45 protein-coding genes and 1 tRNA gene (2 of these 46 running past the window's edge) are annotated in these 57671 nt (G+C 73.8%); 22 read left to right on the plus strand and 24 right to left on the minus strand.

What is annotated here, in order from left to right:
- The 4 genes from AC5WAM_RS07785 to AC5WAM_RS07800 all read left to right on the plus strand — a co-directional run.
- A protein-coding gene (locus AC5WAM_RS07785; protein WP_366793274.1) for an AfsR/SARP family transcriptional regulator crosses the window boundary here: on the plus strand, positions 1 to 236 show its 3' portion. The gene continues 550 nt to the left of window position 1, outside the view; only the last 236 of its 786 coding nucleotides appear in the window; its start codon lies off the left edge, out of view; the stop codon is at positions 234 to 236.
- 193 nt (positions 237 to 429) lie between these two features.
- A complete protein-coding gene (locus AC5WAM_RS07790; protein WP_495522090.1) occupies positions 430 to 3210 on the plus strand; it encodes a polyketide synthase in 2781 nt (926 codons plus the stop codon).
- Positions 3207 to 4382, plus strand: a complete 1176-nt coding sequence (gene redW, locus AC5WAM_RS07795; protein WP_495522091.1) for an L-prolyl-[peptidyl-carrier protein] dehydrogenase — start codon at positions 3207 to 3209, stop codon at positions 4380 to 4382. Before AC5WAM_RS07790 ends, redW begins: the two co-directional genes overlap by 4 nt.
- Positions 4383 to 4536: 154 nt before the next feature.
- Complete coding sequence (locus tag AC5WAM_RS07800; protein WP_366793271.1) at positions 4537 to 4857, plus strand: RedY/HapK family protein; 321 nt, start codon at positions 4537 to 4539, stop codon at positions 4855 to 4857.
- Between the two features lie 120 nt (positions 4858 to 4977).
- Here AC5WAM_RS07800 and AC5WAM_RS07805 read toward each other — a convergent pair whose 3' ends face one another.
- The 6 genes from AC5WAM_RS07805 to AC5WAM_RS07830 form a co-directional block, all read right to left on the minus strand.
- Positions 4978 to 5652 carry a response regulator transcription factor gene (locus tag AC5WAM_RS07805; protein ID WP_495522092.1) on the minus strand — a complete coding sequence of 225 codons (675 nt, stop codon included), beginning with the start codon at positions 5650 to 5652 and terminating at the stop codon, positions 4978 to 4980.
- Between the two features lie 435 nt (positions 5653 to 6087).
- On the minus strand, positions 6088 to 7320 hold the full coding sequence (locus AC5WAM_RS07810) for a nitroreductase family protein (RefSeq protein ID WP_495522093.1): 1233 nt from the start codon (positions 7318 to 7320) through the stop codon (positions 6088 to 6090).
- A gap of 47 nt (positions 7321 to 7367) precedes the next feature.
- The gene (locus tag AC5WAM_RS07815; RefSeq protein ID WP_495522094.1) at positions 7368 to 8276 is read right to left on the minus strand and encodes a DUF6206 family protein; all 909 of its coding nucleotides are present in this window, start codon (positions 8274 to 8276) and stop codon (positions 7368 to 7370) included.
- A gap of 9 nt (positions 8277 to 8285) precedes the next feature.
- Entirely contained in the window at positions 8286 to 8705 is a 420-nt protein-coding gene (locus AC5WAM_RS07820; protein WP_495522095.1) for a DUF6041 domain-containing protein, read from the minus strand.
- 67 nt (positions 8706 to 8772) lie between these two features.
- Positions 8773 to 9981, minus strand: coding sequence for a beta-ketoacyl-[acyl-carrier-protein] synthase family protein (locus tag AC5WAM_RS07825; RefSeq protein WP_366793294.1), 1209 nt, complete (start codon positions 9979 to 9981; stop codon positions 8773 to 8775).
- A 383-nt stretch (positions 9982 to 10364) separates the two neighbouring features.
- Positions 10365 to 10529, minus strand: coding sequence for a hypothetical protein (locus tag AC5WAM_RS07830; RefSeq protein ID WP_495522096.1), 165 nt, complete (start codon positions 10527 to 10529; stop codon positions 10365 to 10367).
- Positions 10530 to 10531: 2 nt separating this feature from the next.
- On the opposite strand from AC5WAM_RS07830, the gene AC5WAM_RS07835 reads away from it, so the two are divergent.
- The 10 genes from AC5WAM_RS07835 (at position 10532) to AC5WAM_RS07880 (ending at position 29853) form a co-directional block, all read left to right on the plus strand.
- Positions 10532 to 11563: a beta-ketoacyl-ACP synthase III gene (locus tag AC5WAM_RS07835; protein ID WP_366793264.1), complete on the plus strand. Its 1032-nt coding sequence runs from the start codon at positions 10532 to 10534 to the stop codon at positions 11561 to 11563.
- 56 nt (positions 11564 to 11619) lie between these two features.
- On the plus strand, positions 11620 to 11886 hold the full coding sequence (locus tag AC5WAM_RS07840; RefSeq protein WP_366793263.1) for an acyl carrier protein: 267 nt from the start codon (positions 11620 to 11622) through the stop codon (positions 11884 to 11886).
- Between the two features lie 7 nt (positions 11887 to 11893).
- Positions 11894 to 12166 (plus strand): acyl carrier protein, encoded by a 273-nt coding sequence (locus AC5WAM_RS07845; RefSeq protein ID WP_366793262.1) that lies wholly within the window; start codon positions 11894 to 11896, stop codon positions 12164 to 12166.
- On the plus strand, positions 12163 to 14022 hold the full coding sequence (locus AC5WAM_RS07850) for an aminotransferase class I/II-fold pyridoxal phosphate-dependent enzyme (RefSeq protein ID WP_495522097.1): 1860 nt from the start codon (positions 12163 to 12165) through the stop codon (positions 14020 to 14022). The genes AC5WAM_RS07845 and AC5WAM_RS07850 overlap by 4 nt, the downstream gene beginning before the upstream one ends.
- A 5-nt stretch (positions 14023 to 14027) precedes the next feature.
- A complete protein-coding gene (locus tag AC5WAM_RS07855; RefSeq protein ID WP_495522098.1) occupies positions 14028 to 15689 on the plus strand; it encodes an amino acid adenylation domain-containing protein in 1662 nt (553 codons plus the stop codon).
- Between the two features lie 22 nt (positions 15690 to 15711).
- A complete protein-coding gene (locus tag AC5WAM_RS07860) occupies positions 15712 to 23802 on the plus strand; it encodes an aminotransferase class I/II-fold pyridoxal phosphate-dependent enzyme (protein ID WP_495522099.1) in 8091 nt (2696 codons plus the stop codon).
- A 29-nt stretch (positions 23803 to 23831) separates the two neighbouring features.
- Positions 23832 to 24623 carry a thioesterase II family protein gene (locus AC5WAM_RS07865; RefSeq protein ID WP_495522100.1) on the plus strand — a complete coding sequence of 264 codons (792 nt, stop codon included), beginning with the start codon at positions 23832 to 23834 and terminating at the stop codon, positions 24621 to 24623.
- Positions 24611 to 25765, plus strand: coding sequence for an SAM-dependent methyltransferase (locus tag AC5WAM_RS07870; protein ID WP_495522101.1), 1155 nt, complete (start codon positions 24611 to 24613; stop codon positions 25763 to 25765). The genes AC5WAM_RS07865 and AC5WAM_RS07870 overlap by 13 nt, the downstream gene beginning before the upstream one ends.
- On the plus strand, positions 25762 to 28512 hold the full coding sequence (redH, locus tag AC5WAM_RS07875) for an undecylprodigiosin ligase RedH (RefSeq protein WP_495522102.1): 2751 nt from the start codon (positions 25762 to 25764) through the stop codon (positions 28510 to 28512). The genes AC5WAM_RS07870 and redH overlap by 4 nt, the downstream gene beginning before the upstream one ends.
- Positions 28513 to 28587: 75 nt before the next feature.
- Entirely contained in the window at positions 28588 to 29853 is a 1266-nt protein-coding gene (locus AC5WAM_RS07880; RefSeq protein WP_495522103.1) for a Rieske 2Fe-2S domain-containing protein, read from the plus strand.
- A gap of 51 nt (positions 29854 to 29904) precedes the next feature.
- Here AC5WAM_RS07880 and AC5WAM_RS07885 read toward each other — a convergent pair whose 3' ends face one another.
- Positions 29905 to 30903 (minus strand): Ppx/GppA family phosphatase, encoded by a 999-nt coding sequence (locus AC5WAM_RS07885; RefSeq protein WP_495522104.1) that lies wholly within the window; start codon positions 30901 to 30903, stop codon positions 29905 to 29907.
- A 99-nt stretch (positions 30904 to 31002) separates the two neighbouring features.
- Here AC5WAM_RS07885 and AC5WAM_RS07890 point away from each other — a divergent pair, with 99 nt between their 5' ends.
- Positions 31003 to 32499, plus strand: coding sequence for an amidohydrolase family protein (locus AC5WAM_RS07890; RefSeq protein WP_495522105.1), 1497 nt, complete (start codon positions 31003 to 31005; stop codon positions 32497 to 32499).
- Positions 32500 to 32516: 17 nt separating this feature from the next.
- On the opposite strand, the gene AC5WAM_RS07895 is transcribed toward AC5WAM_RS07890, so the two are convergent.
- Positions 32517 to 33473: an ATP-binding cassette domain-containing protein gene (locus AC5WAM_RS07895; RefSeq protein WP_495522106.1), complete on the minus strand. Its 957-nt coding sequence runs from the start codon at positions 33471 to 33473 to the stop codon at positions 32517 to 32519.
- A gap of 753 nt (positions 33474 to 34226) precedes the next feature.
- Between AC5WAM_RS07895 and AC5WAM_RS07900 the strand changes: the two genes are divergently transcribed.
- Entirely contained in the window at positions 34227 to 34700 is a 474-nt protein-coding gene (locus tag AC5WAM_RS07900) for a hypothetical protein (protein WP_495522107.1), read from the plus strand.
- A gap of 14 nt (positions 34701 to 34714) precedes the next feature.
- Here AC5WAM_RS07900 and AC5WAM_RS07905 read toward each other — a convergent pair whose 3' ends face one another.
- The 5 genes from AC5WAM_RS07905 to argJ form a co-directional block, all read right to left on the minus strand.
- Positions 34715 to 35938 carry a cytochrome P450 gene (locus AC5WAM_RS07905; protein WP_495522108.1) on the minus strand — a complete coding sequence of 408 codons (1224 nt, stop codon included), beginning with the start codon at positions 35936 to 35938 and terminating at the stop codon, positions 34715 to 34717.
- A 301-nt stretch (positions 35939 to 36239) separates the two neighbouring features.
- Positions 36240 to 37079 carry a DUF4097 family beta strand repeat-containing protein gene (locus AC5WAM_RS07910; RefSeq protein ID WP_366793249.1) on the minus strand — a complete coding sequence of 280 codons (840 nt, stop codon included), beginning with the start codon at positions 37077 to 37079 and terminating at the stop codon, positions 36240 to 36242.
- A 240-nt stretch (positions 37080 to 37319) separates the two neighbouring features.
- Positions 37320 to 38558, minus strand: a complete 1239-nt coding sequence (locus AC5WAM_RS07915) for an acetylornithine transaminase (protein ID WP_366793248.1) — start codon at positions 38556 to 38558, stop codon at positions 37320 to 37322.
- Between the two features lie 100 nt (positions 38559 to 38658).
- Positions 38659 to 39570 carry an acetylglutamate kinase gene (argB, locus tag AC5WAM_RS07920; protein WP_366793247.1) on the minus strand — a complete coding sequence of 304 codons (912 nt, stop codon included), beginning with the start codon at positions 39568 to 39570 and terminating at the stop codon, positions 38659 to 38661.
- Positions 39567 to 40721: a bifunctional glutamate N-acetyltransferase/amino-acid acetyltransferase ArgJ gene (argJ, locus tag AC5WAM_RS07925; protein WP_366793246.1), complete on the minus strand. Its 1155-nt coding sequence runs from the start codon at positions 40719 to 40721 to the stop codon at positions 39567 to 39569. Before argJ ends, argB begins: the two co-directional genes overlap by 4 nt.
- A gap of 684 nt (positions 40722 to 41405) precedes the next feature.
- On the opposite strand from argJ, the gene AC5WAM_RS07930 reads away from it, so the two are divergent.
- Complete coding sequence (locus AC5WAM_RS07930; RefSeq protein ID WP_138962850.1) at positions 41406 to 41630, plus strand: MbtH family protein; 225 nt, start codon at positions 41406 to 41408, stop codon at positions 41628 to 41630.
- A gap of 290 nt (positions 41631 to 41920) precedes the next feature.
- Here the strand turns inward: AC5WAM_RS07930 and AC5WAM_RS07935 are convergent, their stop codons facing one another.
- Positions 41921 to 43246, minus strand: coding sequence for a lysine N(6)-hydroxylase/L-ornithine N(5)-oxygenase family protein (locus AC5WAM_RS07935; RefSeq protein WP_495522109.1), 1326 nt, complete (start codon positions 43244 to 43246; stop codon positions 41921 to 41923).
- A gap of 388 nt (positions 43247 to 43634) precedes the next feature.
- On the opposite strand from AC5WAM_RS07935, the gene AC5WAM_RS07940 reads away from it, so the two are divergent.
- Entirely contained in the window at positions 43635 to 44279 is a 645-nt protein-coding gene (locus AC5WAM_RS07940; RefSeq protein ID WP_138962846.1) for an FMN-binding negative transcriptional regulator, read from the plus strand.
- 269 nt (positions 44280 to 44548) lie between these two features.
- Here AC5WAM_RS07940 and AC5WAM_RS07945 read toward each other — a convergent pair whose 3' ends face one another.
- Positions 44549 to 45103: an LmbU family transcriptional regulator gene (locus tag AC5WAM_RS07945; RefSeq protein ID WP_051856505.1), complete on the minus strand. Its 555-nt coding sequence runs from the start codon at positions 45101 to 45103 to the stop codon at positions 44549 to 44551.
- A 1453-nt stretch (positions 45104 to 46556) separates the two neighbouring features.
- On the opposite strand from AC5WAM_RS07945, the gene AC5WAM_RS07950 reads away from it, so the two are divergent.
- Positions 46557 to 47798: an IS701 family transposase gene (locus AC5WAM_RS07950; protein WP_495522110.1), complete on the plus strand. Its 1242-nt coding sequence runs from the start codon at positions 46557 to 46559 to the stop codon at positions 47796 to 47798.
- Positions 47799 to 48309: 511 nt separating this feature from the next.
- Here AC5WAM_RS07950 and AC5WAM_RS07955 read toward each other — a convergent pair.
- Complete coding sequence (locus tag AC5WAM_RS07955; RefSeq protein ID WP_495522111.1) at positions 48310 to 48873, minus strand: hypothetical protein; 564 nt, start codon at positions 48871 to 48873, stop codon at positions 48310 to 48312.
- Between the two features lie 241 nt (positions 48874 to 49114).
- On the opposite strand from AC5WAM_RS07955, the gene AC5WAM_RS07960 reads away from it, so the two are divergent.
- Positions 49115 to 49906, plus strand: a complete 792-nt coding sequence (locus AC5WAM_RS07960) for a VOC family protein (RefSeq protein WP_366793242.1) — start codon at positions 49115 to 49117, stop codon at positions 49904 to 49906.
- Between the two features lie 126 nt (positions 49907 to 50032).
- On the opposite strand, the gene AC5WAM_RS07965 is transcribed toward AC5WAM_RS07960, so the two are convergent.
- A tRNA-Pro gene (locus AC5WAM_RS07965) sits at positions 50033 to 50109 on the minus strand.
- 125 nt (positions 50110 to 50234) lie between these two features.
- Between AC5WAM_RS07965 and AC5WAM_RS07970 the strand changes: the two genes are divergently transcribed.
- Positions 50235 to 50957, plus strand: a complete 723-nt coding sequence (locus AC5WAM_RS07970; RefSeq protein WP_495522112.1) for a thiamine pyrophosphate-binding protein — start codon at positions 50235 to 50237, stop codon at positions 50955 to 50957.
- A gap of 51 nt (positions 50958 to 51008) precedes the next feature.
- On the plus strand, positions 51009 to 51941 hold the full coding sequence (locus tag AC5WAM_RS07975; RefSeq protein ID WP_366793240.1) for a transketolase family protein: 933 nt from the start codon (positions 51009 to 51011) through the stop codon (positions 51939 to 51941).
- A 224-nt stretch (positions 51942 to 52165) separates the two neighbouring features.
- On the opposite strand, the gene AC5WAM_RS07980 is transcribed toward AC5WAM_RS07975, so the two are convergent.
- The 7 genes from AC5WAM_RS07980 to tdh all read right to left on the minus strand — a co-directional run.
- Complete coding sequence (locus tag AC5WAM_RS07980) at positions 52166 to 52519, minus strand: MmcQ/YjbR family DNA-binding protein (RefSeq protein ID WP_172387471.1); 354 nt, start codon at positions 52517 to 52519, stop codon at positions 52166 to 52168.
- 49 nt (positions 52520 to 52568) lie between these two features.
- Positions 52569 to 53570 (minus strand): alpha/beta fold hydrolase, encoded by a 1002-nt coding sequence (locus AC5WAM_RS07985; protein ID WP_495522113.1) that lies wholly within the window; start codon positions 53568 to 53570, stop codon positions 52569 to 52571.
- 98 nt (positions 53571 to 53668) lie between these two features.
- On the minus strand, positions 53669 to 54205 hold the full coding sequence (locus AC5WAM_RS07990; RefSeq protein WP_495522114.1) for a GNAT family N-acetyltransferase: 537 nt from the start codon (positions 54203 to 54205) through the stop codon (positions 53669 to 53671).
- Positions 54202 to 54780 carry a helix-turn-helix domain-containing protein gene (locus AC5WAM_RS07995; protein WP_366793237.1) on the minus strand — a complete coding sequence of 193 codons (579 nt, stop codon included), beginning with the start codon at positions 54778 to 54780 and terminating at the stop codon, positions 54202 to 54204. The genes AC5WAM_RS07990 and AC5WAM_RS07995 overlap by 4 nt, the downstream gene beginning before the upstream one ends.
- 79 nt (positions 54781 to 54859) lie before the next feature.
- The gene (locus AC5WAM_RS08000) at positions 54860 to 55765 is read right to left on the minus strand and encodes a LysR family transcriptional regulator (protein ID WP_242726464.1); all 906 of its coding nucleotides are present in this window, start codon (positions 55763 to 55765) and stop codon (positions 54860 to 54862) included.
- A gap of 194 nt (positions 55766 to 55959) precedes the next feature.
- Positions 55960 to 57168 carry a glycine C-acetyltransferase gene (locus AC5WAM_RS08005; RefSeq protein ID WP_366793236.1) on the minus strand — a complete coding sequence of 403 codons (1209 nt, stop codon included), beginning with the start codon at positions 57166 to 57168 and terminating at the stop codon, positions 55960 to 55962.
- A 48-nt stretch (positions 57169 to 57216) separates the two neighbouring features.
- On the minus strand, positions 57217 to 57671 hold the final stretch of the coding sequence (gene tdh, locus AC5WAM_RS08010; RefSeq protein ID WP_366793235.1) for an L-threonine 3-dehydrogenase. Its footprint extends 574 nt past the window's final position; 455 of the gene's 1029 nt are visible here — the last part of the coding sequence; its start codon lies off the right edge, out of view; the stop codon is at positions 57217 to 57219.

Consider the following 57671-nt stretch of genomic DNA (forward strand, 5'->3'; position numbering starts at 1 on the left):
AGCTGCGCCGCCTGGTCGCCCAGCACCCGCTGCGCGAACGCTTCTGCGAGCTCCTCATGCTCGCCCTGTACCGCACCGGGCGGCAGGCGGAGGCCCTGGAGCTGTTCCACGCCACGCGCCGGCGGCTCGACGAGGAACTGGGCGTACAGCCCGGAATCGTGCTCCAGCGCCGCCACACGGAAATCCTGTCGCAGGACCCCGCCCTTTCCCTGACCACCGTCCCCGCCGCCTCATAAAGACACGCCGTACCTTCGCGCGCGCATTCCCGCCCTTTCCCTTGCGCCTTTGACGCCTCACCCGTCACGGCGGCCACACCGTCGCGGCCTTCCCCGCTGGGACACGCGGTGCGCGCCCGTATCGCCCGTATGCGGCCGCGCATTTCTTCCCGCTCTTCCGCAACATCCCGACAACCGCAGGAGCAGCCGCGACATGACGTCCGATTGGCAAGCCCGCCGGGCCACTCCCGCGCGGCCCGGCGAGCCCCTCGCGATCGTGGGGCTCGCGGAACTCGACCCCGACGGGCTCGACGACGTGGTGGTCGACGTCGCCCGGTTCGGCATCCCCCCGATGCAGGCCAGGTCCATGAACCGGATGCAGCTGCTGATGCTGGAGGCCGCCCGGCTCTGTCTGGCGGACGCGGGCCACCCCGCGCGGCCGCTGCCCGCCGAGCGCACCGACGTCGTCACGGGCCTCTGCTTCGCCCTCGACCGCCAGCACGCCAACGCCGTACGGATCGAACTCCCCAGGTACGCGGCCGAGTTGGAGCGTGCCGCCCGCGCGGCAGGGGCGTCGCCGGACCGGGCCGCGCGGGCCGCCGCCGAGCTGCGCGAGCGGCTCGCGCCGCGCCTCGGCGGTTCGCCGCACGACCGCGTGGGCGAGATGGCGAGCACCATCCCGGCCCGGATCGCCGCCGCCTTCAAGCTGCGCGGCCGCACGCTCGCGGTGGAGTCCGCCGAGGCGACGTCGTTCGTGGCGCTCGCGCACGCGGTGGACCAGCTGCGCGCCGAGGCGTCGGACGCGGTGCTCGTCCTGGCCGGACAGCGGCGCGAGAGCCCCTTCGTCGCCGGGGCGCTCGCGGCGAAGGGGATGTACGGCCCCGGCGGCGGTCGCGCGGCCGCGGCGGAGCCGGACGGAGGACGGGGAGCGGCCGACGTGCCGCGTTCGGGCGCAGCACCGCGTCCCGGCGAGACATCCGACCACCCCGTGGCCGAGGGCGTCGGTGCCGTGCTCCTGAAGCGGCTCTCCACGGCCGTACGCGACGGGGACCGCGTCTACGCCACCGTCCTGGACTGCACGCTGCGGCACGACCCGCGCCCCGGCACCTTCCGGCACTCGCACTCCGTCGCGCTGCGGCAGGAGGCGGCCGCCGACTCGCTGCGGGCCGCGGGCGCGGAGCCCGACACCGTCCAGTACGTCGTCCGCGCGGGCTCCTCGGTCCCCCGGGAGGCCGCCGCCGAGCAGGAGGCCCTCGCCCGGCTGCACGCGGCACGCGCGCCGGGGACGGTGGTGCTCGGCTCGGGCGACGGCCGGGCCTTCGCCCACGCGGGGCTCGCGTCGGTGATCCGGGTCGCCCGGGGGCTGCGGGAGGGGCGGTACCCGGGGTCGCCGGTGGAGGACGCCGAGCCGGTGGGGGCGCCCTTCCGGCGGGCGCGGGCGGGTGAGGCGTGGGTCGCGCGCCCCGGGACCCCGCGCCGGGCCGTCGTGCACGGGGCCTCCCTGACGGGGACCTTCTGCCATCTCGTCCTCGAAGAGCACCGCGGCCCCGCCGCGGCCGGGCCCCGTGCCCGTTCCCGGAGCGGGCCGCGGGCGGTGCCGGTCGCGGTGGTCGGGCTCGGCGGCCGGTTCGCGGGGGCACCCGACGCCGCCGCGTTCTGGCGGGTCGTCGGCTCGGGCCGGACGCGCATCGGGCCGGTGCCGGACCACGTCCTCGACCGGGACCTCTACCACTGCCCGGGCTCGCTCAGCCTGACCCACTCGTACACCGACCAGGGCGGACACGTGCCGGTGCCCGACGAGCCGCCGGACGACCTGGCGGTCCTGCCGCTGCGGTACGCGGCGATGGACGGCGCGCAGCGGCTCGCCCTCGACGTCGCGGCGGAGCTGTTCGCCGGGCGGCGCGCCCTCACCGGGCGCGGCGTGGTCGCCGTCGGCACCACGCTGGGCCTGACGAAGGAGCGGCGCGCCCACACCGACCTGTTCCTGGCCGGGCTGGAGGACACCGTCGCGGCCCTGCCCGCGCTCGACGGGCTGTCGGCCCTGCGCAAGAAGAAGCTCCTGGAGCGGCTGCGCGAGCGGGCCGAGGGCGGCGCGGCCGAGCCGTCGCCCGCCCTGCTCGACGGCTGCCTGGCCAGCGGGGTGGCCGCGCTGCTGGCCAACGAGTACGGCCTCGGCGCGGTGCCGCTCGCGGTGGAGGCGGCCTGCGCGTCCTCCCTGGCCGCCCTCGACGTCGCCGTGGGCGCGCTGCGCTCGGGCACCGCCGACTTCGCCGTCGCGGGCGGCGTCGAACTGGCCTGCACCACGCGGGACATGGTCCTGTGCTCCGCGCTCGGGCTGCTCTCGCACAGCAGGAACGCGCCGTTCGACGCGGCCGCCGACGGGTTCACACCGGGCGACGGCTGCGGGCTCTTCCTGCTGAAGCGGTACGAGGACGCGCGGCGCGACGGGGACACCGTGCACGGGGTGATCCGCGCCGTCGGCGCGTCGAACGACGCCAAGTCGCTGATCGCCCCGGACGTCGCGGGCCAGGTGCGGGCCATGCAGCGCGCCTTCGCCCAGGTGGACTTCGAGCCCTGCACCGTGGACTACCTGGAGGCGCACGGCACCGGCACCAAGGTGGGCGACCGGGTCGAGATCGCCGCCGCGGCCCGGCTCTACGCGGGCGGCCCGCGCGCGGGCGCGCTGCGCATCGGCTCGGCGAAGTCGTTCTTCGGGCACACCTTCGCGGCGGCGGGCAGCGCGGGCCTGCTGCGCACGCTGCTCGCGCTGCGGGCGGGCACGCTGCCGCCCAACACCCTGTTGCGCACGCTGAATCCGGCGCTCGGGCTCGCCGCCATCCCGGCCGAGATCGCCACCCGGGCCGAGCCGTGGCCGCGCCCGCCGGGCAGGCCGCGGCGCGCGGCCGTCAGCTCCTTCGGCACCGGCGGCATCAACTACCACGTCCTCGTCGAGGAGGACCAGGCACGCCACGAGAAGGGGTCCGGACCGCGATGAACTTCGCCTTCGACGACGACACCGAGGAGATGCGCGAGGCCGTCGAGCGGTTCGCGCGCCGCGAGCTGGGCGGGCCGCCGCCCGCGGCCGGGGCCCCGGACCCGGCGGAGTTCCGGCGGCGCTGGCAGCTCGCGGGCAAGCAGGGCCTGGTCGGCAGCGTAGTACCGGAGCGCTACGGGGGCAGCGGCCTCGACGCGGTGGCGGCGGCCGCGGTGATGGAGGCACTCGGCTACGGCTGCCCGGACACGGGCTTCGCCTTCTCCGTGGCGGCGCACCTGTTCGCGGCGGTGATGCCGGTGGTCGAGTTCGGCACCGAGGAGCAGAAGCGGGCCCTGCTGCCCGCGCTGTGCTCGGGCGAGCGGATCGCGGCGCACGGCATCACCGAGCCGGAGGCCGGTTCGGACACCCTCGCGCTGCGCACCCGCGCGGTGCGCGACGGCGACGCGTACGTGCTCGACGGGGCGAAGGCGTTCACGACGAACGCGCCGGTCGCCGATGTCTTCGTGGTGCAGGCGGCGACCGCGCCGGGCGGCGGGTACTTCGGCCTCACCGCCTTCGTCGTGGAGGCGGACACTCCGGGTCTCACGGTGGGGCCGCCGTACGACAAGGTGGGCCTGTGCGGCTCGCCGACCGCCGATGTGCGCCTGGACGGCTGCGTGGTGCCCGCGAGCGCCGTGCTCGGCGCCGAGGGCGCGGGCGCCAGCGTGTTCGCGGGCTCCATGAAGTGGGAGCGCACCTGTCTGTTCGCGGCCTACCTCGGCGCGATGCGGCGGGTCCTGGAGTCCACCGTCGCGTACGCGGGTCAGCGCGAGCAGTTCGGGGTGCCGATCGGCGGCTTCCAGGCGGTGAGCCACCGCGTCGTCGACATGACGCTCGCGGTGGAGTCGGCGCGGCTCCTGCTGTACAAGGCGGCGTGGGGGCTGGCGCGGGGCAGCGAGGACGAGGTGGCGCCCGCGCTCGCGAAGCTCGCGGTGAGCGAGGCGGCGGTGCGCGTCGGCCTGGACGCCGTCCAACTGCGGGGCGCGCTCGGCGTGTTGAGCGGGGAGGCGGAGACGCTGCTGCGGGACGCGCTGCCCTCGCGCATCTTCTCCGGCACCAATGAGATCCAGAAGAACAACATCGCGCGGGCGCTCGGCCTGGGCGGCGGCCGCCGCGCGGGCACCCGCCGCTGAGCCGGGACACCCCGATCCGGGACACCCGACCCCGAGCACCGCGATCCCCAAGCACCGTGATCCCCCAACACCTTGATCCGCAAGGGCCGTGATCCGTAAGCACCCTGTTCCCAGGACACCCCGGTCCCGGGACGTCGAGAGAGGACGCCTCACCATGGCGGTCATCGTTCACCGCATCCGGCTGCACGACGGCGTGGCGCCGGAGCGCTTCGAGTCCTGGGTGCGGGACGTGGACTACGCGACCTGTCCGGATCTGCCCGCTGTCCGCGCGTTCGGCGTGCAGCGCCGCGCCTTCGGCGAGGGCGACGGCGCCGTCGAGTACTTCGAGATCATCGAGGTGACCAGCGCGGCGGAGTTCGAACGGGATGTGCGATCGGAACCATTCCGCCGGCTTGTCGCCGATTTCGAGAAGATGGCCGCCGTGGTCGAGGAGTGGTCCGGGGAACGGGTGGGCGCAGGATACCGGGCCGAATGATTTAGCGGGCCCGTGGCAGGGGATCCGGGAACCGGAAAAGCAACCTCCGGTGAATACCGCTCGACTCCCGGATCCACGACGGCCGCATCCGGAGCTTCCGGACGCGAGCGCCCGGCCCGTTCATCCTTCTTGGCCGCGGAATTCAGCGGTCCGCCCAATTGCCGCCATCAATCCGGTTTCATAAGCGATGGCAACGGCTTGGGCGCGTGTGCCGACACCCAGCTTTCGGAGCACGTGGTGGACATGGGATCTGACGGTCGCCATGGACACCGAGAGCTTCTCGGCGACCTCGGCGTTCGACTTGCCCTGGGCGAGGAGCACCATCACCTCGGACTCGCGGGGGGTGAGGTCCGCCGCCATGCGCGCCGAGCGCCGGGACATCCCCTGCTGCGGCAGGCGCTCCAGGGTGCGCCGGGCGGCGGCGGGCATCACCATCGTGGCGCCCGCGCTGACCGTCCGCAGCACGTGGATCAGGTCGTCCGCCGAGGAGTCCGGGGCGAGGACCGCGCGTACGCCGATGCACAGGGCCTCGACGGAGCGGTGCGCGGACTCGGCCTTGGTGATCAATATGATCTTGGTCAGGGCGGCCAGCTCCGCCAGCTCGCCCTTGTCCTCGAGGCCGAGCGCGGGAGCCACCACGATCATGACGTGGGGCGCCAGTTCGGCGACGGCCGCGGCGGATTCACGGCCGGTGGTGAAGCCCATGACCTCGATGTCGGGCTGCTGGTCGAGCAGCGCGCGCATCGCGGCGGACATGATCGACTCATCGCAGCACACCAGGACGCGGATCTTCATGCCTCGCCGCCTCACCGCATCTCGTCCGGGCGCGGGCCGCGGCGCCGGGCGGGCCGGGCCGCACCCCTCGTCGCGGTGTCACGTGTCACGGCGTCACATGTCACGGCATCACGCCCGCGCGGGCCGGCCGCACCGGCCTCGTGCCCGCGTCCGGCAGGTGCCCCCTGCAGCAGTAGCCCATCTCGCCGCCCCCTTTTGAATGACACGACCATGTGCCTTCGGGTACCCCTCGTCGCTGCTGCGCGCTATCGGACCCGGCTGCTCTTCGATGGTGCGCTTCACCCCGGGCCGCCGCGTCTCCTCTCCGGAATCGGTGCAGGCACGTGGACGCGGAATATTCCGTCCGCACTGCAACAGTATGTGCGCGCAACTGGCATCCGTGGGAGCTTTATTGGAAGAAGCATGAAAATGGCTCGAAACCTCGCGGGGGAAAACTCAGATCGTCCGCAGGGGCGCGTGTGCGGGGCGGCGGTGCGAGCGCGGGAAGGCCGATACACCCGTGGTGGGGCGGCCCAGCCTGCTGAGGAATATCGCCTGTCCCGGAATGCGGAACTGATCCTCCAGGGCGCGCCGCAGGTCGTCGTGCTGAAGGACGGCGCTGATGGGGTGCAAGGCGAGTCCGGCGCCGGTGGCGGCCAGCCAGTAATCGGCCACTCGTGCGCCGCCCTTGACGCCGTCCGCGAGCGTCGGCGGCCGCGTACCGGCGAGGCTCAGGACGGTGAGGGCGGGCGTGGGGCGCACGAGGCGCGCGAGCTGCCGGGCGAGCAGACCGGGGTAGCCGACGTGCCGCAGCAGGCGCATCGTCGTGGGCGCGAGCGCGAGCCGCCGCGCCCGCTCGTGCGGCCGGGGCAGCGGCCCGAACAGCTCCTCGAGCGTGAAGCCGTCCCCGTGCGCGGCCGCGTCGGCGGCGCTGGACCGCAGGTAGGAGTGCGTCTCGCGCCAGGCGGGACCGTGGCTGAAGTCCCGCCCCGCGTGCCGGGCCACGAAGGCGGCGAGTGCGGCGCGCTCGGCGTCCGACGTCAGATGGCGCACGGCGACGTCCGCGTCCCGGGCGACGGCGGTGCCCGTCGGCGCCGCCAGGCGGTCCAGGACCTCGGGCGCGACGGGCTCGCGGCGGTAGGGGGCGCGGTGGGTGCGCCGCGCCGCGGCGGCGGCCCGCAGGGCCCGCGGGTCCTCGGCCGCTCCCCCGGCCTCGTGGCGCAGCCTGGCCACGCACAGCGGCGCCCAGGTCCGCGGCCAGGCGGCGGGGCCCGGCCGCGCCCACGGCCAGTCGGCGGCCAGGGGACCCGCCAGGGTGCCGGGCGCGTACCGCAGGACGTCCACGGCCCACCCCCGCGCGCCGAGGGCCCGGAGCAGGAGCTGTGCGTACGCGCCACAGCTGACCAGCATCTCCACGTGCAGGGCGGGCAGCGCGCGCAGCCGGCGCTCGCGGTCCAGGGCGAGGACGAGGTACTGGCCGTCGGCCGTCGCCGAACCGCCCGCGGCCCGTGCGGCGGCGGCGCGGGCGTCGCCCCCTCTGGCCCAGGCCACGCCCCAGGGCTGGCAGTTGTGGGAGGAGGGGCTGAGCGCGGCGACGCGCACGGCCTCGTCGAGGGCGGCCTCGAAGCCCGGCTGTGCGGGCGCGGCGTGGGCGGCCGTGCGGGGCGCTCGGGTCCGGTCAGCGGTCATGGGTGTCGCACTCCTCGGGTCTCCCCAGGTCTCCTCGGCGGCGAGGGTCAGCGGTCCACGGGCGGCGGCAGCAGGAACGGGTACGTCCGGCGCCGGACCTTGCGGTGCCAGAACCGGTCGGCGCGGCGCAGCCGCTGGATCAGCTCCCACATGCGGGCGTCGTCGCGGTAGTAGGCGGCGACCTCGTCGGCGGTGAGCGGCGTGGCCAGACGGGCGTTGGCCTGCTCCAGGAAGGCGGGGACGAGCGCGCCCAGGCGTTCCTTGTGGAGGTTGCCGAGGAAGTCCAGGAGCACCCCGCGGGTCTCGTAGAACTTGTCGAAGATCGACTTGGCCATGGCCAGGCGGACGGCGTCGCGCAGGATCCACGGCAGCGAGGTGAAGAACAGGCGTACGTCGAGCTCCTCGCGCCCCCGCGCGTCGCGCATGAGGGGCGTGGTGACGTCCAGGTAGGTCAGTTCGCCGTCGGTGTCGATCCAGTTGGAGGCCTGCGCGTCCAGGCCCGTGGTGGGGCCGACGGCGGCGTCGACGCGGTCGAGGAAGCGGGCGAAGAAGTTCTTCGCCCAGGCCTCGTCCTCGGTGTGCAGCAGGCGGGAGCACAGCCGCTCGGGCGGCAGTTCGCGCTGGACGCAGTACGCGACGATCCGTCCGCCGGGGCCGGGGGTGTGCCACACCTCGGTGGGCGCGACGGTGAGCCCTCGGTCGGCGAGGCGGCGCAGATACGCGTCGAGGCCCTCCCGGTAGCGGTCGAAGCGGGCCCGGTCGGGGAAGGCGGGCAGGCGCTTGCAGGCGAAGGAGCCCGCGTCGGTGCGCAGCCGCAGCACGAGGGTGACCTCGCCGTGGCCGAGCACGTCGAGCGCGCTGTCGTCGGCGGTGCGCAGCGCGTGCCGGACCCGCCGCTCCAGGTCGTCGAGCCCGGCGTGCGGCAGCGGGAAGGCCGGGGGGTGCCGAAGGGTCATGGGGTGCCCTCACTCGGGTGTCCTGCGGGTGTGGACGCGCGCGTGGACCAGGAGGAGCCGCGCGCCCGCGGCGACGAAGGCGGCGTCGAAGAGAAGGATCTGCGGGACGCTGGTGACGAGGACCGCCACGAAGCAGGCCAGGAGCGCCAGTTGGGCCCACAGGGCCGCGACGACCAGGTGCCGGTCGCGGTCGGCCACGAGGACGGCGCCGCTCGCGGCCATCGCCACGCCGACGAGGGCGGCGACGGCGGTCGGGTGCGCGGCGAGGCGGTCGCTGAGCGGCCCGAGGACGGCGAGTCCTTCGTTGGCGTCGGCGGCGGCGTCGAGGCGGTCTTCGACCGACTCGATCCCCGGGACGAACTTGGCGAGTCCCGCGAGGACGTAGAGGACGCCGAGGAGGCGCTGGAGCAGCAGGTTCCGGCCGGACACGAGGGTGAGTCTCCTCCGGCCGCGGCCGGACGGCCCGCCCCTTTCCGGCCTTCGCGGGCGGCCGGGCTCATGCCGCCGTCACCACCAGGACCGCGTTCTGGCCGCCGAAGCCGAAGGAGTTGCTGACGGCGACCTGGACGGGGCGCTCGCGCGGGGCGCCGGTGACGACGTCCAGGTCGATGTCGGGGTCCTGGTGGCGGAGGTTGGCGGTCGGCGGGACCGTGCCGTGCTGCACGGCGAGGACGGTGAGCACGGCCTCGATCGCCCCGGCCGCGCCGAGGGTGTGGCCGAGGACGCCCTTGGCGGAGGTGACGGCGGGGCCCGTGCCGAGGAACTTGCGCAGCACGGCGGCCTCGGCGGCGTCGTTCAGGGGCGTGGACGTGCCGTGCGCGTTGACGTGGTCGACCTCGTCGGGCATCACGCCCGCGCGCGCGAGGGCCGTGCGCAGGGCGAGCAGGACGCCGGTGCCCTGCGGGTCGGGGGCGGTCAGGTGGTACGCGTCGGCCGAGGCGCCGTACCCGGCGAGGCGGGCCCGCACGGCCGCGCCGCGCGCGCGGGCGTCGGCGGCGCGCTCCAGGACGAGCATGCCGCTGCCCTCGCCGATGACGAAGCCGTCCCGGTCCCGGTCGAAGGGACGGGAGGCGGCCGCGGGTTCGCCGACGCGCCGGGACAGGGCGCCCATCTGCGCGAAGCCCGTCACCATCAGCGGGGACACCCCGGCCTCGCCGCCCCCGGCGACCACCACGTCGCAGCTGCCGTCGCGCAGCAGCTGGAGCGCGGTGCCGATCGCGGTGGCGCCGGACGCGCAGGCCGTCGCGGTGACGAAGTTGGGCCCGGTGGCCCGCAGGTCCATCGCCAGGTGCCCGGCCGCCATGTTCGGTACGAGCATGGGGACGAGCAGCGCCGACACGGCCTTGGGCCCGTCGTCGAGGAGGCGCCGGTGCTGTGCCTCCCAGGTGGCGACGCCGCCGAGGCCGCAGCCGACGACGACCCCCACGCGGGCGCCGTCCCAGGTCGCCGGGGAGAGCCCGCTGTCCGCGACGGCCTCGCGCGCCGCCGCGACGGACAGCTGGCTGAACCGGTCCTGTGTCAGGGCGCTGCGCCTGCCCACGTGGCGCCGGGGCGAGAACCCGGGCACGGTGCAGGAGATGTCGACGGGCAGGCCCGCGAGCGCCGGGTCGCGGGCCGCCGCGGACTCGCCCGCGCACACCCCCGCCCAGGTGGCGGCCGTCCCGATCCCGGCGGCGGTGACGAGCCCCACCCCGGTCACCACCACGGCGTCGCCCTCGGGGGCCGCGGCGCCGGTGGCGAGACGCGGGGTGGGGTGCTCGACGGGGGCGCCGGGCAGCGGGCGCGCGGGCCCGGCCGGTGCGGGGCCGCCCTCCCCGCGCGCGGCCGCCGTCACCGCGGCACCCCGGCGGCCTCGTACTCGTGGGCCCTGTCGTACCCGTCGGCCCCGTCGTGTCCGTCCTGTCCGTCGGGCCGGATGGCCGGTCCTGCGTGCGTGGTGCCCATCGGATGCGCCCCACCTCTCGGTCGCTTGGGGTCGAGTCTGCGGGCCGTGGCTGACCGGGGACCGCGTACGGCGCTGACGGGCCGCTGACCGCGCGGGCACGCGACCGCGGCGGCGCGCCCCGGGCGGGGCCGATCAGCGAGCGGTCAGCGGGCCGTCAGCACGGGTGGCCCCGCCCCGTCAGCCCGCCCCGCGAGACTCGACGTCAGCTTCAGCGTCCTGCCGTCGGCGCACCGGACGAGCCGTCCCGCCGTGGGCGTACCGGACGAGCCGTCCCCGCCGTGGGCGTACCAGACGAGACCGAGGAGCACGCGTGACCGCACCGCCACCGAGCCACCCGCCGCCGCACCGGGCCGCGGTCCTCGCCGGAGTGGGCGGCTGTCTGCCGCCGACCGCCGTCACGAACGACGAGCTCGCCGAGCGCCTCGACAGCTCGGACGCGTGGATCCGCTCGCGCACGGGCATCCGGCAGCGCTACTTCGCCCCGGCCGGCACCGCCACCTCCGACCTCGCGGTCGGCGCGGGCGCCAAGGCCCTCAAGTCCTCGGGGCACCCCGACGCCGACGCCGTGCTGCTCGCCACCACCACCCCGGACCGGCCGTGTCCGGCGACGGCGCCGGTGGTGGCGGCGCGGCTCGGCCTGACCGGGGTCGCCGCCTTCGACGTGTCGGCGGTCTGCACGGGCTTCGTCTACGCCCTGGCGAGCGCGGCGGGCCTGATCGCGGCGGGCGCGGCCGACCGGGTCCTGGTGATCGGCGCGGAGACGTTCTCCACACTGCTCGACCCGGCCGACCGGTCCACGGCCGTCATCTTCGGCGACGGCGCGGGCGCGGTGCTCCTGCGCGCGGGCGAGGCCGCGGAGCCGGGCGCGCTCGGCCCCTTCGACCTGGGCAGCGACGGCGGCCGCGAGGACCTGATCACGGTGCCCGCGGGCGGCTCGCGCCAGCGCCTGTCCGGGGTGGCGCCCGCGGCGCGCGAGCACTACTTCGCGATGGACGGCAAGGAGGTGTTCCGGCACGCGGTGCGGCGGATGTCCGCGTCCGCGCGCGCCGTCCTCGACCGGGCCGGACTGCGGCCCGAGGACGTGGACCACCTGGTCGGCCACCAGGCCAACCTGCGCATCACCAACCACGTGGCCGACGAGGTCGGCATCCCCCGGCAGCGCTGCTTCAGCAACATCGCCGAGGTCGGCAACACGGCCGCCGCCTCCATTCCGCTGGCCCTGGACCAGGCGCACGCGGACGGCGCCCTGACGGCGGGCGGACGGGTCCTGCTGACCGCCTTCGGCGGCGGGCTCACCTGGGGCTCGACGGTACTGACCTGGCCGCGGCTCGACCGCGCCTGACGGCCCGGGGCCCGCGCACGCACGGCCCGGGCACGTGAACACAGAGGGAGAACCGCATGAGCGCGACGTACGACAGGCTGGTCGACCTCCTGGTCGACCGTTTCGAGGTGGACCGCGCGGAGATCGGTCCCGACACCAAGTTCGAGGACCTCGACATGGACTCGCTGTTCCTGGTCGAGCTGCTCCTGGTGATCCAGTCCGAGTTCAAGGCCGACATCGCGGAGGACGCGGCGTCGCCGGGCGACACGATCGCCGCGGTCGCCGGTCTGATCGCGCGCGCGAGCGCCCCCGCGGCGTCGGCGACCACCGCAGAGCGAGCCTAGGACGGCCATGAGCACCCAGCAGTCGATCATCAACTACATCGCCGACGTCTGGCTCGACGGCGACGCCGAGGGGCTCGACGCGCAGCTCCCCATCGCCGAGCTGAACATCATCGACTCGGCCGGGATCTTCGAGCTCGTGCACTACCTCCAGACCGACTTCCGCATCACCGTGCCGCTGCGGGAGATCTCCCCGGCGAACTTCCGTACCGTCGACGCGATCGCCGCACTCGTCGACCGGCTGCGGGAGACGGCCAGGCCCGAGGGGGAGGCCGTGCGATGAGCGGCGTGCACCGGCAGATCGTGGACATCGTGGCCTCGCGGACGTTGTACGACCCGTCGTACCTGCTGCCCGAGAGCCACTTCGAGGCCGAACTCGGCATCGACTCCGTCCTCTTCGAGTCGATCCTCGCGGCGGTGCGGGAGCGCTTCGCCCTCGCCGCGGAGCTGCCCACCGGGCTCGCGACCATCCGGGAGCTCGTGCAGGCCGTCGAGGAGGCGCTCGCGGGCGCGGCGCCGCCCGCCGCGCCGCCCCCGGCCGACGCCACCGGCGACCCGCTCACCGAGGCCGTCGTGGGCGCCGCCATGCGCCACACCCAGTACAGCCGGGAACAGCTGCCCCTGGACGCCGACTTCGAGGGCGAGCTGGGCATCGACTCGGTGGTGCTCGCGTCCGTCGTCGCGGACAGCGCCCGCGACCTGGGCCTGCCCGACCACCTGGCGGGCACGGTCACGGCGCCCTCGCTGCGCGCCCTGATCGCCGAGCTGCGGCCCTTCCTCGACGGCGCGGCGGCGGCCCACGAAGAGGCGGCGGGGGCGGGCGGCGAACAGGCGGCGGGCGGCGAACGGACCGGCGACCGTGACGAACGTTCTCCCCAGTGGGACGAGCGCTCCATGAAGGACTTCGTGGAGGAGCGCGACCCCGACCTGTTCGCCAAGGCCCGCAGCTTCCGCTCCTACCTGCGCGGCCGCGAGGCCGAGCAGCTCTACTGGTACGGGATGCCGCTGCACTCCCGCTGCGGCAACCGGGCGCTCATCCTGGACGAACTCACCGGGCGCAAGCGCGAGTTCCTGATGTTCGCCTCCAACAACTACCTGGGGCTCGCCAACCACCCGCAGGTCGTCGAGGCGGTGTGCGACGCCACCCGCACCTTCGGCGCGACCCACACCGGATCGCGCTTCATCGGCGGCACGAACATGCTCCACAAGGAGCTGGAGCGACGCCTCGCCGCGTTCAAGGGCCGCCCGGCGTGCATCGTCTATCCCGGCGGGTACGCCGCGAACCTCGGCGCCATCTCGGCGCTGGTGAAGAGCTACGACACGCTGGTCGTCGACAAGCTCAACCACATGAGCATCGTCGACGGCGCCCGGCTCTCCGGCGGTGTCCGCAAGATCTACCAGCACAACGACATGGCGGACCTGGAGCGCATCCTCAAGCGGCGCGACGACCGCTCGGGCGGCGCGCTCATCGTCGCCGACGGCGTGTTCAGCATGCACGGCGACATCTGTGACCTGCCGCAGATCGTGCGTCTGGGCCAGGAGTACGGCGCCCGCGTCATGGTCGACGACGCGCACGCGACGGGCGTGCTCGGCGCGCGCGGCACCGGCACCGCCGAGCACTTCGGCCTCAAGGGCGAGGTCGACCTGGAGCTCGGCACGATGAGCAAGGCCCTCGCGGGCATGGGCGGCTTCGTCGTCGGTGAGCACGAGGTCATCGAGTACCTGCGGTACTACTCCCACTCCTACGTGTTCGCCGCCAACATCCCCGCGGGCGTCGCCGCCGGGCTCATCGCCGCGCTCGACGTCATCGAGGCCGAGCCGGGGCGCGTGGAGCTGCTGTGGTCCAACATCCGCTTTCTGCACCGGCGGCTCGTCGAGGCGGGCTTCGACCTGGAGAACACCGGGAGCGCGATCCTGCCGCTGGTCATCGGCGACGAGCGCACGGCCATGGAGATGGGCCGCGCGGTGCGGGCGCGCGGCCTGTTCTGCCAGACGGTGGTCTTCCCCGGGGTGCCGCTCGGCGACGCCCGGCTGCGGATCAGCGTCACCTGCGAGCACACGCGCGAGGACCTCCGGGCCGCGGCGGACATCTTCGTCGAGGCCGCCCGCGAGGTCGGCGTGCTGCCGTCGGCGGGGTGAGCGCGATGCCGACCGGGACCCGGGCCGCGCACACCGCCGAGCCCCCGCCGAGGGGCGACGGCGCGCTCGGTGACGTCGCCCTGATCCGCAAGCCGTGGCCGCTGGACGCCGAGCGGGCCGCGCGGCCCGCCTTCGTGGGCGCCCGGCCGCGTACCTACGGCGCGTTCGCGGCGCACGTCGCGGCCGTCGCCTCGGGCCTGCTCGGCCTCGGCGCGGCGGTCGGCGACCGGGTGGCGATCTGGCTGGACAAACAGCCGCGCTACGCGGAGGCCATCCTCGGCGCGCTGCACGCGGGCTGCGCGTACGTGCCGCTCGACGGCGGGCAGCCGGTGGCCCGCGTGGCGACGATCCTCGCGGACGCCGAGCCGGTGGCCCTCTTCACGGACCGCCGCCGCCTGGCCGCCCTGGGCGAGGGCCGGCTTCCGTCCTCGGTACGGGTGATCGTCCTCGCCGACGAGGAGGAGGACACTCTGGCGGAAGGGGCGGGCGAGGGCTCCGCACACACCTGGGCCGCCTTCACCGCGTCCGCCGCCGGGCACGTCGTGCTGCTGCCGCCGCTGGAGCGCGACGACCTCGCCGCGCTCCTCTACACCTCCGGCTCGACCGGCACGCCCAAGGGGGTGCGGATCAGCTACCGGAACCTGGCGGCCTTCATCCGCTGGGCCCGCGAGGAGCTGGCCGTCGGCCCCGGGGACGTCTTCGCGGGCCACGCCTCGTTCAACTTCGACCTGTCCACGTTCGACCTGTTCACGGCCCTGTCCGTGGGCGCGGCCGTGTGGATCGTGCCGGACGGGCAGACCCGTGACGTGGGCGCGCTCGCGGCGGGCATCCGCGAGCACGGCGTCACCGTGTGGTACTCGGTGCCGTCGGTCCTGCACCTCCTCACGGTGTCGGGCGCGCTCACCCCGGAGACCGTACGGAGCCTGCGGTACGTCCTGTTCGCGGGCGAGGTGTTCCCCATCGCCCAACTGCGGGCCCTTGCCGCGCTGTTGCCCGGCGAGGCCGTGCTCTACAACCTGTACGGGCCGACGGAGACGAACGTCTGCACCCGCCACCGCGTGCGCCCGGGCGATCTGTCCCGGCAGGAGCCCGTGCCCATCGGCACCCCGCTGCCCGGCGCTGCGGTGTCCGTCGTCGACGCCGACGGGCACCCCGTGACCGGCCCGGACGCGGTCGGCGAACTGATCGTCGAGGGCGACTGCGTCACGCCCGGCTACTGGCGCCGCGAGTCCGAGCCCGCCGCCGCCGAGCACCGCGGGGGCCGCCACGCCACCGGCGACCTGGTCAGCTACGACGGCGCGAGCCTCGTCTACCGCGGCCGCAAGGACCGCATGGTCAAGCTCGCCGGCTACCGCGTGGAGCTGGGCGAGATCGAGGCCGCGGTGCTGCGCCACCCCGGCGTCGCCCAGGCCGCCGTCGTCGCCGAGACCCGCGCCGGCGAGACCGGTGTCGCCCTGTACTTCACGCTCACCGGCGACACCCCGCGTCCCGGCCTCATCGAGCTGAAGCGGCACTGCGCCGAGCACCTGCCCCGCTACATGCTGCCGCGCACCGCCACCTGTCTCGACGAGCTGCCGCGCAACGCCAACGGCAAGACCGACTACCACCGCCTGGGCGGCGCCACGCCCGCGCCCGCCCCCGCCCGGCGGGCCGAGCCCGGCACCTGACCGGCGACCGACGGAGACGTACATGACCCAAGGCCCGACCGAGACTCCCCGGCACGGCGGCGCGGCACGGGCGCCCCGGCACCTGGTGGCGCTGGTGCGCGACCACGCCGCCCGCCGGCCGGACGCGCTCGCCTACCGCTTCGTCGAGGGCGCCGACGCCACCGCGACGGCGTGGACGTACCGCGAACTCGACCTGCGTGCCCGCCGCGTCGCCGCCCTGCTCCAGGCCGAGGGCCTCACCGGCGCGCCGGTGCTGCTGCTCCACCCGCCCGGCCTCGGCTATCTCGCGGGGTTCCTCGGCTGTCTGTACGCGGGGGCCTACGCCGTGCCCGCCTATCCCCCGGACACGCGCCGCTTCGGCCAGACCACGGCCCGGCTCGCGGCCATCGCGCGGGATGCGCGGGCCACGCACGCGCTGACCACGGGCGACCTCGCGCGCCTCGCGGACGAGCGCAGGGCCGAGCTGGCCGGACTCGGGCTCGGCGGGCTGCGCTGGCTGGCCACGGGCGGGCCCGGCACGGCGGACGGCACCGGCGGGGCGCCCGGCGCGGACGACTGGCGCGAGCCCGGACTCGGCAGTGACTCGCTGGCGTTCCTCCAGTACACCTCCGGGTCGACGTCCGCGCCCAAGGGCGTGATGGTCAGCCACGGCAATCTCCTTCACAACCTCGACGCCATCCACCGCAGGCTGGAGCACGACGAGCACTCGGCGATGGTGTCCTGGCTGCCGCCGTACCACGACATGGGCCTGATCGGCGGCATCCTGTCGCCGCTGTACGGCGGCTTCCCCGCGCATCTGATGGCGCCGATGTCCTTCGTGCGCAAGCCGCTGCTCTGGCTGCGGACGCTCTCCGACACCCGGGCGTCCACCAGCGTCGCCCCCAACTTCGGCTTCGAGGCGTGCGTCCGCCGCGTCACCGACGAGGAGCGCGCCGGGCTCGACCTGAGCCACTGGCGCCTTGCCCTGAACGGGGCGGAGCCGGTGCGCGCCGACACCCTCGACCGCTTCGCCGAGCGGTTCGCGCCGTGCGGGTTCCGGCGCGCCGCGCTGCTGCCCTGCTACGGGCTCGCCGAGGCCACGTTGATGGTGACCGGCGTGCGCGCCCACGAGCCGCCCGCCGTCGGCACGTTCGACGCGGCGGCGCTCGGCGCGGGCACCGCCGTCCCCGCGGACGGCGGCCGCGTCACCCGGGTCGTCGGGTGCGGCCCCGCCGTCGACGGACTGGACGTGGCGGTCGTGGACGCCGCGACGCGGCGCCGGATCACGACCGACGGCACCGTCGGCGAGATCTGGATCGCGGGCGGCAGCGTGGCCCGGGGCTACTGGCGGCGCCCGGAGGCGACCGAGGAGACGTTCCGGGCGCGCCTCGCGGACGAGGGCGACACGCCGTATCTGCGCACCGGCGACCTCGGCTTCACGTCCGCCGGGCAGCTGCACGTGGTCGGCCGCACCAAGGACGTGGTCATCGTGCAGGGCCGCAACCACTACCCGCACGACGTCGAACTCACCGTGGAGCGGGCCGACCCGGCGATCCGCGCGGGCTGCGGCGCCGCGTTCGCCGTGGAGGTCGACGGCGCCGAGCAGCTCGTGGTCGCGTACGAGATCGACGGCAGGCGCGCCGCGGACGCGCCGGGGCTGCTCGCCCGGCTGCGCACCGCGATCGCCGAGGAGCACGAGGTCGCGCCGCACGCGGTGCTGCTGCTCAAGCGGTCGACCGTGCCCAAGACCACCAGCGGGAAGATCCAGCGGCAGGCGTGCCGGCGGGACTTCCTCGGGCTCGGCCTGAAGGTCGTGGCGGCGAGCGTGGCTCGCGAGGCGCGCCCGAAGGAGCACGGGGAAAGGCGTGCCGGGACGCCACGGCCCCGCGGGCCGCGGACGGTCCAGCACGTCCTGGAGGTCCTGCACGGCCACGGCGCCGACACGTCCGGCGCCACGGAGCGCGGGTTCGCCGAGGCGGGGCTCGACTACCTCCGACTCCTCGACGCCGTACGGGCCTTGGAGGCGCGGTACGACACCGTGCTGCCCGTCGGGGAGCTGCTCGCCCGGCCCCGGGTCGGCACGCTCGTCGAGCTGCTCGCGGACGCGGCGCGCCCGGACGAGGCCTGGGCGTCCGACGCGGTCGAGGCGTGGCTGACCGCGCGGGTCGCCGAGCGTCTCGGGCTCGCGGCGGGCGCGGTGGACCCCACGCGGCCCCTCGCCTCGCTCGGCCTGGACTCCCGGCAGGCCGTGGCCGTCCTCGCCGAGCTCGGCGCGCGCACCGGCCGGGAGATCCCCGCGTCCGTGGTCTTCGACCATCCGACGATCCGCGCGATCGCGGCCCACCTCGCGGCCACCCGGGCCACGGCCGCGGTCGACGGCGGCACGCCCGAGGACCGGGCCGCGCACGAGCCCGTGGCGGTCGTCGGCATCGGCTGCCGCTTCCCCGGCGCCCCCGACCCGGACAGCTTCGGGCGGCTCCTGCGCGACGGCCGGGACGCCGTCACCGAGGTGCCGCGGGACCGCTGGGACGCCGAGCGGGTCGCCGCGCCGGGGTTCGGCGGGTTCCTGGACGGCGTGGCGGAGTTCGACGCGCGCTTCTTCGGCGTGTCGGCGCGCGAGGCGGTCCGCATGGACCCCCAGCAGCGGCTCCTGCTCGAAGTGGCCTGGCAGACCCTGGAGGACGCGGGCCTGGACCCGACGTCCCTCGCGGGCAGCGCCACCGGCGTGTTCGCGGGCCTCAGCAGCCACGACTACAGCGAGCTCCAGATGGGCCGCCTGGACACCGTCGACGTGCACGGCGCCACCGGCAACGCGCACGCCGTCGCCGCCAACCGCCTGTCGTACGTCCTCGATCTGCGCGGCCCGAGCCTCGCCCTGGACACCGCGTGCTCGTCGTCCCTGACGGCGGTGCACCTGGCCTGCGACAGCCTGCGCAGGGGCGAGTGCTCCCTGGCGCTCGCGGGCGGCGTGAACCTGATGCTCACGCCCGGCCTCTCGGTGGCGTTCGCGGACGGCGGCATGCTCGCCGCCGACGGCCGCTGCCGCACCTTCGACGACGCGGCGGACGGCTACGTGCGCGGCGAGGGCGCGGGCCTGGTGCTGCTCAAACCGCTGTCCGCCGCCCTCGCGGACGGCGACCGCGTGTACGCGGTGATCAAGGGCTCGGCGACCGGGCACGGCGGCCGCAGCAACGGCCTGACCGCGCCCAGGGGCTCGGCGCAGCGCGCGGTGATCGAACAGGCCCTGGCCCGCGCCGGGCTGAGCGGCAAGGAGGTCGACTACGTCGAGGCGCACGGCACCGGCACCCCGCTCGGCGACCCCGTGGAGTGGGAGGGCCTCGCGGGCGCGTACGGCATGGGCCGCCCGGACGGCGCGCGCTGCCTGGTCGGCTCGGTGAAGACCAACATCGGGCACCTGGAGGCGGCCGCGGGCATCGCGGGCCTGATCAAGGCGGTGCTCGTGGTGCGCGACCGCGAGGTGCCGCCGACGCTGCACCTGCGCACGCCGAACCGGCACCTGGACCGGGCGGGGGCGGGGCTGCACGTGCCGACGCGCCGGACGCCCCTCGCGGCCCGGGGTCCGGTGCGGGCCGCGGTCAGCTCCTTCGGGTTCGGCGGCGCGAACGCGCACGTCGTCCTGGAGTCGCCGCCCGAGCCCGCCCCGGCCGTGCGGACGCCGCCCGCGCGGCCGGTGCACGCCCTGTGTCTGTCCGGCCACACGCCGAGCGCCCTGACGGCGCTGGCCCGGGCGTGGCGCACCCATCTCGCCGCCCACCCCGACACACCGGTGGGCGACCTGTGCCGGGCGGCGCACACCGGCCGCGCACAGCTCGCGCACCGCGCGGTCGTCCTCGGCGGCTCCGCCGCGGCCCTCGACTCCGGCCTCGACGCCCTGGCGCGGGGCGAGGCGGCGCGGGGCGTGGTGCGCGGGACGGCCCCGCACGGCCCGGCACCCAAGGTCGCGTTCCTGTTCACCGGGCAGGGCACGCAGTACCCGGGCATGGGCAGGGGCCTCTACGACACGCACGCCGCCTTCGCCCGCGCCATCGACCGCGCGGACCGCGTGCTGCGGCCCGAACTGGGCGTGCCGCTCCAGGAGTTGCTGTTCGACACCGCCGCGGAGGCCGCCTCGGGGGTGGCCCCGGACACCGCCACGGGCACGGCCTCGGGGATCGCCTCGGCCACGGGCATGGCCCGGGGGACCGCCTCGGACGTCACCTGCGACGCCGTCGTGGACCCGGCCGAGCGGCTGCGGTCCACACGGTACTGCCAGCCCGCCCTGGTGGCCCTGGAGGTGGCGCTCGCCGAGCTGTGGATGTCGGTCGGCGTGCGGCCCGCCGCCGTCCTCGGGCACAGCGTCGGCGCGTACGCCGCCGCCTGCGTGTCCGGCGCGCTCTCCTTCGAGGACGCCCTCATGCTCGCCGCGGTGCGCGGACGCCTGATGGCCGAGCAGCCCGGGGACGGCGCGATGATCGCCTGTGTCGGGGACGCGGACACGGTCCGGGCGGTGGCCGACGGCCTGGGCTCCGTGGCGGTGGCCGCCGTCAACTCCCCCACCCACCTGGTTCTTTCCGGCGATCGCGAGCAGATCGAGCGGGCGGGCGCGGCCCTGCGGGAGCGGTCGGTCACGGTCAGGCCGCTCGCCGTGTCGCACGCCTTCCACTCGCCGCTGATGGCGGGCGCCGCGGAGCCGCTGCGGACGGCCGCGCGGGCGGTGCGGTTCGCCGAGCCCGCCATCCCCTGGGTGTCGGACGCCACCGGCCGGCTCGTGGGGCGGGTCGACGCCGACGCCCTGGTGGAACACCTCCTGGGCACCGTGCGGTTCGCCGACGGCTGCGCGACGCTGCGCGGCCTCGGCTGCACCGCCTTCGTGGAGGTCGGCCCGCATCCGGCGCTGCTCGGCCTGGCCCGGGCCACGGCGCCCGCGGCCCCCGCCGACGCCGAGCGGCCCCCGCTGTGGCTGCCGTCGCTGCGCCGCCCCGCCTCCGGGACGGCGACGGGCTCGGCTTCGGATTCGGCTTCGGGCCCAGCTTCGGAACCGGCCTCGGGCTCGGCCTCGGGCGACTGGGAGACCCTGCTCCAGTCCCTCGGCCGACTGCACTGCGCGGGCGGCGCGGTGGACTGGGCGGCGCTCGACGAGGGCTACCGCGGGCCCCGGGTGCCGGTGCCGCACGCGGTCCTGGAGCGGGAGCCGTACTGGTTCACGCCACCGGTGGCCGCGCCCGGGGCACCCTCGACACCCGACGCGACCGAAGCGACCGAAGCGTCCAAGGCATCCGAAGCGTCCGAAGCATCCGGGACCGCGACGCCCGAGCCGGTGCCGACGCCCGAGCCGGTGCCGCCATCCCGCTCGGCGACGGCAGCCGCGCCCGGAGCGGAGACAGCTCCCCTCCCCACACCCCGGCGCGCACCGTCCCTCCCGCACGCCCCGTCCTCCACCCGGCACGAGGTCGTCGCGCACGTGGCCCGCGTCTGCGGGTACGACGCCCGCCGGATCCCCAGTGACGCGCGGCTCGGCACGGACCTCGGCTTCGACTCGCTGATGCGCCAGGAGCTGGAGCGCGCGCTCGCGCGGCGGTTCCCCGACCGGCTCAACGGCAACCGCGAGCGGCTCCCCGACGACCCGACCGTCGGCCAGCTGGTGGACCTGCTCGACGGGGCCGCGCCGACGCCCGCCGCGCCGGGGCCCGCCGCCCAGCCGCTCGCCCCCGCCGCCCAGGCCGCTCCCGACCCGGCCGTGCCCGAGGAGGGCGTACCCGAAGAAGCCGTGCCCGACGAAGCCCCCGCCCCCGCACCCGTCCGCCAGGAGCGCGTCTTCGAGGAGTGGCCCGAGTACGCCGAACTCCAGGGCAGACTGCGGCAGGCCACGGCCGACGGGGCGAACCCGTACGGCCGTACGCACGAGGGGTTCAACGGCGGCCGGGCGCGCGTGCACGGCGAGTCCGTCCTGAACTTCTCCGCCTTCAACTACCTCGCCCTGTCCCACCATCCGCGCGTCCGCGCCGCCGCGAAGGCCGCCGTCGACCGCTACGGCACGTCGTGCTCGGCGACGCCGCTGCTGTTCGGCGAGACGCCGCTGCACCACGCGCTCGACGCCGAGATCGCCTCGTTCCTCGGCACCGAGGCGGCCGTCGTCTTCGCGGGCGGGCACGCCACGAACGTGGCGACGATCGGGCACCTCCTCGGCCCCGAGGACCTGATCCTGCACGACGAGTGGATCCACGACAGCGCGGTGCGCGGCAGCGTCCTGTCCGGCGCGCGGCGCAGGCCCTTCCCGCACAACGACTGGCGCGCCCTGGACCGCGCGCTCGGCGCGGCGCGCGGCCGGGCCCGGCGCGCCCTGGTCCTGGTCGAAGGTGCCTACAGCCAGGACGGCGACCTGCCGGACCTGCCGAAGTTCATCGACGTCAAGCGGCGGCACGGCGCCCTCCTGATGGTCGACGAGGCCCACTCGATCGGCGTGCTCGGCCGCACCGGCCGGGGCATCGGCGAGTACTTCGGCGTGGACCGCGCCGACGTCGACCTGTGGATGGGCACCCTCAGCAAGGCGATCGGCAGCCTCGGCGGCTATGTGGCGGCGCGGCACCCGCTGGTGGAGTACCTGAAGTTCACGGCCCCGCTGCACATCTTCAGCACCGGCATCTCGCCCGCCAGCACGGCCGCCGCCCTGGAGGCGATCCGCGTCATCCGGGCCGAGCCGGAGCGCGTGGCCCGCCTGCGGGGGCTCGCCGAGCACTTCCGGGACTCGGCGCGCGCCCGCGGCCTCGACATCGGCGTGTCGCGCGCCTCGGCGGTGGTGCCGGTCGTCATCGGCGGCTGGGAGGAGACCATGGCGCTCTCCAACGCGCTGCTCCGCCTCGGCGTGAACGTCATGCCGATCGGCCATCCGGCCGTCCCGCGCGACGCCTGCCGTCTGCGCTTCTTCATCAACGCCGACCACACCCAAGGCGAACTCGACCGCGCCCTCGACCTGTTGGGACGAGCCATGGCAGAGCAGCAGCACCCTCAGAAGACCTCCCGCACCGGTGCGGGAGCGGCATCGGGGACGTCGTCGGAACCGGCCTCTCCGGCGGCGTCCCCCGCTGTCGGGAGCCCGGCCGCGCCGGGCCCGGCCGCACCCCCCGACGTGCTCGTCGCCGGAGCGAGCGGATTCATCGGCGGGCACCTCACGCGCCGCCTCGTCGAGCGCGGCCACCGGGTCCGGGCCCTGGTCCGCGAGGGCAGCGACCGCTCCGGGTTCGCCGACGCGGACGCCGAGTCGGTCGAGGTGGTCACCGGCGACCTCACCGACCCGGACAGCCTGCGCCGCGCGGCCGCCGGGGTCCGGCACGTCTACAACTGCACGGGCCTGTCGGCGGACTGGGGGCCGTGGGCGCACTTCCAACGGGTCAACGTCGACGGCAGCCGCAACCTCGTGGAGGCCGCCGCGCACGCGGGCACCGTCGAGCGGTTCCTGCACGTCAGCACCACCGACGTGTACGGCTACCCGGTGCGGCCCGGCGACGAGAGCACGCCGCCGCGCGACATCGGCCTGCCGTACAACCGCAGCAAGCTGCTCGGCGAGCAGGCCGTGCGCGAGGCCGCGGCGCGCGCCCTGCTGCCGCTGACCGTGGTACGGCCGGTCAGCGTGTACGGGCCGCGCAGCAAGGACTTCGTCGTGGAGATCGCGACGCTGCTCCTGAGCCGCCAGATGGTCTACATCCGCGGCGGCGACGTCCCGGCGGGCCTGTTGTACGTGGGCAACGCCGCCGACGCGATGATCGCCGCCTGCGCCGCCGACGCCGCCGCGGGGCGGACGTACAACCTGCGCGACCCCGACCGCACCACGTGGCGCGCCTACATCGAGGCCCTCGCGCGCGGCCTCGGCGTCAAGCCGCCCGCGCTGAGCCTGCCCGCGCCGGTGGCGCGGGGCGTCGCGGCCCTGTCGGAGGGGGTGTACGGGGCGCTGCGGCTGAAGGCGCGGCCGGTGCTCACCCGGCACGCGGTGCACCTCTTCGACCGCGACCAGTCGTACGCCATCGACCGCGCCCGCGACGACTTCGGCTTCAAGAGCGAGGTGGGCTTCGAGGAGGGCGTGCGGCTCACGCTCGCCTGGCTCGACTCGCCCGAGGGCCGCGCCCACGTCACCCGTTGACCACCGCTGTGCGAGAGGACCCCGTTCCCGTGCATCTGACCGAGCGGCACGCGGCCCGTGACTGGTTCCCCGGGCCCGGCCCCGCCCCGGCCGCCGGGGCGCCGCGGCTGATCTGCTTCCCGTACGCGGGCGGCACGGCCTCCGCGTACCGCGACTGGCCCGCGCTGCTGGGGGCGCCCGTGGTGGCGGTGCAGCCGCCCGGGCGCGGTCTGCGGCTGCGCGAGCCGCCGTACGCGGACCTGGACGCGCTGGTGTCCGACGTGACGGAGGCGCTGCTCACGGCCGGACTCGTGCGCGACTACGTGCTGTTCGGGCACAGCATGGGGGCCCTCGTCGCGTACGAGGTGGCGTGCGCGCTGCGCGAGCGCGGCGCACCCGGGCCGCGCCACCTGTTCGTGTCCGGCAGCCGGGCCCCGCACCTGTACGCCGACCGCGCCGACCACGCCCTCGGCGACGAGGACCTGCGCAGGCTCGTCCACGACCTGGGCGCGCTCGCGCCCGGGGACCGGGTCGCGGGCGCCTATCTGGAGCGCAGGCTCCCGGTCCTGCGCGCCGACCTCACGGCCTGCGAGCGCTACCGGTGGCGGCCGCGCCGCCCCCTCGGCTGCCCGATGACCGCGTACTCCGCCGTCGGCGACGCGCTCGCGCCCGCGCCGCACGTCGAGGCGTGGCGCCCGTACACCCGTGCCTCGCTGCTGCGCCGGCACGTGGCGGGCGGCCACTTCTTCCTCAACGGCCCCGGACGCCGCCCCCTCCTGCGCGACCTGCGCGCCGAACTCACCCGCACCACCGAGGAGATGGAACCCCCATGGACCTACTGAGCCTGGCCAAGGCCGTCAAAGACCGGGCGCAGGAGCCCCTCACGGACGTGCTCGCGGCGGCGCGGATCGTCACGGACCCCCGCGTGCCGCTGCTGCTCGTGCTCAACCGCACGCTGTTCACGCCGCTGTACCGGGCGTCGTTCCTCGCGGCGGCCGCGGGCTCGGGCGTGCTCCAGTGCCTCGCGGTGCGCCCCTGCGACCTGGAGAGCATCGCCGAGCGCGTCGGCTGCGGCCCGGAGCCCGAGGACCGGCAGCGGCTGCGCGCGTGGCTGGAGATCGGCGTGCGCCTCGGCGAGCTGCGCACGAAGGAGGGCTGCTACCTGCTGCGCAGCCGCACCGCCAAGGCCCTCGCACAGGTCGCCAACGACCCCGTGGCGGCGGCCCTTGAGGAGCTCCTGCGCTTCCACGTGCCCGCCCTGCGCGACGCCCCGCGCATGCTCGCGGACGGCGGCCGCTTCACCCTGTCCGACCAGGACGGCCTGGTCATCGCCCGCTCCTCGCTCGTGGTGCGCGGCTTCGTCGAGGAGGCCGTCACCCGCACGCTGCCGCGCACCACTCCGGTGCGCCTGCTCGAAGTGGGCTGCGGCAGCGGCGCGTACGTCCGCCACGCGGCCGGGCTCAACCCGCGCCTCACCGCGCTCGCGGTCGACCTCCAGGGCGAGGTCGCCGAGCGGGCCGCGAAGAACATGGCGCAGTGGGGCCTCGCCGACCGCGTCGAGACCCGCCAGGGCGATGTGCGCACCCTCGACCTCCAGCCGCAGTTCGACGTGGTGACCCTGCACAACAACATCTACTACTTCCCGGCCGAGGAGCGTGCCGAGGTCCTCGCCCGGGTCCGCTCCTTCCTGGCCCCGGGCGGCACGCTGCTGCTCACCTCGTCCTGCCGGGGCGGCCGCACGCTCGGCATCGAGGTGCTCAACCTGTGGTTCGAGTACGCCTCGTTCGGCGGGCCGCTGCCGCGCGAGGACGAGCTGCTCGGCCAGCTGCGCGACGCCGGGTTCGACGACGTGCGGGCCACGGGTGTGCTGCCCGGCCAGCCGTTCCGCGTGTTCACCGGCGTCAACGCGCGCCCGGGCCCGGCCGGCGCCCGCCCGGCCTCCCCCGCCCCGCTCCCGTCGACCGCCGAGGAGGCCACGTCATGACCACGAAGGCCACGCACGACGCGCGCGAGACGGCCGAGGCGTCGGCGGTGCCGCCCCAGGAGGCGGCCGCCGGCCTCGTCGCCGTCATCGGCGGCCCGCACACCGCGGCCCCGCAGGACCTCGGCGGCAAGGGCGCCCGGCTCGACGAGCTGACCCGGGCGGGTCTGCCGGTGCCGCCCGCGTTCTGCCTCACCACCGGCCTGTTCGACCTGTTCCTGCGCGAGAGCGGCCTCGGTGCCGAGCTGCGCGCCGCCGAGGCCAGGGGCGAACCCCCCGCCCGCTTGCGGGAGTCGGTGCTCGCCCGGGACATCCCTGAGTCCCTCGCGCGCACCATCGTGGCCGCGTACGACGCGCTCGGCCGCCCGCGCGTCGCGGTGCGTTCGTCGGCGGTGCGCGAGGACTCCGCCACGCGGTCCTTCGCGGGCCAGCACGACACGGTCCTCGACGTGGCGGGCGACGCGGCGCTGCTCGACGCCGTCAAGGTCTGCTGGGCCTCGCTGTGGTCGGACCGCGCGGCGGCCTACCGCTCGGGTCCGGGTCCTGTCGGCTCGATCGCCGTGGTCGTCCAGGAGATGGTGAACGCGGACGTCAGCGGCGTGCTCTTCACCGTCGACCCGATCGGCGGCAGGCCCAACCGCCTGGTGGTGGAGGCCTGTTGCGGGCTCGGCGAGGGCCTGGTGTCGGGGCGGGTCTCCAGCGACTTCTTCGTGGTGGACGACCGCAGCCTGGACGTCGTCGAGGAACGGGTGCGCTACAAGGTCACCAAGTGCGCCCCCCTCGCACCGGGCCGCATCGGCATGACGAAGGTGGACGCCGCCGAGCGGGACGCGCCCTGTCTGACCCACGAGCAGCTGACCGCCCTGGCCCGGCTCGCCCTGGAGGTGCGCGAGCACTACGGCAGCGAGCAGGACATCGAGTGGGCGCTGCGCGACGGCACCCTGCGGCTGCTCCAGGCCCGGCCGATCACCACCCGGGCGCGGCCCGACGCGGCCGAGGGCGCCCGCAGCCCGTATCTGCCGCGGCACTGGCGGGAGCAGTCGGCGGAGGTCCGGCAGGGCACGCTGTGGTCGCGCATGGACATCGGCGAGATCTTCGTGGGCCTGATGTCGCCGCTCGGCCTGAGCTTCGCCCGCTACTACCAGGACCATGTGCACGGCGACTGCGCGCGGGCCCTCGGCGTGCGCGACGTCGGCGACGTCGGCCTGCACATGGGCTACTTCCAGGGCCATGTGTATCTGAACATCTCCTACACCGCGTATCTGCTCGGCCAGGCCGTGCCGACGCGCGACCAGCGCCACTTCACCCGCCGCTTCGTCAGCGAGGAGGTCGACCTCGCGACGTACGCCAACCCCTTCGGGACCTTCCCCGGCGGCATGGAGGACCTCCTTTCGACCGTGCACTGGCTGCGCGAGACGGCGCGCGAGATGGTGGTGATGAAGGGCCGCGCCCGTGCGATGGTGGACACGCGCCTGTACGAGTTCGACCGCGCCCGGCGCCTGGACCTGACCCGGATGTCCCGCCGCGAGCTGCACGCCGAACTCACCCGCTACCTGGACTACTTCCACGACGCGCACGTCGGCTACATGCCGTACTACATCAACGCGTTCGGGTTCTACGGCATCCTCACCGAGCTGTGCGCGAAGTGGCTCGGCGCGGCGGGCGACAACCTCCAGAACCGCATCAAGACCGATATGTCGAGCCTGCGCACGGTGGCGTCGGCGCAGGAGATCTGGGGCGTGGCGCAGGCCGCCAAGGCCAGGCCGCGCGTCATGGAGATCATCGAGGGCGCGCCCCTGGAGGAGGTCGCGGACCGGCTGCGCGCGGACGCCGAGGGGCGGGTGTTCTGGGAGACGCAGATGGAGCCGTTCCTGCGCGCCAACGGCACCCGGGGCCGGCAGGAGATGGAGCTGACCCACCAGCGCTGGATCGACGACCCCTCGTACCTCTTCCAGATGATCCGCCGCTACGCCGCCGACGGGTTCACGGCCGACGACATCATGGGCCGCAGCCGGGCACGCCAGGAGGGCGACGTCCGTGCGGTGCTGGGCGACCTGCCGCTGCCGCAGCGCAAGACGCTTGAGGGCCTGATCTCGATGTACGCGCTCTGCAGCGAGCTGCGCGAGACCACCCGCATGTCGATGATCACCTCGATCTGGCTGGTCAGGAACGTGGTGTACGAGGTGGGGCGGCGGCTCGTCGACGAGGGCGTGCTGCACTGTCTCGACGAGGTCGCGCACCTGGACTTCGAGGACGTGCGCCGGTACGTGGCGGGCGAGTTGTCGCAGCACGAGGCGTTCTCGCGGGAGGCCGTCGAGGAGCGGCGGCGCGTGCACGAGTACCACAACCGGCTGCCGGAGCCGCCGCTGACGTTCGTCGGCGAGTACGACAGCACGCGCGCGGCGCGCCCGGTGAAGGACGGGGCGCGCCTCACGGGGCTCGGCTCGTCGCCGGGGCGGATCGTGGGCCGGGCCCGGATCGTGGAGGACCTGGTGTGGCAGGCCGACGAGTTCCAGGCGGGCGAGATCCTCGTGACCCGGCACACCGACGCGTCCTGGACGCCGCTGTTCGCCATCGCGGGCGGCGTGGTCACCGACATCGGATCGATGCTCTCGCACAGCTCCATCGTGTCCCGCGAGTTCAACGTGCCCTCGGTGGTCAACACCAAGCACGCCACACAAGTGATCAACACCGGCGACATGGTCATGGTCGACGGCGACACCGGGGTCGTCGAGATCGTCGAGGGCTGAGCGGGCCGAGCGCCCACCGGCTCCGCGCGGACGACGGCCCGCGCGCAACCAGAGAGGAAAGCGAGAGGCGACCAGATGATCCCGAACCAGTGGTATCCGATCCTGCGGACCAAGGACGTCAAGCGCGACGCCCCGACGGGTGTGAAGCGCCTGGGCGAGGAGCTCGTGCTCTGGCGCGACCTCAGCGGCACGCTGGTGTGCCAGTCGGCGCGCTGCCCGCACAAGGGGGCGAACCTGTCCGACGGTCGCGTCGTCGGCAACTCCCTCGCCTGCCCCTACCACGGCTTCCGCTACGACGCGGGCGGCGCCTGCCGGCTCATCCCGGCCCTCGGCACGGAGGGCCGCATCCCGGCGTCCCTGCGGATCGACACCTACGAGGTGCGCGAGAAGTACGGCCTGGTGTGGCTGTGGTGGGGCGAGAAGCGCGAGGAGCTGCCGGACATCGAGCTGCCGCACGAACTCGCCGAGCACCCCAGGCCGTACGAGACGATCACCTGGAGCAGGCCGGTCCACTACACCCGCTACATCGAGAGCCTGCTGGAGTTCTACCACGTGACGTTCGTGCACCGGGACCACTGGGCGAACATCATCGACTACACGTTCATGTACGGCAGTTGGCGCAAGCTCTGGACCGACGGACGCGAGCGCTACATCGCCGCCAACAAGATCGTGAACCATCGCGTGGACGTGGAGGGCACGATCATCCGGTCCACCTTCGACCAGTGCGAGGAGGGCAACCCCTCCAACATCTGGCACTTCGACCTCATCTACCAGGCGCCCTGTATGACCCACGTCCGCCAGGGCCTGTTGGAGGTCACCACCTGGCTCACGCCCATCGACGAGGAGAACACCCAGGCCATCATGCGCCTGTGGGAGTATCCGCTGCTCAAGCGGATGGTGCCGGTCAAGGCGCTGCGGCCGCTGATCCTCAAGGCCTCGCTCCAGATGGAGAAGTACGTCCAGGACCAGCAGGACAACGACATCATGGCGCGCCAGGAGCCGAAGGTCAGCGAGCGCGGCGTCAACAAGCTCATCGCGCCGGACGAGATGAACGCCAAGTACCTCCAGATGCGGGACCGGCTGAAGGCGGAGGCCCGCGCGGACGCGGAGGCACGGGCGGCACAGCGGGCCCGGGAGGCCGCCGCGGACCCGGCGGCGCCCGCCCCGACGGCGGGCGGCAACGCGACCTCCCCTGCGCACGGGACCTCCGCCACGAACGGGGCCTCCCCCGCGAACGGGACCTCCGCCACGAACGGGAGCTCCCCCGGGCAGACCCCGGCGGCCGCGCGGCCGAAGAAGGCGGCGGCCCGCGCGGGAGGCGTCAGCGAGAGCGCGCCCTGACCCGGGCGCGCGCCCGGCGCCCCGGCGCGGCGTGCGCCCCGGGGCCCAGTGTCACGACGTCGCCACCCGCAGCGGCGCCACGTCGGCGGGGGCCTGCTCGCCGTCCTCGCCGAGGTCGTCCCACCACTGCGGGCCGTCCTCGATGTGGCGCAGCAGGACGCCCTCGCGCAGCGCCCAGGGGCACACGGCGGCCGACTTGAGGCCCATGAGCTTCATCGCCGTGTGCCCGACCACCGCGCCGGCCAGGCTCTGCCCGGCCCGCGGCGCCGAGATGCCGGGCAGCTGCGCCCGCTCGGCGGCGGGCAGCAGGGCGAGGCGGTCCCGCGCCTGGCGCAGGCGCGAGCGGTACAGCGTCCTGCTCACGAACGGGCCGTGCCGCCCGGGGGCCTCGCCGGTCAGCCGGGCCAGCTGCTGGAACGTCCGCGACGTGGCCACGGCGGTGTGCGGGCCCTCCCAGCGGACCCGGGCCGCCACGTCTCGCAGCTGGTGGCGCACCCGGCGCCGCAGTGCCTTGACGGCCTCCTCGGTCGGCGGTGCGTCGGCGGGGAAGAACTCGTGGGTGAGCCGGAGCGCGCCGAGCGGCACCGACACCGCGAAGTCCGGCAGGCGCCCCCGGCCGAAGGCCACTTCGAGGGAGCCGCCGCCGATGTCGATGAGCACGAGGGGACCGGCCCGCCAGCCCAGCCAGCGCCGGGCGCCGAGGAACGTCAGCTCGGCCTCCAGCTCCCCTGGCAGCGTGCGCAGCCACACGCCGGTGCGCGTACCGACGGTCCGCAGCACCTCGCGGCGGTTCGGCGCGTCGCGCACGACGGCCGTCGCGAAGGCCAGGGGGCGCCCGGCGCCCCACCGTTCGGCGGTCGCGGACGCGGCCGTCACGGCCCTGGCCAGTCTCCGTACGCTCTCGTCGCCGAGCGGCCCGCCGGGCTCCACCTCCTCGCCGAGGCGCAGCTTCCACTTGGCTGTGTGCACGGGCAGCGGCGCACCGCTGCCCGTGTCCACGACCACGAGCCGCGCCGTGCGCGACCCCACATCCAGCACGCTCACTCGCATGAACGCTCAGTACCCCCTGCGCACTGCCGCACGCTCACGGTTCCGGCCACACCTGGCATATGCCGCTCCCCCTTGTCGTCCGGTGCCTAGCGTAGGTCCATGACTTCAGCCACCCCACCGCCCGTTCCCGTGCACGATCTGGTGCTGCGCCGCGGCCGCGTCCTGGACCCGGAGAGCGGCTTCGACGCCGTGGCCGACGTCGGGGTGACGGGACGGTCGATCTCCGCCGTCTCCACCGAACCGCTGACGGGGCATCAGGTCCTCGACGTGGCGGGCCTCGTCGTGGCGCCCGGCTTCATCGATCTGCACAGCCACTCGCACACCGTCGCGGGCCACCGCCTCCAGGCGCTCGACGGGGTGACCACCGCCCTGGAGCTCGAACTCGGGCTCTCGCCCGTCGGCGAAGCCTACCGCCTGGCAGCGACCGAGGGGCGGCCTCTCAACTACGGCTTCTCCGCGTCCTGGGCGCAGGCCCGCATGGCGGCCGTGGGCGGCCTCCCGCACGGCGGCGGCGCCCTGGCGGCCCTCGCGCACCTGGGCGCCGCGGCCTGGCAGCGCCAGGCGACCCGGGCCCAGGAGGACGCGCTGCTCGGCCTGTTGGAGCGCGATCTGGCCGACGGAGCACTTGGCATCGGCCTCATCGTGGGGTACGCGCCGCGTGTGCGGCCCGAGGAGTACCTGGCGGTGTCCCGGCTCGCCGCGGCCGCCGGGGTGCCCACGTACACGCACGCGCGCGGCCTCGTGGAGACGGATCCGCTGACGCCCGTCGACGGCGCCGAGGAGATCGCCCGCGCGGCGGGCGAGACGGGTGTGCACGCCCACTACTGCCATGTGCCGTCCACCTCGCACCGGCACGCGGACCGCGTCCTCGCCGTCCTGGAGCGCGCCAGGGCCGAGGGCGCGCGCGTGTCCACGGAGGCCTATCCGTACGGCGCGGGCATGACGGCCATCGGCGCCGCGTTCCTCGACCCGGGCGCGGTCGCCGCCTCCGGGCGCGAGGTGGCGGACATCGTGCACGCCGCCACCGGCGAGCGCGTGCGCGACCTCGACCGGCTCCGGGAGCTGCGGGCCGCCGACCCCGGGGCGCTGGTCTTCCTGCACTTCCTGGACGAGTCCGACGCCCGCGACCGGGCGTTCCTCGACCGGGCCCTGCTGGATCCGCACACGGTGGTCGGCTCCGACGCGATGCCGCTGACCTGGACGGACCCGGCGGCCGACCCGCTGGTGTGGCCGCTGCCGCCCGGCGCCGCGATCACACATCCGCGCACCGCGGGCACCTTCTCCAAAATGCTGCGCCGGTACGTGCGCGACCTCGGGGCCCTGAGCCTGCCGGACGCCGTCGCCCGGGCGAGCCTGCTGCCCGCGCGCGTCCTGGAGGCGGGGGTGCCCGCGCTGCGCAGGAAGGGCCGGGTCCGGGCCGGGTGCGACGCCGACCTCGTCGTCTTCGACCCCGACGCGGTCAGCGACCGGGCGACGTACGCCGACAGCACCCGGCCGTCGACGGGCCACGCCCACGTCCTGGTCGGCGGCACCCCCGTCGTCCGGCACGGCGAACTCCTGCCGGACGCGCTGCCGGGACGCCCGGTGCGCCGCTGACCGTACGCCGCGACGCTCTAGCGGCCGTGGCCGGTCAGGGACAGGAAGACGTCGTCCAGGTCGGGGGTGTGCACGGTGAGCGCCTCCGCCTGGATGCCGGAACCCTCCAGGACGTCCAGGACCGCGCGCAGCACGGGAATCCGGCCGTCGCTCGACACCTGGAGCGTGAGCTCGTCGTCGTCCCGCGTGACCGTGCTCAGCGCGAGCCGGTCGGTGGCGGCGTCCAGCTGCCGGATGTCGGTGAAGCGCAGCCGGATGTGCCCACCGGGGATGCGGCGCTTGAGCTCTTCGGCCGTGCCCTCCGCGACGATCTTCCCGCCGTCGAGCACCGCGATGCGGTCGGCCAGCTGATCGGCCTCTTCCAGGTACTGCGTCGTCAGGAAGACGGTGGTGCCGCCCGCGGCCAGATCGCGGATCAGGTCCCACAGCACGCGGCGGCCGCGCGGGTCGAGGCCGGTCGTGGGCTCGTCGAGGAAGACCACGCTCGGGCGGCCGACCAGCGTCATCGCCAGGTTCAGCTTGCGGCGCGTCCGGCCGCACAGCGACGCCGCGCGCGTGCGCCGGACCTCCGACAGACCGAAGCGCTCCAGGAGTTCGGCGGTACGGCGTTTGCCCTCGGCCCGGTCCAGGTGCAGCAGGTCCGCCATGAGGAGCAGGTTCTCCTCCGCCGTCAGGAGCCGGTCCACCGCCGCGTACTGATCCGTCACACCGATCTCGGCGCGCACCGCGTGCGGGGCCCGCCGCAGGGAGTGTCCGGCGACCGTGGCCCGGCCCCCGTCGGCGCAGGTCAGGGTGGAGAGGATGCGCACGGTGGTCGTCTTGCCCGCACCGTTCGGACCGAGCAGCGCGAAGATCGTGCCGGGCATGACGTCCAGGTCGATCCCGTCGAGCACGACCTTGCCGCCGTACGCCTTGCGCAGCCCTTGAGCCGTGATGCCCTGGGGCTGCCCGGTCGTTCGGATGGTGGCGGTCATGGTGCCCCTGCTCGTTCCCTTCGGTGCTTCACGGTCGTTCGCCGCGCGCGGCGGGCCGCCGGGCCGCCGCGCGGCGCCCTCCCTCGCCCCGGCCGGGAGGGGCGGGCCCTTGAGGTCGCCGACCTGCTCGGCGGGCGTAGGGGCTGCGGACGCATACCGGCATCATGCTACGACCGTGGCGCCACGACGAGCCACCGTGGCGCCATCTTCGTTCCGGCAGTGGACGCCCCGCGCCGACGCCGGGGCCGCATGCCGGACACCGCTGTCCCGGCCACCAGGACAAGATCGCGTCGGCGCGTCCCGCACCCCCGGATCACATCGACTCAACGGGGCAAAGGAATGGGCGACTTGACTCCGGGCGCGCTACCGGGGGCGCTGCGGCCGGGCACTCGACAGCAGGAGCCGCTCACACTCCCCTCCGCGCGCACCCCTCCCCGACAGGTCGTTGGCGCCATGCTGACGCCATCACAAACCGAACTGGCGCACGGGCGGTGCCACGTTCGCGCCAACCCGCCCCTCCACCGCTCAAGGCAGGCAGTAAGGACGGCGAACAGAACACCCGCGGAGCACGTCGCCGCCCCAGGCCGCATCGGGAAGCCCCGCACCGAGAACGGAAACAGCAGGCACGACTCCGCCCTGATGATGCCCTTTTGTCGGAAATGAAGCGGAGGACAGCGTTCGGAATCAGCCACCCCAGAGGGTCCCGGCCGGGACACCACTTGAATGGCGCCACTCCTGTGCCATCATGGCATCATGAACTTCACGCCATACGTCGATGATTTTCGGCACGGGTTCGTCTTCGCAGCGGACGCGGGCGGGGAAGGAGGGTGGACCCCCGGCGGAAAGCGCCGTACGGCACCGGACTCGCCCGCGCCGCACGCCGAGGACCTCGCCTGGCACCACCGCCCGTCCGAACCGCCGCCGGGCACGCCGCCCCGCGGGATCCCCCTCGGCCTGCTCAGCGCGGCCCTCTCCGGCGGCTACATCCGCCTCCAGCTCTCCAGCCCCGGCGACCTGGACGCGGCCGCCGCCCTGTTCGACTGCGCCGTGCCCGACCACGAGGTGCTCGCCCTCCAAGTGCCCGGCGACGGCACCGCGGCCACGCTGCGCGCCGTCCTGGGCGTGCTCGACGAGGCGGGCATCGAGATCACCGCGATCACGGTGCACACGCCCGGCCTCGGTGAGGTCGCCTCCACCTTCCTGGACCCCGAGGATCCGGGCCGCTAGCTCCGGCGCCGCGCTCAGCCCGTCGTGAGCAGCGGCAGCGTCCGTGGCCCCACCACCTCCGGCGTCGTCTGGAAGACCGGCGGGCGGCGCGGGTCGGTGCGCAGCCCGGGGAAGCGTTCCAGCAGGATCTCCAGGGCGATCCGCGCCTCGAACCGGGCCAGCGGCGCGCCCAGACAGAAGTGGATGCCGCGGCCGAAGCCCAAGTGCGGGTTGGGGTCGCGCTCCGGCCGGAAGCCGTGCGGGTCGGCGAAGACGCGCGCGTCCCGGTTCGCCGCGCCGAGCCACAGCGCGACGACCTGCCCCGCGGGCAGCCGCCGCCCGCCGAGCTCCACCGCGCGCGTGGTCGCCCGGTAGAAGATCGAGAAGGGCGGCAGCAGCCGCATCGCCTCCTCGATCACCCCGGGGACGAGGGACCGGTCCGCCCGCACCCGCTCCTTGACCCCCCGGTGGGCGTCCAGGCAGAGCACCGCGTTGCCCAGCAGTATCGTCGTCGTGATGTGCCCGGCGACGAGCAGCAGTTGGGCGAAGTTGCCGAGGGCCGCCGCACTCAGCCGCTCCCCGTCCACCTCGGCCTGCACGAGCGCGGTCAGCAGGTCGTCCTGCGGGCGCCGCCTGCGCTCCTCGGCGTGCGTACCGAAGTACGCGCTCATGCGCGCCGACAGGTCGAGGACCGCCCTGACCATGTCTTCGGTCTCCGCCGTGCCGCCGGCCGCCGCCACCTCGGTGCGGGCGAGCAGCTCCTCGGCCCACTGCCGGAACAGCTCCCGGTCCTCGCCCGGCACCCCGAGGAGCTCGGCGATGACGGTCACCGGCAGCGGGTGGGCGAGGTCCGCGACGAGGTCCATCGCCGGGCCGCCCCCGACCCGGTCGAGCAGCTCGTGGGTGAGGGCGCCGATCCGCGGCCCGAGCCCGGCCACGAGCCGGGGCGTGAAGGCGCGGCTGACGATCCTGCGCAGCTTGCGGTGCTCGGGCGGGTCCAGCTGCGTGAGCATGCCGCCGCGCTCGTACTCCGGCGCGTCGGGCGCGAAGTGGCGTACGACGTCGGACGAGTAGGCACCGGGGTCGGCGAAGACGTCGACGGCCTCCCGGTGGCCGTAGACGTTCCAGACGCCGAGCCGCTCGTCGAACTCCACGGCCCGCGCGGGCTCCTGCCCGCGCAGCCAGAAGTGCAGGGGGTGCGCTTTCCACTCGTCGACGAGCAGGGCGAGCGGCGAGGAGCACGTTGAGTGATACGTCATGAAAAATCACCTGTTTCAGATCGCGCGCGGTCCGGAGCGCGCGGAGGCACGGGGCGCGGTCGGGCACCGCGGGGCATGAGGGGTGGCGATGACGGGAGATGAGGGGGGCGATGACTCGCGAAGCCTCAGGCCGACGAGGCCGAGGGGACGGGCCGGGCGGACACGGCGGAGACCGCCGTCACCGTGCGGGGCGCAGGGGCGTCACCGTCGCGGGTGCCGCGCGCGGGCGCCCCGGGGCGTGGGCCCACCGGCGGCGGGGCCGCCCGGGCGAGTGCCGCGGCCGGGGGCCCGGCGCGGGTGCTCAGACGCGGCGTATGACGATGTCGCCGCGGCTGGTGACGGCGTGTATCTCCACGGCCTTGCCGGGCTCCTCCGGGGCGTCCGACGCACCCAGGGAGTTGCGTATGTGGCCGACCTTGGTGTGGATGTCGAGCCAGGCGGCCGTCCCGCTCTTGACTCCTATCTCCAACTGCCCCGTCGCGGCCCGGAGTTCGACGCGGCCGCGGGAGACCTCACCGAGCCGGACGTCACCGGTCACGGAGCGCGCCGCGACGGCGCCGTGGACACGGCCGATGCTGATGTCGCCGCGGTTCACGGTCACCCGCAGCGGGCCCGTGACCTCTTCGATGTCCGAGTCCCCGCTGGAGTTCCTGAGGGTGAGCGGGCCGTCGATGCGGCCGACGGAGATGTCACCGGAGGCGACGCGGATGTCGGCCTCGCCGATGGCGCTGCCGATCCTGACGTCGCCGTATCCGGTGTTGAGCTGGAGGCGCCCGGCGCGCTCCAGATGGATCTTGCCGACCTCCGTCTTGAACGCGCACTCCCCCAGCTCGCCCTCGACGTACAGGTCGGCCACGATGGCGTCGCCCGTCACGTCGGAGCCCGCGGGCAGCTCGACGGTCACGTCGACGGAGCCGCCGGAGCCGAAGAGGCTGCGCCTCTTGGGCGCCCTGATCAGGAGCCGCCCATGGGCGAACTCGACCCGGGTCTGCTCGGCGGCGCTGCGGTCCGCCTGGCTGAAGCCGCTGCTCGGGCTCACCTCGACGACGGTGCGGGTGCCCGCGCCCGCGGTGAAGCGCAGGACCCCGGCGTTGAGCTGCAACGAGACCGAGATCGGCTCGGGGGTGTCGAAGGCTGGCATGGCTGCCCCGTCCTCATGGGTTCTGCCGGGCGTCCCCGGTGGGACGGCGAGGGGAGGCGGTGTGCCGACAGGCGGCACGCGCTCCGCGACGCCATGATGGCATCACTGTGGCGCCACTGCAAGCCGAGACTGGCGCGCGCCGACGCCTGACAGGCGCCAGTGGGTGTGAGAGGGCCGTTCCGGATCGCCGGAAGGCCGCCCGCCGATGACGAGCGGCCCTGGAGTCGGCTCGCGCCCGGGTCAGCGCGTGGCGTCGCGCCGCGCGCGCTCAAGGACGCCGGGCAGGGCGCGCAGGAACGCGGTCACCTCGTCCTCGCCCACGATCAGCGGCGGGGCCAGCCGGATCGTGCCGGCCCCGACGGCGTTCACCAGGAGGCCCGCGTCCTGGGCCGCCTGCTGCACCTGGGCGGCGAGCGGCTCGGTCAGCACGATGCCGAGCAGCAGCCCGGCCCCGCGGACCCGGTCCACCAGCGGGTCGCCGAGCGCCTCGATGCCCTGGCGCAGCGCCTCGCCCTGGCGCTTGACGTGGTCGAGGAGGCCGTCGCCGTGGATCGTGTCGAGGACGGCGAGCGCGGCGGCGCACGCGACGGGGTTGCCGCCGAACGTGGTGCCGTGCGCGCCGGGCGACAGCAGGTCCGCGGCCGGGCCGAAGGCGAGCGTCGCACCGATCGGCAGCCCCCCGCCGAGCCCCTTGGCGAGCGTGAGGACGTCCGGCTCGATGCCCTGCGCCTGGTACTCGAACCAGTGCCCGGTGCGGCCGATGCCGGTCTGCACCTCGTCGAGGACGAGCAGCGCCCCGGCGGCGCGGGTGATCTCGCGGGCCGCCGCGAGATAGCCGGGCGGCGGCACGACGACGCCGTTCTCGCCCTGGATCGGCTCGATGACGACGAGCGCGGTGTCGGCGTCGACGGCGGCGCGCAGCGCCTCGGCGTCGCCGAAGGGCACATGGGTGACCTCGCCGGGCAGCGGCTCGAAGGCGGTGCGCTTGGCGGGCTGCCCGGTCAGCGCGAGCGCGCCCATGGTGCGGCCGTGGAAGCCGCCCTCGGTGGCGACCATCCGGCGGCGGCCGGTGAGCCTGCCGATCTTGAAGGCCGCCTCGTTGGCCTCGGCGCCGGAGTTCGAGAAGAACACCCGGCCGGTGCGCCCGGTGAGGCGCAACAGCCGCTCGGCGAGCCGCACCGGCGGCTCGGCGATGAACAGGTTCGACACATGGCCGAGCCGGGCGATCTGCTCACTGACGGCACGGACCACGGCCGGGTGCGCGGTGCCCAGCGAGTTCACGGCGATGCCGCCGAGGAAGTCCAGGTACTTCTTGCCGTCCGCGTCCCAGAACGCGGCGCCCTCGCCGCGCACCAACGGCACCCGCGGCGTGCCGTAGTTGTCCATCAACGACGCCTGCCAGCGCTCGGTGAGCGCCGCCGACTGCCCGCCCGTGCCGGTCCCGGCCGCGCGTCCGGCGTCGCTTATGTCCTCGCTCATCGCGTCCCCTCTTCCACGGCCGCGCCCGTCGCGGCCCTCGTGCGCCGGCGCCCGTCGCCCCGGGTCGCGGGGGCGGGTCGCCGTCGTCCATCGGACCCGATCATCGCAAGCCCTCCTCGATGTCCGGCATCACGAGGGTGCCGATCTCCTCACGCGTGAACATCTCCAGGAGCACCGAGTGCTGGACGCGGCCGTCGATCACGCGCGCGCTGCCCACGCCGTTGCGGACCGCGTGCAGGCACCCGGCCATCTTCGGCACCATGCCGTCGTGCAGATCGGGCAGGACCTTCTCCAGCTCGCTCGCGCTGAGCCTGCTGATGACCTCGTCGCTGTCCGGCCAGTCCCGGTACAGGCCCTCGACGTCGGTGAGGAACACCAGCGTGTGCGCGTTGAGGGCGGCGGCGACCCCGGCGGCGGCGGTGTCGGCGTTCACGTTGTAGACGTACTCGTCGTCGACGCTGCGGGCGATGGGCGAGATCACCGGGATGCGGCCGTCGTCGAGGAGCGCCTCGACCGCGCCGGGGTTCACCCCGACGATCTCGCCGACCCGGCCGATGTCGACGCGCTCGCCGTCCTCGTTCTTCGGCCGGTGCTTGGTCGCCGTGATGGTGTCGGCGTCCTCGCCGGTCAGGCCGACGGCGAGCGGTCCGTGCTGGTTGATGAGCCCGACGAGCTCGCGCTGCACCTGTCCGGCGAGGACCATGCGGACGACGTCCATGGCCTCCGGCGAGGTGACCCGCAGGCCCTCCTTGAACTCGCTCGGGATGTCGTGCAGGCGCAGCGCGGCGCTGATCTGGGGGCCGCCGCCGTGGACGACGACGGGCTTGAGCCCGGCGTGCCGCAGGAAGACGACGTCATGGGCGAAGGCGGCCTTCAGCTCGTCGTCGATCATGGCGTTGCCGCCGAACTTGATGACGCAGATCTTGCCTTGGTGGCGGTTCAGCCAGGGCAGCGCGTCCATCACGGACTGCGCCTTCACCAGTGCGGGGTGCGAGTGGGTGGCGCTCCTCATGACGAGTACGCGCTGTTCTCGTGGACGTACTCGGCCGTCAGGTCGTTCGCCCACAGGGTGGCCCCCTCGGTGCCGGCCGCGAGGTCCGCGGTGATGACGACCTCGCGGCCGCTCATGTCCACGCCGTCGCGGTCGGCGCCGATCGAACCGTCCTTGCAGACCCACACGCCGTTGATGGCGACGTTCAGCCGGTCGGGCTCGAAGGCGGCGCCGGTGGTGCCGATGGCCGACAGGACGCGGCCCCAGTTGGGGTCCTCGCCGTGGATGGCGCACTTGAGGAGGTTGTTGCGGGCGATGGAGCGCCCGGCCTCCACCGCGTCGTCCTCGGTGGCCGCGTTGACCACGTCGATGCGGATGTCCTTGCTGGCGCCCTCGGCATCGCCGATGAGCTGCCGGGCCAGGTCCTCGCAGACCGTGCGGACCGCCTCGGCGAACGGGGCGTAGCCGGGGGTCTTCCCGGAGGCGCCCGACGCGAGCAGCAGCACGGTGTCGTTGGTGGACATGCAGCCGTCGGAGTCGACCCGGTCGAAGGTGAGCCGGGTCGCCTCGCGCAGCGCCCGGTCCAGGGTCCTGCGCTCCAGGTCGGCGTCCGTGGTGAGGACGACCAGCATGGTCGCGAGGCCGGGGGCGAGCATGCCCGCGCCCTTGGCCATGCCGCCGACGGTCCAGCCCTCGCCCTGGAAGACGGCCGTCTTGTGCACGCTGTCGGTCGTCTTGATGGCGATGGCGGCCTGCTCGCCGCCGTCCTGCGAGAGGGCGGCCGCCGCGGTGTCGACGCCCGGCAGGAGCCGGTCCATCGGAAGCCGGGTGCCGATGAGCCCGGTGGACGCCACCGCGACCTCTCCGGCGCGGTGCCCTTCGAGGACCTCGGCGACCCGCTCGGCCGTGGCCCGCGTGTCCTGGAATCCGGGTGCGCCCGTGCAGGCGTTGGCCCCGCCGGAATTGAGGACGACGGCGCTCACGGTGCCGCCCCTGATGACCTGTTCGCTCCACACCACGGGGGCGGCCTTCACCCGGTTCGCGGTGAAGACACCGGCTGCGGCCCGGCGTGGGCCGTTGTTCACGACGAGGGCCAGATCAGGATTTCCATTGCTTTTGATTCCGGCCGCGACGCCTGCGGCCGAAAAACCTCGTGGTGCCGTGACGCTCATGGCTCTGCTTCTCCTCAAGCGGAAGTTCCCGGCTTCCCGGGAAGGCCGAGGGGGGCCATTGGCAAGGGCGTCGGCCACGGCCCTGACTTTGCCTGGCCGACGCCGCCCCATTCCTCGATTCTGACGACTCCGACGGCTCGGCGTCGAAACTCAACAACGTGCTGCCGGTTCCTTTGCGTTGCCCGCCTCCCGACTGGTCGCACAGCTCGCCGATGGGCTTCGGGGAAGTGCGCGGAGCGTCGGGCGGGACCGACCGGCAGCTCGCAACAAACTACCCGCGATTCCGGCGCGCGGCACCGGTGCGTTGTCCTGTCCACAGGACGTGCGGCGGGCGGCGGGCACCATAGCGGCGGCGGTCCCGCCGGTCTCCGCAGTGGTGGGGCCGGGGGCGGTCCGGATTCGCACCTGACTTTTCACCCCGGCGTCGATACGGATTTCCCGTCGGCGCAGTATCGTCCCGGGACGGTCCCCGGCAATTCCCCGGAGACGGGCGGATCTGGACGCCGGGGCCGCATCGAACGACAATGGCGGAGCCGGTACCCGGCCCGCGGACGGCTTGGCCGCGGCGGCGGGCCCCCGGCCCGCCGGGGGGTTTCTCCTTCGCCGGTGCACCGCGGCAGACGGATTCCGCGGCGCCCGAGGACCTGTCCGGCCGGTGACCAGACCTTTCGAATTGGAGTGACTATGAGCAGCAACCCGTTCGACGACGCGGACGGCCGGTTCTACATCCTGGTGAACGACGAGGAGCAGCACTCGCTGTGGCCGTCCTTCGCCGAGGTGCCCGCCGGCTGGCGGGTCACGTTCGGTGAGGCGAGCCGCCAGGAGTGCCTGGACTACGTGGAGCAGAACTGGACCGACCTGCGTCCCAAGAGCCTCCGCGACGCCATGGCGGCGGACAAGGCTGCGTGACGCGCTCCGCGCACCCCTGAGGGCCCCGACGCCGGGAACGGTGCCGGGGCCCTCTCGTCTGTCCCGACCGGGTCCGCACCGGACGAGACACCGTCCGGACCGGTTCACACGGGGCCTAGGCACCGTCCTGAGCGGGTCCGCACCGGACCGAAGCACCGTCCTGACTGGTGCCGGGCACCAGGCCCCACCCCCCGATGTCCCCCGCACCCGTACCCGTACGGGTGCGGCCCGTCAGCCGGAGGGCTGACGGGCCGCGGTGCGGAGCGGGTGCGCGGAGGTCCGGCGGTCGCCTAGGCCTCGCTGCCGGCCCGGGCCGGCTCGGCGCGGCGCTCGACGATGGAGTCGGCGATCTCACCGCTGCGGATGGCGATGTTCGAAAGGAGCGACGAGGTCAGGCCGTGCGTGTGCTCGGTGCCGCCCTGGAGGTAGATGCCGCAGGACAGACCGGGCTCGGTGACCACGCGGTAGTCGCGCTCCACCTGGTGGCGGCCCTGTGCGTCGCGGCGGCAGAAGCGGTCGAGGTCGCCGAGCAGATCCGTGGCGTCCATGCCGTCGTAGCCGGTGGCGAAGACGAGCGCGTCGACGTCGATCTCCTGCTGGGCCTCGCCGCCCAGCAGCGAGTGCAGCACGACACGGGTGTCGCCGCCGGAGCGCTTCACTTCCTTGACCCGGGTCAGGTTCAGGAAGTGCAGGCGCTTCTCGCCCGCGACCTCTTCCTCGTAGGAGCGCCGGAACAGCTCACGGATCACGTCGTCGTCGACGACGGAGTAGTTCGTGTTCTTGTGGTAGCGCCAGAACGCGTCGCGCGTCGTCTCGCTGCCGAAGTAGTAGTGGTCGACCGCGTCCGGGTCGAACACCTGGTTGGCGAAGGGCGTGTCGTCGGCCACGGAGTAGCCGTACGACGGGAGGATCGCCGACACCTGCGCGTGCGGCAGCATGTCGTGCAGGTACTTGGTGATCTCGGCGGCGCTCTGCCCGGCGCCGACCACCGCCACGTTCCGCAGCTCCTGCGGGTCCATCCGGCCGTACTTCGCCAGGAACTCCGAGCTGTGCCAGACGCGTTCGTCGCGCTCCATGCCCTCGGGCATGCGCGGCACGAGGCCCGTCGAGACGGCGACGTTGTGGGCCCGCACGACGCGGGCCGCACCGCTCACGGTGTCCCGGACCGTGATTTCGAGATACTGCTCCGGGCCCGTCCCCGCGTCCTCGGGAAGCCGGATGTCGGTCACTTCCGAGTTGTAGGTGACGCGGTCGCTGAAGTTCGACTCGGCCCATTCCAGGTACTGGTGGAACTCCTGGCGGGTCGGGAAGAAGTCCTGGTTGTTCACGAACTGCACGAGACGGTCCGAAGCGTGCAGGTACGACACGAAGCTGTACCGCGACACGGGATTGCGGAAGGTGGCCAGGTCCTTCAGGAACGAAATCTGCATCGTCGCCTGGGGAAGCAGCATGTTGCGGTGCCAGCCGAAGGCCGCCTGGCGCTCGAAGAAAGCGGCCTTGACCGGCCGGCCCGACGCGTTGTTCTGGTGTTCCTCCAGGGCGATGGCCAGGGACAGGTTGGACGGGCCGAACCCGATGCCAACGATGTCGTATATCTCGTGTTCACGAGTACCCATAGATAATCTCCCGCTGGTGTAGCTTCGACAGGGACTTCCGCGTAATCGCTGAGGTTTCAGTGCTGCGGTTGCCCGAGAGGACCTCGGCCGGAAATGCTGTCAACTGTCGTTTCTGAAGTGCGGCTGATGGTCTCGAACATCTCGACCGGTGGTCCGGAAGAACACGCATTGAGTATTGCGCTGGAGAACACCGCCACGCCAACTTAGAGGGGCCGGGCGGACCTTTCAAGAGGCCTCGGCAGCCGCGGCTGGCCAGGCACCGCTGTCCCGTCGACAGGACAGCCGAGCCGCTCGTCCCCAATTCGGGTCGTGCCACGCGAAGCGTGGGTAACGTCGGCGACTTGGCGCGCCGCGCCGTGAGTGATTTCAACGAAAGGGTGAGCTCCGGATGTTTGTTCCGAGCCAGTACCGCCAACCGGACAGTTCATGGATGGTCGACCTGATCCACGGCAATCCCCTGGCGCTGTTCGTGAGCAACGGCACCGCGGAAGCGGGTCCGTTTGCCACGCATCTGCCGGTAATCCGGGATCCGGAGTGGAACGGGGAATGGTCCGAGGACCTCTCGGGCGGTCGCCTGCTGGGCCATATGAACCGGGCGAACCCGCACTGGAAGGCGCTCGAGTCGGGCACCGTGAACCTGCTGACGTTCACCGGACCGCACGGCTATGTTTCCCCGACGGTCTACGACGTGACGCCGGCCGCGCCGACATGGAACTTCACCTCCGTCCATGTGCACGGCGTCGTCGAGAAGATCGAGGGCATTGAGAACACCCTGGACGTCGTGAAGGCGACGGTGCAGGCCTATGAAGGCGCCTTCGGCGACGGTTGGGACATGTCCGAATCGTTGGAGTACTTCCGGAAGATCGTGCCCGCCGTGGGCGCCTTCCAATTCCGGGTGACCAGCGCCGAGGGCATGTTCAAGCTCAGCCAGGAACAGCCGGACGAGGTGCAGGAGCGGGTGCGCCGTTCGTTCGGCGGGCGCGAGTGCACCCGGCACCAGGCGACGGCGAGCCTCATGAGCAAGCTGCCCTGAGGTCCGCACCCCCGATACGGCCGACGGTACGGGCACCGCCCGCCACACTCACGGGCCCCACGGGCCCGTACCGTCGGCACCCACGGACGTGCGCGTGACGCGGGACGTACACCCGAAAACGTGCACGTGGGCCGTGCACGCGAGAGGTGCGCGGCCGTTGTCGGCGCGGTCGGCCGTGGCACCACGGCCGACCGCTCTGACAGCGTCGGCACACACGCGTAGGACCCGCCCCCTTCCGGGTGCGGGCCCTGCGCGTGTGGTGCGTCGGATCAGGCGCTGATGCCCGCCTTCTCCTGCTCCTCTTCCTCCTCCAGGGCGCGCTCGGCGGCGTTGTCGAGCGTCGCGAGCACCCACTGTTCGAAGTCGATGCCCGACTGCTCGGCGGCCTTGTGCCACCACTGGAGCCGACTGCCCGGCACCGCGAGGCGCCGCATCGTCTCAGGGGTCGGCGTGCCGTCGCGCACCTCGTCCTCGCGCGCCATGCGGATCGCGCTGCGCAGCTGCTTGGTGGTCCACTGCAGCTGCTCCGCGCGGTCGAGCCACAGCTCCTGCTCGTCGACCGGCAGGGACGCCAGTTCGGCGTGGTGCTGGAAACTCAGCGCCGCGCGCCGGCGGCTGAAGTCGAAACGCCGCGACACCCACGCGTAGTTGCGCAGCGTCTGGTACTGCAGGCCCGCCGCGCGAATTCCACGCTGATAGCGGTCGGTGTAGTGGTCCTTGCCGTATACCAGCCAGTCCCCCAGCCACCAGGAAGAGGAGTTCACAATTCCGGAGAGCTGGCGTCCGGCCCGCTCCCAGTCCTCGAAGGTCAGCCCGGCGGGCATTTGGAGGCCCACCTTCGTCGTCAGTACCTGGCCACGACGCTCGTCCACTCGGCGCTGCCGCGGGACGGAATTCGCGTTTCTACGGAACAGCACAACCTTCGAGCCCTCGAGGTCGCTGACCTGGTTCGTCATCATGCCTCCATGTGAATGAACTTCGAACGAACGCGGGCATAACGGACCGCGTTCGATCGGGAAAAAGCCATGCGGGCTTGGCAGCCGTGTCCAAGATCCCCTCGGGATCGGTCGCCGTCGCTTCACGCGAGGCACAGGCATGCCAATCGATCACAGCCGATCGGCCGGATGAAAGCTCGTTCGAGCCGCTCTCCGCATCAGGTCGTCATCGTTCCGTCGACTGACGGATGGACCTGTCGGAGTGGCCACGCGCGCATCCCGCCGTCAGGCAGCCTCTAGCCGAGGCGGCCTCCGGCGCTGAGCACGGGCAGGTCCGGCCGTTCGGCGCACCCTTCAAGGCTGCGCGGAAGGCATTCAGTCGGCATGTGTGTGGATACGTACATCAACTACTCGCCCCGTTCAACTACTCGCCCCGTTCGCCTGGACCACTCCGTTCCATCCCGTCGGTCCCGACGTGTCCCCCGTCGGTCCCGACGCCCCGGATTCGCAGTGGTCTCTTCCAAAGGCCTACCCGAGTAGAACCCGGCACCTGTTGGAGATTCAAGGAAGAGGCCGTCGCTCGTCGCGACTTTTCGAAGTTCGAACAAGCTAGCCCAACTTCGCTATCCCTGTCATGGGTGGCGTGGATCTCTCCGCGGCACCCAGGGGAACCGTATTGGCGATTGTCTTCCGCCAGTCAAGGCAAGAATTGAGCCAAATCCGCGACGGGCAAACAGTTGCATACGAGAAGGGGGCACACGGGAGGACGGGGCGAGTCCTCAAGTTTGCTGGCACCGCCATGGCAAACAGTGCTGACCCTCACCACGCGGACGCCTTAGCGGATTCTCGGGCTCGTCAGGGAACACTAGCATTATCCATACGGATTCTTAACGCCCTTAACGCGACCCCTGGAGCCACTGCGCCACCAGCCCTCCCCGAGAGGAACTACGGGAAGGCTCATGCGGAGTTCGCACCCTCCGATGACCTGGGAGGTGAAAAGGGGGGAAGCGGTGCGCGGCGGAGACGCCGAGGCGGTCGCCCGATGTCGGAATCATGAATTCCGCAGTGCGGGCGAGGGTGGCCCGGCCCGATGGAATCGGTAAGCGACATTCCGCCCGGCTCGTGACCGGGGCGGCCGTCGACCGCGCGACACCGCGGCGGAGGGCTCGGGTGCGGGCGGTCCGCCGACGTGCCGAGTGCCCCGAAGGGGCGTCTACGCCCCAATTTGCAGCCGTGGTTGTCACATCTGTCACGCCCGCAGCAAGATGGTGCGCGGCGCTCTCGGATCCTAGACTCAACGCTCGGCAGCCGCCGCTCAGGGATGTCCGGGAGGGATTGCAGCATGGTTGTGCCCTGCGCATTGCCAATATCGACTCCGGTCAGCGAGGTACCCGACCCCCATCTCGCCTCACCTTTCAGCGACTTCACCGACCAGGTCTTCCAGAACCTGCGCCGCGCGGACCAGCGCCGCTGGGCCGGCGCCTATCTGGCGGGGCTGCTCATCACTCCCGGCAAGAAGTCGGTGCGCCGCCTCGCCGGAGCCGTCTCGGCCTCCCCCACCGCGGTGCAGTCCCTGCGCCAGTTCGTGAGCCTCAGCCCCTGGGACTGGGAGCCGGTGATGCACGAGCTGACCCGCTGGGCCGAGGGCCACGGACCCGCTCCCACCTGGGCGATCGGCCGTGCGGTGCTGCCCAAGCGCGGCGACCGCTCCGTGGGCGTGCACCGCTACTTCGACCCGGCCACCGGCCGCACCCTCAACTGCCAGCTCGGCCTCGGCGCGTTCCTCTGCATCGGGGCCCTCCAGGTCCCGGTCGAATGGCGACTGCTGCTGCCCGCACCCTGGACCGAGGACCCACAGTTGCGCCGTCGCGCGCGGATCCCCGACGAGGTGAGCCACCGCCCGCTGTGGGCACAGGCCCTGGACCTGGTCGACACCCTGGAGGCCAGGACGGAGCCGACGACCGCGCCGGTCGTCGCCGACATGAGCGACGACCCCGACGTCGCGCTCTTCCTGCGCGGCCTCAGCCTGCGCGCCCGTGACTTCGTCGTCGCCGTCCCCCCGCACCTGAAGGTCCTGCCGGTCGGCGAGCGCACCCCCAGCGGTCCGGAGCCGGTCAGCGCGCGGACCCATGTCGCGCAGGGCAACACCGAGACCGTCCTGGTGACCGCCCCGGACGGCCGCCAGCAGGAGCTGATGGTCCAGTCGATCCTGGTGCGGATGCCGGGCGCGCGAGCCGGGGCCACTCCGGAGTACCCCTACAGGCTCTTCACCGAAGTGCTCCCCGAGGGCGGCCAAGGCGTCATGTGGCTCACCAGTCTCACGCACCGCCGTCTCGACAACGTTGCCTCACTGGCCACCCGTCGCCACGGCACCACCGCGGCCGTCGCGGGCATGGAGCGGCATTTCGGCCTCCTCGACTTCGAGGGCCGTTCGTTCCCCGGCTGGTACCACCACATGACCTTGGTTTCAGCCGCGTACACGTATCAGCGGCTGACACATCGGCCCGCCCCGCGGCACCTTTCGTGCTGTCCGACGCCCCTGCCGCAGAACGGCCGGGAACGGTTGCACCTGGCGGAGCGCTAGCCCTTCCGGCGGCCCGCCCGCCGCCTTCCCGTTTCCGTTCGTTAAGTGGAATTTCCCGGTGGCCACGTTGACAGCGTTGCCCCTCTGCCCCCGTGTTCCGCAACGCAATTGAAGCCCCGCGCTAGGGCATATGCGCGCACGCCGAACACCAAACTCGGCACAAAGAAGCGGCATACATCGCGCCTCAATGGATATGCCTCGGTGCGAGGCCTGGCCGAAATGCGAGCATGGCGTCGGCGGTTCACGGGGAAGCCACTCCGCGATGCCGCGGGACCGCCCGGCCAATTTCCCAACGGGGGCGCCGCGCGGTCGAGTTCACAGGAACGGCGTGCATAATCAGTGCACCGGCCCGCGCCGGAAGGGTGCGGCCCTGGAAACCGCCGGGGGAGGTCGGTCTCCAGGGCCGCTGGATCGGTCCGCTGCGCGGCAGCACAGCGGGCCGAAGCTCTAAGGACGCGGCCCGTGCCGGGGTCGAGCCCGGCACGATGCCGCTCGGCCGCGCGTCACCGGGTCAGTTCACCCAGCCCGTGTAGCGCTGAGCGCCCGCCGGAGCGCCGTGCGGGACGCGCTGGTCGGCCCGACGGCCGCGGTCGTCGTACTCCAGCGTCGCGGACACCGCCCGGACCAGCCAGGCGTTGACCGACAGCTGTTCCCGGCCCGCGGCCTCCTCGATCCTGGCCTTGAGGTGCTCCGGCGGCCGGAAGTTGATGCGTGAGGTCGCCCCCTCGTCCCCGTTCGCCGTCGATGGCGCCAGTGACACCAAGGATGGCACCACGCCCGCGTGCCCGCGGTCGTGGTCCCGGTCGTCCTCCCCACCGAAGAAACGGTCCTGCGGGGGGAGCTTGACCACGAAGGTCGGATCGAGGCCGCGCAGGCGGATCTCGACCGACCCCGGCGCCATGTCCCGGGTGATCTCGTCCACGGCGGTCGACAAGGCATCGAGAAGCGTGAGCCGTACGGCGGAACCCAGCGGCGCGACCAGCCGTCCCGCGAGGTCGCGCGTCTCCTCGTCGCCCGCCTCGACCGCTGCGGCGAGCTCCTGCCGCAAATGGTCGACGTACCGCGTGAGTTCCATGGCGCCATCGTCGCACCATTGTGGCACCACGCGCAAGCTTTCGATTCATTGCACCGGGGAGGCGGCCGCTGCCCGGGGTGTCACCGGTGGCCCGCCCCCGGCCGTGTGCAGGGCACACGCATGCGTCGGCCGTTGGCTGGTTGTCGCTCCTGGGCCTAGCGTGGAAGGGAGCGCGGACCCCGGGCGCGGGGCGCACCGCCGCGCGCTGTCCCATCGCAGGGGGGCGGGAGGTCGGAGCACCATGTCCACGAACCCTGAGGGCTCACCGTGCTGGGCGGACGCCATGTTCCCCGACATCGGGGCGGCCAAGGACTTCTACGGCGAACTGTTCGGCTGGACCTTCGCGGAGGGGTCGGCCGAGTTCGGCGGCTATACGCAGGCGTACAAGGACGGCAAGGCCGCGGCGGCGGTGATGCCGCAGATGCCGGACATGGCCGGGCAGCCGCCCGCCTGGAACCTGTACTTCGAGACGCCGGACATCGCCGCCGCCGCGGGCAGGATCCGCGCGCACGGCGGCACGCTCGTGATGGAGCCGATGCCGGTGGGCGACTTCGGCACCATGACCACGGCGCAGGACCCGAGCGGCGTGTACTTCAGCGTGTGGCAGCCGGGCAGCCACCGGGGCTTCGAGCTCGTGGGCGCCCCGGGCGCGTTCTGCTGGGCGGAGGTGACGACGCGGGAGGCGGAGAAGGCGGACGCCTTCTTCCCCGCGGTGTTCCCCTTCGAGGTCAAGCGCATGGAGGACGAGCACGTCGACTTCCACGTCTGGCAGCTCGACGGCCGGCCGGTCGCGGGACGCATGAAGATGCCGCCGGAGGTGCCGGCCGAGGTGCCGCCGCACGTGAACGTGTACTTCGGCGTCGACGACTGCGACGCGGCCGTGGAACTGGTGAAGCGCAGCGGGGGCAAGCTGTTCTTCGGGCCGATGTCCTCGCCGTTCGGGCGTTTCGCGACGGTGGCCGATCCGCAGGGCGCGGCGTTCTCCGTGATCGACCTGGCGACGACCGAGGGCGAGATGCCGAAGCTGACGTGACGCGCGCCACGCACGGCGCCGGGTCGGGGGACGACTGTCCCCGCGGCCCCCGGCACGGGGGCCGCGGGCGCGACAAAAGGCCGCTTCCGCATCGCTGCGAAAACGGCCTTCGACCCGCTGTGAAGCTGGTCGGGACGACAGGATTTGAACCTGCGACCCCTTGACCCCCAGTCAAGTGCGCTACCAAGCTGCGCCACGTCCCGTTACCCGCTGACCTGGGGTTTCCCCTGGCCGAACGCGCACCGAAACCATACCGCACTCCGGCCGGTGATCGCTCCCGCCTTTCCCCCTTGACCTCAAGTGGGCTTGAGGTTGCAGGCTCGTCGGCATGACGACCACAACGGCACGCACCTTCACGTACGCGGACCTCCCCGGCCTGATGGGCCTGATGACGGGCGACGAGAAGCACGGCCCCGCGGCGACGTCCACGCTCGACGCGCTCTGGGTCCTCTACGACCGTGTGCTGCGGGTCACACCCGAGGGCGTGGACGATCCGAGGCGCGACCGGTTCCTGCTGTCCAAGGGGCACGGACCCATGGCCTACTACGCGGTCCTCGCCGCCAAGGGCTTCCTCCCCGTGGACTGGCTGGAGGGCTTCGGCGCGTACGACTCGCCGCTCGGGCACCACCCGGACCGGTTGCTCGTGCCGGGCGCCGAGATCGGCAGCGGCTCCCTGGGGCACGGCCTGCCCCTGGCGGTCGGCACCGCCCTCGGCCTCACGGCGCGCGGGCTCACCGACCCGCACGTGTGGGTGCTCGTCGGGGACGCGGAGCTGGACGAGGGCAGCAACCACGAGGCCATCGCCTACGCCGGGCCCGCGGGCCTGGAGCGGCTGCACACGCTCGTGATCGACAACGCCTCCGCCTCGTACGCGCGCCCCGGCGGCATCGCCGCACGCTTCGAGGCCGCGGGCTGGTCCGCCCTGACCGTCGACGGCCGTGACCACGACGCCCTGTACGCGGCCTTCACCGCGCCGCACCCGGGGCGCCCGCACGTGGTGGTGGCCCGCGTCGAGCCCAAGGAGTTCGCCGGCGAGCCCCCGTCCGCCTGACCCCCGCGCCGCCGTCCCGCACCCGCCCCCTCCCGGAAGGACCTCTCCCCCATGGACACCATGCGAGACCGCTTCGCCCCCGTCATGTCCCGGCTGCTCGACGAGGACCCGCGCGTCGCCGTCGTCCTCGCCGAGATCGGCGTCGACGCCTTCAAGGACGCGATGCGCGCGCACCCGGACCGGGTGATCAACGTCGGGATCCGCGAACAGCTGCTCGTGGGCGCCGGCGCGGGCCTGGCGCTCGCGGGCCTCAGGCCCGTCGTGCACACCTTCGCGAGCTTCCTCGTGGAGCGGCCCTTCGAACAGATCAAACTCGACTTCGGGCACCAGGGCGTGGGCGGGGTGCTCGTCAGCGCGGCGGCGTCCTTCGACTGGCCCGAGGGCGGCTTCACGCACATGGCGCCGGGCGACGTCGGGGTCCTCGACACCCTGGACGGCTGGGCCGTGCACGTCCCGGGCCACCCGGACGAGGCCGAGGTGCTCCTGCGGCACGCCGTGGGCCCCGGGGCCGGGGCGGCGCCCGCGGACGACAAGGCCTACGTACGGCTGTCCACGCAGTCCAACGCGGCGCCGATGCCCGTGGACGGCAGGCGCTTCCTCACCGTGCGCGAGGGGCGCGGGGGCGTCGTCGTCGCCGTCGGCCCACTGCTCGACCACGTCCTCGCGGCGACGGAGGGCCTCGACGTCACCGTCCTGTACGCGACGACGGTGCGGCCCTTCGACGGGGAGGCGCTGCGCCGGGCCGTCGGGGCGGGCACCGCGGCCGATGTGGTCCTCGTCGAGCCGTACCTCGCCGGGACGTCCACGGCCGCCGCGAACGACGCGCTCGTCGACGTGCCGCACCGGGTCCTGGGGCTCGGCGTCGGCCGGGCGGAGCTGCGGCGCTACGGCCGCCAGGAGGAGCACCTGCGCGCCCACGGCCTGGACCCGGCGTCCCTGCGCGACCGCGTCACCGGCTTCCTCCGCGCGGGGGCCCCGGCCTGAACCCTCGCGGGGCGCCCCAGACCCGCCCCTCCCCGATCCGGGGACTGCCGCCCCCGTGCCCCCGCCTTTCGGCGCTTCGCGCCTCGTCCTCAAACGCCGGACGGGCTGGAACTGTCGCCGGTCGCGGCGGATCTTCCAGCCCCTCCGGCGTTCGAGGAGCGGGGGTCTGGGGGCGGAGCCCCCAGGAATCGGGAAGGGGCGGGCCTGGGGACTCCCGGCAGGGGCTACTCGGCAGGCACGCCCAGCCCCGGGTGCGCCTCCAGGAGGCGCGTGGGGGCGGCCTGGCGCCAGGAGTCGGCGAGGATGTCCCCCAGCTCCGGCGCGTCGAGCGCGGCGAGCCGCACCCGCACCCACGCGAAGGACGCCTCGTGCTCGGCGATCCAGAACTTCTCGGGCTCCGCGAGCACCAGCTCGTCCCGCTCCACCTTCGGGCAGCGCACGGCGATGGACGTCTCGTCCTCGGGGAGCGTGGCGAACATCTTGCCCGCGACCCGGAAGGTCGGCATGCTCCAGGCGATCTTCTCCGTCGTGTCCGGCAGAGCGAGGGCGGTGCGGCGTACGTCGTCGGCGTTGACCATGGACCGAACGGTAGCCAACGCCACTGACAGCCACCCGCCGAGGCCGCCCTCACCCCACGCGCGCGTCCAGCCAGTCCGTGAGGTCCCGCTGCACCTCGTCCCGGTCGGTCTCGTTCAGGATCTCGTGCCGCGCGCCCTCGTACGCCCTCCAGCCGAGGTCGCGCACGCCCGCGTAGCGGAGGTCCTCCAGGAGCTCGTACACGAGCGTCATGCCCTGGTTGCAGGGGTCCTCCGTGCCGACGGCGACGTGGACGGGCAGGTCCGCGGGGATGCGGGCGAGCTGCCGCGGGTCGTTGATCTTGCGGACGGCGCGCACCCAGTCCAGCGAGAGCCCCGCCGAGAACGGGAAGCCGCAGCGCTCGTCGGCGACGTACGCGTCGACCTCGGCGGTGTCCCGCGAGAGCCACTCGAAGCCGGTGCGGTGCGGGTGGGCGTCGTTGAACGCGGCGAACAGCTCCGGGACGAAGGACGAGCGGGCCGCCCGCCCGCCGGCGGCGACCTCGGCCCGCAGCCGCGCGAGCGCCGACTCGGTCTCCGCGCCGGGCAGCGAGCGGAACGTGCCGGACAGGATGAGGCCGGCGAGCCCGTCGGGGTACTCCTGGGCGTGGTCCCGGGCGAGCATCGAGCCGAGGCTGTGCCCGAACAGCACCACGGGGGTGCCGGGGTGGAGGCTGCGGACCTGGTCGCCGACGGCCTTGAGGTCGTCCACGATCGCCCGCCAGGCGTCGGGCCCGTCATCGGATGTCTCCCCCGCCACCGCGCCGCCGGGGTCCGCCTCCGCGACCCCGTAGCCGCCCGTGGCCTGGGCCGTCGCCCCGTGCCCCCGGTGGTCGGAGGCCACCACGCCGTAGCCGTGCGCGGTGAGGTGGCGGGCGAACCGGTCGTAGCGCAGGGCGTGTTCGGCGGCGCCGTGGGCGATCTGGACGAAGGCGCGGGGCCTGCCGTCGCGGGGCTGCCACGTGTACGTGGCGACGGGTACGCCGTCCGGCGCGGTCAGCAGCCCCGCGGTGTAGGTCACGGGTGTCACGCGCGCGTGGTCGTGGTCCGGCATCGAGGAGCTCCCTGTCAGGCTGCGACTGCGTCCTGCCCACGTCTCCCCCCGCTCGCGGGGCGCCAACCCTTCGCCACCCCGGGGAAGGCGGCTGCGAACTACCCGTCCGTGGCGAGGAGTTTGTAGAAGAACGTGGTCGGGCTCAGCGCGCCCCGCGGGTCGGCCGCGTGGTCCGGCACGACGCCGAGCCGGGTCCAGCCGGACGAGGCGTACAGGGACTCGGCGGGGCTGTCCGCCTGGGTGTCCAGGAGCAGCAGCGTCACGCCCGAGCGGGCGGCCTCCCGCTCGGCGAGGGCGAGCAGGGCCCGGCCGAGGCCCCTGCCCCGGGCGTCGCGGTGCACGAGGAGCTTGACGAGCTCGGCGCGGTGGCGGGCGTTGGGCTTGTCGGCGAGGACGAGGCCGACCGTGCCGGTGAGCCGTCGGCCGTCGTGGACCACCCAGGTCTCCAGGCGGCCCGCGGCCAGCTCCGGGGCCCGGCCGCGCCACCAACGGGCGGCCTCCTGCGGGTCGAGCCCGGCGAGGAAGCCGACGGAGGCGCCGCCCTCCACGGCGTCGACGAGCAGGTCGGCCAACTCCTCGGCGAGCGCGTCCAGTCGCTCGGGCGTCAGCCGCTCCGGGGCGAGCTCGGTGGTCACGGCGCCACCACCAGGAGCGCGTACCGTACGGGCCGTTCGCCGAGGCAGCGGAAGCGCGTGCCGCCCCACACGCGAAAGCGCAGGCAGTCCCCCGCCGCGAGGGTGTGCGTGACCTCCCGCACGGTGACGGCGAGGCCGCCCTCCAGGACCCAGAGGTGCTGTTCGAGGCCGGGCACGGGCGGCCGGTCGTAGGCGAGGTCGGCGCCCGGCGCGAGGGTGGCGTCGACGACCTCGCCGCGCAGCCCGGCCTGCGGCGGCGAGACGGACCGGCGCGTGAAGCCGGACGCGGGGTCCGTCCACACCGCCTGGTCGGCGGCGCGGACCAGCTGGGCGGGGGCCGCCTCGACCTCGCTGAGGAGCTGCGACATGGTGCGGCCGTGGACGGCGCACAGCCGGTTCAGGAGGGCCGCGGTCGGGCTGATCTCCGCGCGCTCGACGCGCGAGAGGGTCGAGCGGCTCACCCCGCTGCGGTCCGCGAGTTCCCCCAGGGACCAGCCGTGTTCGGAGCGCAGCTCGGCGAGGCGGGCGGCGAGGCGGGCGTCGACATCGGCGGCCCCCATGTCATCGTTTCCCATATACGGGACCATATCCCAGATATGGGAAACGTGGTCGTGGTGTCGGCGGTCGGCAGCCGCACGGCCGCGCGTCGCCGCCTCAGTCCTCGGCGGCCGCGTCCTTCAGGGCGCCGAGGACCGGCGCGATCAGCGGGTGCGCCTCCGCCCCGCAGCGCACGGCGGCGAACACCCGCCGCGTGGGCGCGATCCCGTCCACGGGCCGGACCGCCACCCCCGTCACGTCCATGCCCCGCAGGGCGGAGCGGGGCACGAGGGCCACCCCGGCCCCCGCCGACGCCAGCGCGACGACCGCGCGGAAGTCATCCGATGAATGCTCCATGACCGGCTGGAACCCGGCCTGCTCACAGGCGAGGACCACCACGTCGTGGCAGGGGTTGCCGGGGAAGGGGCCGATCCACGCGTCCTTGGCGAGGTCGGCGAGCGGCACCCGGCCGCCGTCGGCGAGCCGGTGCGTCACGGGGAGCACCGCGTCGAAGGGCTCGGCGTACAGCGGTACGCGCGTCAGGCGCGGGTCGTCGGCACCGGGCGCGCCGCGGTACTCCACGGCCACCGCCACGTCCACCTGCCGGTCGAGCACCATCGGCAGGCTGGCGTCGCCCTCGGCGTCCTGGACGCGCACCCGGATGCCGGGCGCGGTCTCGGCGAGCCGGGTCAGGGCGGGCGCCACGACCAGGCCGATGCCCGTCGCGAACGCCGCGAGCGTCACCGTCCCCGCCGCGCCCGAGCTGTACGCGGCCAACTCGGCCTCGGCCCGCTCCAGCTGGGCGAGCACGGCGTTGGTGTGCGTCAGCAGGATCTCGCCCGCGGGGGTGAGCCGCACCCCCCGGGCCGAGCGGTCCACGAGCCGGTGCCCCGTCTCCTGTTCGAGCGCGGTGAGCTGCTGCGACACGGCGGACGGGGTGAGGTAGAGGGCGGCGGCCGCGGCGGTGACGGTGCCGTGGTCGGCCACCGCGCGCAGGATGTGCAACCGCCGGGCTTCGATCATGCCCCGATTCTCCCACCCGCCCGCCCCACGACGACACACACGGCAGCGCTCGCGGACACGCGACCCGTCACGCGACGACGAACGCGCCAGGGCACCAATCAAGCCCGTCCGGCGTGTGAGGACGAGCGCGCAGCGCGATGGAAGGGGGCCGGGCGGGCGGGGAGAACAAGCCCCCCGCCCGGGCCCCGGGGGCGCTAGGCCCCGGCCGACTCCAGTTCGGCGCGCGCAGCGACGAACGCGTCGACGGCCCGGTCCACATCAGCCGTGGAGTGCGCCGCGGACAGCTGCACCCGGATCCGGGCCTGCCCCTGCGGCACCACCGGGTAGGAGAAGCCGATGACGTACACGCCGCGCTCCAGGAGCAGCTCGGCCATGCGCCCGGCCTTCGCCGCGTCCCCGATCATGACGGGCGCGATGGCGTGGTCGCCGGGCAGCACGTCGAAGCCCTCGGCGGTCATCCGGGAGCGGAAGAGCTGGGTGTTCGCCGCCAGGCGTTCGCGCAGGTCACCGGCTGCCTCAAGGAGGTCGAGGACCTTCAGCGAGGCCGCGGCGATCACCGGGGCGAGCGTGTTGGAGAACAGATAGGGGCGCGAGCGCTGGCGCAGCAGCGCGACGATCTCGGCGCGCGCGGCGACGTAGCCGCCGGAGGCACCGCCGAGGGCCTTGCCGAGGGTGCCCGTGATGATGTCGACGCGGTCCATGACGCCGTGCAGCTCGGGGGTGCCCCGGCCGCCGGGGCCGACGAAGCCGACGGCGTGCGAGTCGTCGACCATGACCATGGCGTCGTAGCGCTCGGCGAGGTCGCAGATGTCCGCCAGCGGGGCGACGTAGCCGTCCATGGAGAAGACGCCGTCGGTGACGACGAGCTTGCGCCGGGCGCCGGCCTCGGTGGCCTCCTTGAGCTGCTTCTCCAGGTCGGCCAGGTCGCGGTTGGCGTAGCGGAAGCGGCGGGCCTTGGAGAGCCGGATGCCGTCGATGATCGAGGCGTGGTTGAGGGCGTCGGAGATCACCGCGTCCTCGGGCCCGAGCAGCGTCTCGAAGACACCGCCGTTGGCGTCGAAGCAGGAGGAGTACAGGATCGTGTCCTCCTGGCCGAGGAACGCGGACAGGCGCGCCTCCAGCTCCTTGTGGACCTCCTGGGTGCCGCAGATGAAGCGCACGGAGGCCATGCCGTAGCCCCAGCGGTCGAGCGCCTCGTGAGCGGCGGCGATCACCTCGGGGTGGTCGGCGAGGCCGAGGTAGTTGTTCGCGCAGAAGTTCAGCACCTCGCCGGGGCGGCCCCCGGCGGTGACGGCGACGGTGGCCGACTGCGGGGTGCCGATGACCCGCTCGGGCTTGTGCAGGCCTGCGGCGCGGATCTCGTCGAGGGTGGCGGCGAGGTCGTCGCGTACGGAGTCGAACATCGAGGAGTCCTTGGGGAGTTCGGAGGAGGTGGGCGGACGGAGCCCGGGTCAGACGGTCCAGTCGAGGATGACCTTGCCGCCGCGGCCGCTCGCCGCGTCGTCGAAGGCTTCCTGGAAGTCGCGGTGGCCGTAGCGGCCGGTGATGACGGGCGTGAGGTCGAGGCCGCCCTCGAGGAGCACCGACATCGCGTACCACGTCTCGAACATCTCGCGGCCGTAGATGCCCTTGATCGTGATCATCGAGGTGACGATCCGCGCCCAGTCGACCGCGAACTCCTCGGAGGGCAGGCCCAGCATGGCGATCTTGCCGCCGTGGGTCATGTTGGCGACCATGTCGCGCATCGCGCGCGGGTTGCCGGACATCTCCAGGCCCACGTCGAAGCCCTCGCGCAGGCCCAGCTCGCGCTGGCCGTCGGCGATGGTGGCGTCGGCGACGTTGAGGGCGAGGCTGACGCCGACCTTGCGGGCGAGCACCAGGCGCTCCTCGCTGACGTCGGTGACCA

This window comes from Streptomyces sp. JLYT201, from assembly GCF_059448825.1.

Coding starts and splice junctions, on each gene's coding strand:
- AC5WAM_RS07790 (WP_495522090.1), top strand. CDS start 430: ATGACGTCCGATTGGCAAGCCCGCCGGGCCACTCCCGCGCGGCCCGGC.
- redW (WP_495522091.1), top strand. CDS start 3,207: ATGAACTTCGCCTTCGACGACGACACCGAGGAGATGCGCGAGGCCGTC.
- AC5WAM_RS07800 (WP_366793271.1), top strand. CDS start 4,537: ATGGCGGTCATCGTTCACCGCATCCGGCTGCACGACGGCGTGGCGCCG.
- AC5WAM_RS07805 (WP_495522092.1), bottom strand. CDS start 5,652: ATGAAGATCCGCGTCCTGGTGTGCTGCGATGAGTCGATCATGTCCGCC.
- AC5WAM_RS07810 (WP_495522093.1), bottom strand. CDS start 7,320: ATGACCGCTGACCGGACCCGAGCGCCCCGCACGGCCGCCCACGCCGCG.
- AC5WAM_RS07815 (WP_495522094.1), bottom strand. CDS start 8,276: ATGACCCTTCGGCACCCCCCGGCCTTCCCGCTGCCGCACGCCGGGCTC.
- AC5WAM_RS07840 (WP_366793263.1), top strand. CDS start 11,620: ATGAGCGCGACGTACGACAGGCTGGTCGACCTCCTGGTCGACCGTTTC.
- AC5WAM_RS07845 (WP_366793262.1), top strand. CDS start 11,894: ATGAGCACCCAGCAGTCGATCATCAACTACATCGCCGACGTCTGGCTC.
- AC5WAM_RS07850 (WP_495522097.1), top strand. CDS start 12,163: ATGAGCGGCGTGCACCGGCAGATCGTGGACATCGTGGCCTCGCGGACG.
- AC5WAM_RS07855 (WP_495522098.1), top strand. CDS start 14,028: ATGCCGACCGGGACCCGGGCCGCGCACACCGCCGAGCCCCCGCCGAGG.
- AC5WAM_RS07860 (WP_495522099.1), top strand. CDS start 15,712: ATGACCCAAGGCCCGACCGAGACTCCCCGGCACGGCGGCGCGGCACGG.
- AC5WAM_RS07870 (WP_495522101.1), top strand. CDS start 24,611: ATGGACCTACTGAGCCTGGCCAAGGCCGTCAAAGACCGGGCGCAGGAG.
- redH (WP_495522102.1), top strand. CDS start 25,762: ATGACCACGAAGGCCACGCACGACGCGCGCGAGACGGCCGAGGCGTCG.
- AC5WAM_RS07880 (WP_495522103.1), top strand. CDS start 28,588: ATGATCCCGAACCAGTGGTATCCGATCCTGCGGACCAAGGACGTCAAG.
- AC5WAM_RS07885 (WP_495522104.1), bottom strand. CDS start 30,903: ATGCGAGTGAGCGTGCTGGATGTGGGGTCGCGCACGGCGCGGCTCGTG.
- AC5WAM_RS07890 (WP_495522105.1), top strand. CDS start 31,003: ATGACTTCAGCCACCCCACCGCCCGTTCCCGTGCACGATCTGGTGCTG.
- AC5WAM_RS07895 (WP_495522106.1), bottom strand. CDS start 33,473: ATGACCGCCACCATCCGAACGACCGGGCAGCCCCAGGGCATCACGGCT.
- AC5WAM_RS07900 (WP_495522107.1), top strand. CDS start 34,227: ATGAACTTCACGCCATACGTCGATGATTTTCGGCACGGGTTCGTCTTC.
- AC5WAM_RS07905 (WP_495522108.1), bottom strand. CDS start 35,938: ATGACGTATCACTCAACGTGCTCCTCGCCGCTCGCCCTGCTCGTCGAC.
- AC5WAM_RS07910 (WP_366793249.1), bottom strand. CDS start 37,079: ATGCCAGCCTTCGACACCCCCGAGCCGATCTCGGTCTCGTTGCAGCTC.
- AC5WAM_RS07915 (WP_366793248.1), bottom strand. CDS start 38,558: ATGAGCGAGGACATAAGCGACGCCGGACGCGCGGCCGGGACCGGCACG.
- argB (WP_366793247.1), bottom strand. CDS start 39,570: ATGAGGAGCGCCACCCACTCGCACCCCGCACTGGTGAAGGCGCAGTCC.
- argJ (WP_366793246.1), bottom strand. CDS start 40,721: ATGAGCGTCACGGCACCACGAGGTTTTTCGGCCGCAGGCGTCGCGGCC.
- AC5WAM_RS07930 (WP_138962850.1), top strand. CDS start 41,406: ATGAGCAGCAACCCGTTCGACGACGCGGACGGCCGGTTCTACATCCTG.
- AC5WAM_RS07935 (WP_495522109.1), bottom strand. CDS start 43,246: ATGGGTACTCGTGAACACGAGATATACGACATCGTTGGCATCGGGTTC.
- AC5WAM_RS07940 (WP_138962846.1), top strand. CDS start 43,635: ATGTTTGTTCCGAGCCAGTACCGCCAACCGGACAGTTCATGGATGGTC.
- AC5WAM_RS07945 (WP_051856505.1), bottom strand. CDS start 45,103: ATGCCCGCCGGGCTGACCTTCGAGGACTGGGAGCGGGCCGGACGCCAG.
- AC5WAM_RS07950 (WP_495522110.1), top strand. CDS start 46,557: ATGGTTGTGCCCTGCGCATTGCCAATATCGACTCCGGTCAGCGAGGTA.
- AC5WAM_RS07955 (WP_495522111.1), bottom strand. CDS start 48,873: ATGGAACTCACGCGGTACGTCGACCATTTGCGGCAGGAGCTCGCCGCA.
- AC5WAM_RS07960 (WP_366793242.1), top strand. CDS start 49,115: ATGTCCACGAACCCTGAGGGCTCACCGTGCTGGGCGGACGCCATGTTC.
- AC5WAM_RS07970 (WP_495522112.1), top strand. CDS start 50,235: ATGACGACCACAACGGCACGCACCTTCACGTACGCGGACCTCCCCGGC.
- AC5WAM_RS07975 (WP_366793240.1), top strand. CDS start 51,009: ATGGACACCATGCGAGACCGCTTCGCCCCCGTCATGTCCCGGCTGCTC.
- AC5WAM_RS07980 (WP_172387471.1), bottom strand. CDS start 52,519: ATGGTCAACGCCGACGACGTACGCCGCACCGCCCTCGCTCTGCCGGAC.
- AC5WAM_RS07985 (WP_495522113.1), bottom strand. CDS start 53,570: ATGCCGGACCACGACCACGCGCGCGTGACACCCGTGACCTACACCGCG.
- AC5WAM_RS07995 (WP_366793237.1), bottom strand. CDS start 54,780: ATGGGAAACGATGACATGGGGGCCGCCGATGTCGACGCCCGCCTCGCC.
- AC5WAM_RS08000 (WP_242726464.1), bottom strand. CDS start 55,765: ATGATCGAAGCCCGGCGGTTGCACATCCTGCGCGCGGTGGCCGACCAC.
- AC5WAM_RS08005 (WP_366793236.1), bottom strand. CDS start 57,168: ATGTTCGACTCCGTACGCGACGACCTCGCCGCCACCCTCGACGAGATC.